Annotated in this window: 47 protein-coding genes, 1 tRNA gene and 2 pseudogenes (2 of these 50 running past the window's edge); 25 read left to right on the plus strand and 25 right to left on the minus strand. The window is 43.0% G+C overall.

Annotation, left to right across the window (positions count from 1 at the left end; all coding sequences use genetic code 11):
* The 6 genes in view from RM544_RS12790 to RM544_RS12815 are tightly spaced (at most 42 nt apart) and all read right to left on the minus strand, a layout consistent with a single transcriptional unit that may run on beyond the window.
* Positions 1 to 378, minus strand: the 5' end (the start) of a protein-coding gene (locus tag RM544_RS12790) for a MipA/OmpV family protein (protein ID WP_311362194.1). It extends 633 nt beyond the left edge of the window; the window shows 378 of its 1,011 coding nt (coding positions 1-378); it begins with the start codon at positions 376 to 378; its stop codon lies off the left edge, out of view.
* A gap of 42 nt (positions 379 to 420) precedes the next feature.
* Positions 421 to 2,703 carry a xanthine dehydrogenase family protein molybdopterin-binding subunit gene (locus RM544_RS12795; RefSeq protein ID WP_311362360.1) on the minus strand — a complete coding sequence of 761 codons (2,283 nt, stop codon included), beginning with the start codon at positions 2,701 to 2,703 and terminating at the stop codon, positions 421 to 423.
* Positions 2,704 to 2,723: 20 nt separating this feature from the next.
* Positions 2,724 to 3,224 (minus strand): (2Fe-2S)-binding protein, encoded by a 501-nt coding sequence (locus tag RM544_RS12800; RefSeq protein ID WP_311362195.1) that lies wholly within the window; start codon positions 3,222 to 3,224, stop codon positions 2,724 to 2,726.
* Between the two features lie 19 nt (positions 3,225 to 3,243).
* Positions 3,244 to 3,858, minus strand: a complete 615-nt coding sequence (locus RM544_RS12805) for a nucleotidyltransferase family protein (RefSeq protein WP_311362196.1) — start codon at positions 3,856 to 3,858, stop codon at positions 3,244 to 3,246.
* Positions 3,859 to 3,863: 5 nt separating this feature from the next.
* On the minus strand, positions 3,864 to 4,868 hold the full coding sequence (locus RM544_RS12810; protein ID WP_311362197.1) for an XdhC family protein: 1,005 nt from the start codon (positions 4,866 to 4,868) through the stop codon (positions 3,864 to 3,866).
* Between the two features lie 12 nt (positions 4,869 to 4,880).
* Complete coding sequence (locus RM544_RS12815) at positions 4,881 to 5,579, minus strand: FadR/GntR family transcriptional regulator (RefSeq protein ID WP_311362198.1); 699 nt, start codon at positions 5,577 to 5,579, stop codon at positions 4,881 to 4,883.
* A gap of 151 nt (positions 5,580 to 5,730) precedes the next feature.
* Between RM544_RS12815 and RM544_RS12820 the strand changes: the two genes are divergently transcribed.
* From RM544_RS12820 to RM544_RS12830, 3 genes are read left to right on the plus strand one after another with little or no spacing between them, the layout of a single operon-like run.
* Positions 5,731 to 6,534, plus strand: a complete 804-nt coding sequence (locus RM544_RS12820; protein ID WP_432264486.1) for an SDR family NAD(P)-dependent oxidoreductase — start codon at positions 5,731 to 5,733, stop codon at positions 6,532 to 6,534.
* On the plus strand, positions 6,534 to 7,508 hold the full coding sequence (locus tag RM544_RS12825) for a 2-dehydro-3-deoxygalactonokinase (protein ID WP_311362199.1): 975 nt from the start codon (positions 6,534 to 6,536) through the stop codon (positions 7,506 to 7,508). The genes RM544_RS12820 and RM544_RS12825 overlap by 1 nt, the downstream gene beginning before the upstream one ends.
* A complete protein-coding gene (locus tag RM544_RS12830; RefSeq protein ID WP_311362200.1) occupies positions 7,492 to 8,442 on the plus strand; it encodes an SMP-30/gluconolactonase/LRE family protein in 951 nt (316 codons plus the stop codon). Before RM544_RS12825 ends, RM544_RS12830 begins: the two co-directional genes overlap by 17 nt.
* A gap of 37 nt (positions 8,443 to 8,479) precedes the next feature.
* Here RM544_RS12830 and ppk2 read toward each other — a convergent pair whose 3' ends face one another.
* Positions 8,480 to 9,373 (minus strand): polyphosphate kinase 2, encoded by an 894-nt coding sequence (ppk2, locus tag RM544_RS12835; protein WP_311362201.1) that lies wholly within the window; start codon positions 9,371 to 9,373, stop codon positions 8,480 to 8,482.
* Positions 9,374 to 9,511: 138 nt separating this feature from the next.
* Entirely contained in the window at positions 9,512 to 11,665 is a 2,154-nt protein-coding gene (locus RM544_RS12840; RefSeq protein WP_311362202.1) for an alpha-galactosidase, read from the minus strand.
* Between the two features lie 198 nt (positions 11,666 to 11,863).
* Here RM544_RS12840 and RM544_RS12845 point away from each other — a divergent pair, with 198 nt between their 5' ends.
* Entirely contained in the window at positions 11,864 to 13,822 is a 1,959-nt protein-coding gene (locus tag RM544_RS12845) for a beta-galactosidase (RefSeq protein WP_311362203.1), read from the plus strand.
* Here the strand turns inward: RM544_RS12845 and RM544_RS12850 are convergent.
* The 4 genes and pseudogenes from RM544_RS12850 to RM544_RS12865 all read right to left on the minus strand — a co-directional run.
* Positions 13,819 to 14,064, minus strand: coding sequence for a hypothetical protein (locus RM544_RS12850; RefSeq protein ID WP_311362204.1), 246 nt, complete (start codon positions 14,062 to 14,064; stop codon positions 13,819 to 13,821). The genes RM544_RS12845 and RM544_RS12850 overlap by 4 nt on opposite strands.
* Before the next feature lie 153 nt (positions 14,065 to 14,217).
* Positions 14,218 to 15,672 (minus strand): annotated as a pseudogene (locus RM544_RS12855) (SLC5 family protein).
* A gap of 147 nt (positions 15,673 to 15,819) precedes the next feature.
* Positions 15,820 to 16,590 (minus strand): SapC family protein, encoded by a 771-nt coding sequence (locus RM544_RS12860; RefSeq protein ID WP_311362205.1) that lies wholly within the window; start codon positions 16,588 to 16,590, stop codon positions 15,820 to 15,822.
* 7 nt (positions 16,591 to 16,597) lie between these two features.
* Positions 16,598 to 17,209, minus strand: a pseudogene (locus RM544_RS12865) (tryptophan 7-halogenase); the annotation flags it as partial.
* 25 nt (positions 17,210 to 17,234) lie between these two features.
* Between RM544_RS12865 and galK the strand changes: the two are divergent.
* The 3 genes from galK (at position 17,235) to RM544_RS12880 (ending at position 20,730) form a co-directional block, all read left to right on the plus strand.
* Positions 17,235 to 18,137 (plus strand): galactokinase, encoded by a 903-nt coding sequence (gene galK, locus RM544_RS12870; RefSeq protein ID WP_311362362.1) that lies wholly within the window; start codon positions 17,235 to 17,237, stop codon positions 18,135 to 18,137.
* A 106-nt stretch (positions 18,138 to 18,243) separates the two neighbouring features.
* On the plus strand, positions 18,244 to 19,236 hold the full coding sequence (locus tag RM544_RS12875) for a Gfo/Idh/MocA family protein (protein WP_311362206.1): 993 nt from the start codon (positions 18,244 to 18,246) through the stop codon (positions 19,234 to 19,236).
* A gap of 111 nt (positions 19,237 to 19,347) precedes the next feature.
* Positions 19,348 to 20,730 (plus strand): alpha/beta hydrolase family protein, encoded by a 1,383-nt coding sequence (locus RM544_RS12880; RefSeq protein ID WP_311362207.1) that lies wholly within the window; start codon positions 19,348 to 19,350, stop codon positions 20,728 to 20,730.
* 145 nt (positions 20,731 to 20,875) lie between these two features.
* On the opposite strand, the gene RM544_RS12885 is transcribed toward RM544_RS12880, so the two are convergent.
* The 4 genes from RM544_RS12885 to yjgA form a co-directional block, all read right to left on the minus strand.
* On the minus strand, positions 20,876 to 21,682 hold the full coding sequence (locus RM544_RS12885; protein WP_311362208.1) for a hypothetical protein: 807 nt from the start codon (positions 21,680 to 21,682) through the stop codon (positions 20,876 to 20,878).
* A gap of 132 nt (positions 21,683 to 21,814) precedes the next feature.
* On the minus strand, positions 21,815 to 22,975 hold the full coding sequence (locus tag RM544_RS12890; protein WP_311362209.1) for a carbohydrate porin: 1,161 nt from the start codon (positions 22,973 to 22,975) through the stop codon (positions 21,815 to 21,817).
* 200 nt (positions 22,976 to 23,175) lie between these two features.
* Complete coding sequence (locus RM544_RS12895; RefSeq protein WP_311362210.1) at positions 23,176 to 25,602, minus strand: Ig-like domain-containing protein; 2,427 nt, start codon at positions 25,600 to 25,602, stop codon at positions 23,176 to 23,178.
* A 5-nt stretch (positions 25,603 to 25,607) separates the two neighbouring features.
* Positions 25,608 to 26,135, minus strand: coding sequence for a ribosome biogenesis factor YjgA (gene yjgA, locus RM544_RS12900; RefSeq protein WP_311362363.1), 528 nt, complete (start codon positions 26,133 to 26,135; stop codon positions 25,608 to 25,610).
* Positions 26,136 to 26,217: 82 nt separating this feature from the next.
* Between yjgA and pmbA the strand changes: the two genes are divergently transcribed.
* The gene (pmbA, locus tag RM544_RS12905) at positions 26,218 to 27,549 is read left to right on the plus strand and encodes a metalloprotease PmbA (protein WP_311362211.1); all 1,332 of its coding nucleotides are present in this window, start codon (positions 26,218 to 26,220) and stop codon (positions 27,547 to 27,549) included.
* Positions 27,550 to 27,756: 207 nt separating this feature from the next.
* Here pmbA and arcA read toward each other — a convergent pair whose 3' ends face one another.
* The 4 genes from arcA to trmB all read right to left on the minus strand — a co-directional run bounded on the left by arcA (position 27,757) and on the right by trmB (position 31,990).
* Entirely contained in the window at positions 27,757 to 28,461 is a 705-nt protein-coding gene (gene arcA / locus RM544_RS12910) for a two-component system response regulator ArcA (RefSeq protein ID WP_311362212.1), read from the minus strand.
* Positions 28,462 to 28,729: 268 nt separating this feature from the next.
* On the minus strand, positions 28,730 to 30,148 hold the full coding sequence (locus RM544_RS12915; RefSeq protein ID WP_311362213.1) for a glycogen synthase: 1,419 nt from the start codon (positions 30,146 to 30,148) through the stop codon (positions 28,730 to 28,732).
* A 56-nt stretch (positions 30,149 to 30,204) separates the two neighbouring features.
* Positions 30,205 to 31,263, minus strand: a complete 1,059-nt coding sequence (locus RM544_RS12920; protein ID WP_311362214.1) for a methyltransferase — start codon at positions 31,261 to 31,263, stop codon at positions 30,205 to 30,207.
* Position 31,264: 1 nt separating this feature from the next.
* Positions 31,265 to 31,990, minus strand: a complete 726-nt coding sequence (gene trmB / locus RM544_RS12925) for a tRNA (guanosine(46)-N7)-methyltransferase TrmB (RefSeq protein WP_311362215.1) — start codon at positions 31,988 to 31,990, stop codon at positions 31,265 to 31,267.
* Positions 31,991 to 32,117: 127 nt separating this feature from the next.
* On the opposite strand from trmB, the gene mutY reads away from it, so the two are divergent.
* The 3 genes from mutY to RM544_RS12940 all read left to right on the plus strand — a co-directional run bounded on the left by mutY (position 32,118) and on the right by RM544_RS12940 (position 33,790).
* Positions 32,118 to 33,242 carry an A/G-specific adenine glycosylase gene (gene mutY / locus RM544_RS12930; protein WP_311362216.1) on the plus strand — a complete coding sequence of 375 codons (1,125 nt, stop codon included), beginning with the start codon at positions 32,118 to 32,120 and terminating at the stop codon, positions 33,240 to 33,242.
* A gap of 77 nt (positions 33,243 to 33,319) precedes the next feature.
* A complete protein-coding gene (locus tag RM544_RS12935) occupies positions 33,320 to 33,592 on the plus strand; it encodes an oxidative damage protection protein (RefSeq protein WP_311362217.1) in 273 nt (90 codons plus the stop codon).
* Positions 33,593 to 33,714: 122 nt separating this feature from the next.
* A tRNA-Phe gene (locus RM544_RS12940) sits at positions 33,715 to 33,790 on the plus strand.
* A gap of 50 nt (positions 33,791 to 33,840) precedes the next feature.
* Here RM544_RS12940 and RM544_RS12945 read toward each other — a convergent pair.
* Positions 33,841 to 34,350 (minus strand): prepilin-type N-terminal cleavage/methylation domain-containing protein, encoded by a 510-nt coding sequence (locus RM544_RS12945; RefSeq protein WP_311362218.1) that lies wholly within the window; start codon positions 34,348 to 34,350, stop codon positions 33,841 to 33,843.
* A gap of 205 nt (positions 34,351 to 34,555) precedes the next feature.
* On the opposite strand from RM544_RS12945, the gene RM544_RS12950 reads away from it, so the two are divergent.
* The gene (locus RM544_RS12950) at positions 34,556 to 34,792 is read left to right on the plus strand and encodes a hypothetical protein (protein ID WP_311362219.1); all 237 of its coding nucleotides are present in this window, start codon (positions 34,556 to 34,558) and stop codon (positions 34,790 to 34,792) included.
* A gap of 58 nt (positions 34,793 to 34,850) precedes the next feature.
* Here the strand turns inward: RM544_RS12950 and RM544_RS12955 are convergent, their stop codons facing one another.
* From RM544_RS12955 to RM544_RS12965, 3 genes are all read right to left on the minus strand, one after another.
* On the minus strand, positions 34,851 to 35,528 hold the full coding sequence (locus RM544_RS12955; protein ID WP_311362220.1) for a YiaD family glycine zipper/OmpA-like lipoprotein: 678 nt from the start codon (positions 35,526 to 35,528) through the stop codon (positions 34,851 to 34,853).
* A gap of 185 nt (positions 35,529 to 35,713) precedes the next feature.
* The gene (locus tag RM544_RS12960; RefSeq protein ID WP_311362221.1) at positions 35,714 to 36,259 is read right to left on the minus strand and encodes a DsrE family protein; all 546 of its coding nucleotides are present in this window, start codon (positions 36,257 to 36,259) and stop codon (positions 35,714 to 35,716) included.
* Positions 36,260 to 36,295: 36 nt separating this feature from the next.
* Positions 36,296 to 36,823 (minus strand): manganese efflux pump MntP, encoded by a 528-nt coding sequence (locus RM544_RS12965; RefSeq protein WP_311362222.1) that lies wholly within the window; start codon positions 36,821 to 36,823, stop codon positions 36,296 to 36,298.
* A 185-nt stretch (positions 36,824 to 37,008) separates the two neighbouring features.
* Between RM544_RS12965 and RM544_RS12970 the strand changes: the two genes are divergently transcribed.
* Complete coding sequence (locus RM544_RS12970) at positions 37,009 to 37,530, plus strand: TlpA disulfide reductase family protein (protein WP_311362223.1); 522 nt, start codon at positions 37,009 to 37,011, stop codon at positions 37,528 to 37,530.
* A gap of 73 nt (positions 37,531 to 37,603) precedes the next feature.
* On the opposite strand, the gene RM544_RS12975 is transcribed toward RM544_RS12970, so the two are convergent.
* A complete protein-coding gene (locus RM544_RS12975; protein WP_311362224.1) occupies positions 37,604 to 38,479 on the minus strand; it encodes a LytR/AlgR family response regulator transcription factor in 876 nt (291 codons plus the stop codon).
* A gap of 128 nt (positions 38,480 to 38,607) precedes the next feature.
* Between RM544_RS12975 and RM544_RS12980 the strand changes: the two genes are divergently transcribed.
* The 12 genes from RM544_RS12980 to RM544_RS13035 all read left to right on the plus strand — a co-directional run.
* Positions 38,608 to 39,864, plus strand: coding sequence for an acyltransferase family protein (locus tag RM544_RS12980; RefSeq protein WP_311362225.1), 1,257 nt, complete (start codon positions 38,608 to 38,610; stop codon positions 39,862 to 39,864).
* A gap of 143 nt (positions 39,865 to 40,007) precedes the next feature.
* Positions 40,008 to 41,501 carry a flavin-containing monooxygenase gene (locus RM544_RS12985; RefSeq protein ID WP_311362226.1) on the plus strand — a complete coding sequence of 498 codons (1,494 nt, stop codon included), beginning with the start codon at positions 40,008 to 40,010 and terminating at the stop codon, positions 41,499 to 41,501.
* Between the two features lie 2 nt (positions 41,502 to 41,503).
* Positions 41,504 to 42,178, plus strand: a complete 675-nt coding sequence (locus tag RM544_RS12990) for a nitroreductase family protein (RefSeq protein WP_311362227.1) — start codon at positions 41,504 to 41,506, stop codon at positions 42,176 to 42,178.
* An 86-nt stretch (positions 42,179 to 42,264) separates the two neighbouring features.
* A complete protein-coding gene (locus RM544_RS12995; protein WP_311362228.1) occupies positions 42,265 to 43,491 on the plus strand; it encodes a threonine/serine exporter family protein in 1,227 nt (408 codons plus the stop codon).
* 217 nt (positions 43,492 to 43,708) lie between these two features.
* Positions 43,709 to 44,602: an SDR family NAD(P)-dependent oxidoreductase gene (locus RM544_RS13000; RefSeq protein ID WP_311362364.1), complete on the plus strand. Its 894-nt coding sequence runs from the start codon at positions 43,709 to 43,711 to the stop codon at positions 44,600 to 44,602.
* 183 nt (positions 44,603 to 44,785) lie between these two features.
* A complete protein-coding gene (locus tag RM544_RS13005; RefSeq protein WP_311362229.1) occupies positions 44,786 to 45,532 on the plus strand; it encodes an SDR family NAD(P)-dependent oxidoreductase in 747 nt (248 codons plus the stop codon).
* Positions 45,533 to 45,932: 400 nt separating this feature from the next.
* Positions 45,933 to 48,236, plus strand: coding sequence for a polysaccharide lyase 6 family protein (locus tag RM544_RS13010; protein ID WP_311362230.1), 2,304 nt, complete (start codon positions 45,933 to 45,935; stop codon positions 48,234 to 48,236).
* Positions 48,233 to 50,425, plus strand: coding sequence for a heparinase II/III domain-containing protein (locus RM544_RS13015; protein WP_311362231.1), 2,193 nt, complete (start codon positions 48,233 to 48,235; stop codon positions 50,423 to 50,425). Before RM544_RS13010 ends, RM544_RS13015 begins: the two co-directional genes overlap by 4 nt.
* Positions 50,426 to 50,514: 89 nt before the next feature.
* Positions 50,515 to 51,834, plus strand: a complete 1,320-nt coding sequence (locus RM544_RS13020; RefSeq protein ID WP_311362232.1) for an MFS transporter — start codon at positions 50,515 to 50,517, stop codon at positions 51,832 to 51,834.
* Between the two features lie 84 nt (positions 51,835 to 51,918).
* The gene (locus tag RM544_RS13025; protein WP_409220092.1) at positions 51,919 to 52,881 is read left to right on the plus strand and encodes a polysaccharide lyase family 7 protein; all 963 of its coding nucleotides are present in this window, start codon (positions 51,919 to 51,921) and stop codon (positions 52,879 to 52,881) included.
* 287 nt (positions 52,882 to 53,168) lie between these two features.
* A complete protein-coding gene (locus RM544_RS13030) occupies positions 53,169 to 56,204 on the plus strand; it encodes a TonB-dependent receptor (protein ID WP_311362234.1) in 3,036 nt (1,011 codons plus the stop codon).
* A 92-nt stretch (positions 56,205 to 56,296) separates the two neighbouring features.
* Positions 56,297 to 57,671, plus strand: partial view of a VCBS domain-containing protein gene (locus tag RM544_RS13035; protein WP_311362235.1) — the 5' end (the start) only. Its footprint extends 2,276 nt past the window's final position; the window shows 1,375 of its 3,651 coding nt (coding positions 1-1,375); it begins with the start codon at positions 56,297 to 56,299; the stop codon falls past the right edge of the window.

Consider the following 57,671-nt stretch of genomic DNA (forward strand, 5'->3'; position numbering starts at 1 on the left):
ATTTTCAACGACCACTGCTCTAGCGCCACCCCCGTCCCCAATGCGAAAGGTTTCGCCGCGATAAACAACGAAAGGTAAGACCAATCCAAAAGACCGACTATCACCAGATGCTGGATACTTTGGGCTATAAAAGGCCCCGCCGCCTGCACCAAACTCCCAGAGTGATAATTCTTCGTTGAGGTTTTCGAAACCGGTTAAGCTTCTTTCCATAGGGAGATCAGCTTTAGCGACATCATCACCTAAGGAAACACGGTTCTTTTTGTCATTTTCAGCATTGCTTTCGATTTCATTTGCTGCATGTGCACAAAGGGACGAGAATAAAAGAACGCACGCAATAAAAAGAGGTTTATGCGTGCGTTTTTTGTTTGGCTTGGTCATATTTGCTCATTTAAAACTTTCGGTCATGAGGCTTATACGTACTTATACCTTAAAATGTTTATTAACGGGTAAATCGCGTATGCGTTTGCCAGATGCTCTAAAGATGGCATTTGCCAAGCTCGCGGCTACCGGTGGTGTTCCTGGTTCACCAACGCCTCCTGGTAAGTCATCGGAAGCAACAATATAGGTTTCTATTTTTGGACTTTGAGGCATTCTCAAGACTTGGTAGTCGCTATAGTTTGATTGTACTACTGCGCCGTCTTTCACAGTGATTTCGCCCATGAGCGCTAGTGATAGGCCAAATATCATAGAGCCTTCTTGTTGGGAGCGGACTCGATCAGGGTTCACTACCGTACCTGCATCGATGCTTGAATGCATTTCTAATACACTCACCTTACCATCTTTCACGCGTACTTTAGTTGCAACTGCAACATAGCTTACAAAGCTGCGATGGGCGCTTATTCCCCAAGCTTCACCTTTAGCAGTAGGTTTATCAGCGCCCGACTTGGCGACAACATCATCAAGCACATGCTTTAAACGCTTAGTATCAATAGGGAAGTTATCTAAGGGTTCGCCATAGTTCCCATATTTGAAGCCCTCTTTTGTGGGGTCAACTTTACGATCCGCACCGATCAATTGATGCCACATTTTTTGCGGTGGCATATTGGCCGCATCTGCGAGTTCGTCGACGAAACTCCCTTGTGCAAATGCATGCTGAATATTACTGACTGAACGTACCCAGCCTATACGAATATGTGCAGGGGCTTTGTGAGTTTCACACGACATATTATTGACCGCAAAAGGAACATCGCCAAAGCCAAGGCTCAACTCTCCGTCTGACGGTTCGTCGGTGGTGCCAGTAAAGGTCCAAGAAATACTGGGGAATGCTGTACGTTGAATCCACGCATCCACCGAATTATTTTCGTCCATACCTGCAGCAAAATGCTGTGAGCTAATTGCATGATAATAACCTTGGCGAATATCATCTTCTCGACTCCACACAACTTTCACTGGTTTGCCAGTATGTTTTGCCAATAGTGCTGCCTCAACTGAAAAGTCGGGTTTCGATTTTCGTCCAAATCCGCCGCCTAATAGTGTTACATGCACAGTGACATTGTCTTTTTCAATACCTAGCGCCCCTGCCACATTTTGTTGCGTACTTTGGGGTGTTTGTGTACAAGCCCAAACCTCGCATTTGCCGTCTTTGACGACTGCGGTTGCTGCTGGCGGCTCCATAGGAGCATGCACTAAATAGGGCATAGTATAGGTGGCTGCGACTGTTTTACTTGCGTTCTCTAGCGCTTTATAAGCATCGCCTGCAGAGCGAATTGCTTTGCCTTTAGTAACAATTCTTTCATTGAGTTCACCCAAATAAGCGGCTGAATCGTGGCTGTCATGTTCGCTCTTACCCCACTTTACTACTAGGGCTTTTCTACCCTGCAATGCGGCCCATGTGTTTTTAGCAATAACGGCTACACCATTCATGGGATTAAAAAGCACAGGAACAGGTTGTTCTGGCATTTGATAAACATCGACAACACCCGTTGTGGACATTGCCGTTTTTTTATCAAAACCTTCTACCTTTGAACCAACAACAGGGTTCCGTTCTATGCTCGCGTGAAGCATACCTTCAAGCTTTACGTCCTGTCCAAATACAGTATTTCCGGTGACAATATTCGGCAGGTCGACAATCTGCATCGACTTACCAATGTATTTGAAATCTTTTTTCGATTTAAATGTCAGGCTATCAGTTGCAGGTGGTGAGACTTTCGCTGCAGCATCGGCTAAGGAGCCAAAAGATATTTTTTTACCGCTCTCTTTGTTGATAACAAAACTGTCTTTCGCATAAACGGCCGCTAATGGAACACCCCACTTGTCGGCAGCAGCTTGCTCTAACATGGTCCGTGCCATTGCCCCCATTTCGCGCATAGTAGTGTAGAAGCGTCGAATTGAGCGAGAACCGTCAGTGTTCTGACTTCCATACTCCTCATTAGCTAAACCCTGCACTACATTCACATCTTCCCATGCTGCACATAATTCGTCAGCGACAATTTGTGGAATACCAGTTCGTATCCCTTGACCCATCTCACTTCTGTGACAAACAATGTTGATTTGGCCATTGTGTTCTACGCTCACAAACAAATTGAGTGCGTTGTTGCTATGGTCACCGGTATGCGCCCAAGCTGGCAGACTGATTGGCAACATAGAGCCTAAGACTAAGCCACTCGCACTAAGGCCAGTGAGTTTTAGAAAATCTCTGCGACTAACCGGCTTCGCATGTTTCGTTTGGGTATTTGATGATGCTTGGTCAATGGGGTTGTGCATCATAGAATCATTGGATTTATTCATGCCTGTTCTCCCACATTCTTACCTAGATTATAGTTGTAGCTCGCGGTCTGCTTTTTCGCAGCATCTTTTATTGCAGCTTTAATTCTAGGGTAGGTACCACAACGGCAGATATTGCCCTGCATTGCTGTATCTATCGCTGCATCATCTGGATTCGGATTACTTTCTAATAGCGCTACAGCACTCATAATTTGACCAGATTGGCAGTAACCACATTGTGGTACGTTATGTTCTAACCACGCTTGCTGAATAACGTGACTCGCATCAGATGGTAAGCCCTCAATTGTTTTGATCTTTTTGCCTGCCACTGCTGACAAAGGCATGACACAGGAACGAACCGCATTACCATCCATGTGTACCGTGCAAGCTCCGCACTGAGCTATTCCGCAGCCATATTTTGTGCCGGTCATATCGAGGAGATCTCGAAGAGCCCACAAAAGGGGCATGCTTGGATCTGCATCTACTTCGATGACTTTTTCATTCAAGGTAAAACTAATCATGTCATTATCCTTTGCGCTTTCATTTGTAGCTACTTGCCAGTGTTGCCAAGTAGGCGTTTAATTCTATTTCTGTATCGATATCGATTGCAGCTTCCGGTAAATCTATCTCGATGACATCATCGCTATTTTGCAATAAATCTCGAGCACCTCGGTCGGTGTCCAGCTCAATAAGCTGAGAGAAGAATGTACGAGGGAATATCGCTGGAGCACCTCGTCTTCCGTTATATCTACTTGCAACGATTCTAGTTCGCTGTTTTCGTGACTCTTCAACTAAAAGGTTACAGTGCTTTGTGTAAATTTCCACCTGATCAGCTAAACCAATGAAAAGATGAGTGGTTTTATCTGGCAAGTTTTCAACACCTGCGGCGATACTTTTACCCATACCTTGTTGCCAATGCTGCGCTATCAGGACATTTGTATCTGGGGGCAATAACTCTTTGATTTGTTCTGCACGTGCACCTAGAACAACAGTCAGTGTATTGAATTTGGCTGAACTAAAATGCGACAAGGCTCGCAAAATTATGGTTTGCTCCTGTATTTGAGCGAGTTGCTTTGCGCTTCCAAACCGTTTGCTTTCGCCTGCCGCTAATAGCAATGCGTGAATATGGTAGGGTACTGAATCTGATGGACTCAAGTTTTTCACACCAAAATATGACTAATTGAATGGCCATCGCACCCTTCAAAATGAGCATGAATCTCAGCAATGATAGATAAAGCAATTGATTCAGGTAACTCCCCCCCGAGCTTTAAACCAATAGGGTTGGCCAAAGGTACTTTTAAGGTCGACAGCTCAAGCCCTTGAATCGAGAGCACTCGCTCTGTTCGGTGAGTTGGACCTAGCATCCCCACATAACTTGCTGAGCTTTCTTGAGCTGCATTGAGGGCGTCAGCATCAAGCTGAACATTATGTGTCATGATGATGATGGCATCGATTTCTTGCAACCATGGCATCTCGTCTATATTGCAAAATGGCAGTTTTGAAATATGTGTTGCATCGGGAAACTCGTTTGATCTTGCATAGCCTGTTCGGGGGTCTGCTATCGTAATCTGCCAGCCAACATTGGCAGCGATTTTAGCAACCGGTATGGCATCCACTCCACCACCGAAAATTGCGATATGTTTTACTGGGGCAATTGTTTGTTTGAATTCACCGTCCGTTAACTTTGACCTTATCGCTCTGGTTTGGTGTTTGCCCTCTGGTGAACTTTCAATAAGCTCGTTGTGAGGGACTGTTTCTGTTAGCTTCTGAATATATTCGCAGCTTTGATTGCGATTAATATAATGGCGAAGAGTATCTAGTTGTAAGTAGTTATTTTCTTTATTTACGGCCTGCAACAAAATTCGAACTAAGCCACCACAACCAATACCTAATTGCCATGCAATATCTTCCTCTTCACGCATGTCATATTGGATAATATGGTTTCTGTCCGACTGCCAACATTGTCTCGCTTGGCGCATAATATCTGACTCTAAGCAGCCACCGCTTAGCAGACCATGATACTTGCCCATACTGTTGATCATCATCATAGCACCGGGCTTACGATAAGAAGAACCGTCGATTTCTATGATCGTAGCCAGAACCCATTCCATTTGATCACGCTGCTCGTACCACGTGTTCAGCAACTGTTGGATGTGGTTTGCCATATTAAACTAGGCTTAAAGTTTTGATTCGATGAGTTCTAGTGCTTCAACGAGAATCGTCGAAACGGCCTCACGAGCTTTGTTGGCGTCTCTGCTACGAATGGTGTTGAATATGTCGGCGTGTTTGTTTACGTCAGCGCCAGGAACGCCTTTGATTTTATTTGTATAGCGAATACTCACGCGTAAGGCCGTGCCGATAAAGTCGGATAGCTGAGCAAAAAACCGGTTTCCGCTAGCTTCTAAGATTGATGTATGAAACTCAATATCGGCTTCTAAAGGGTCGTCCAAGCCCATATCAGCGTCAGCCATACGGGCGAGAGACTTTTCAATTTTTGCTAGTTGTTCGGCACTGGCGTTCTCTGCTGCCAAAGCAGCGGCTTCAGGCTCTATAGCAAAACGCATTTGGGTGAATTCTTTTAATAGAGATAAAGAAGGTTTACTGCTTAGAATCCATGTTAGTACATCGGTATCAAACATATTCCAGCGGCTTTCAGGAAGCACCCTAATACCCTGTTTAGGGCGCGAGGAAATCAATCCTTTGGCAGATAGCATTTTTACCGCTTCGCGGGTTGAGCTGCGGCTCACATCATATTCAGCACACAGGTCGGCCTCGGAAGGCATTCCTTCTCCGATAGGGTATTTACCGTTTACGATGGCAATGCCTAAATCGTGAGTTAACTGGTGTGTTAAATTATGCCTTTGAGGGCTTTTCATGTTACAAATTCCGTTAAATGATAAATCAGTTATATCATATTTATTTTGAGGATTGAATTATCAAATTGAATTTTTCGCTTTATAATACCCAGTAATCTACATTTTTGCTGTACAACAATTAAGCAATTAAACTGCCTATAAAGTGTTAGCAATGAAAACGGAGTTTTGCGTGACAGAATCTAGCCAAATGCACACCACATTATACCCGAGTTTACGCGGAAAGGTTGTTTTCATTACAGGTGGTGCTTCAGGCATCGGGGCAGCAATGGTAAAAGCGTTTGTTCGTCAAAGCGCACAAGTTGCTTTTGTCGACATCGATACGAATGCATCGGATCATTTGAAAGAATGCATTACCGATATCGATAAGGATGCAAAACTCTGGTTTAGAAGTGTTGATGTTACGGATCCCGAGGCCTTGCAACAAGCGATAAGCGATGCCTCTAAAGACCTTGGCGGTTTACATGTGCTGGTGAATAATGTTGGCAACGATGCTCGCCAAGATGTCGAAAATATTTCTGCCTACGATTGGCATAAATGTATGCAAGTTAACTTAGATCCGGCATTTTTTGCCTCCCAAGCAGCCTACAAAATTATGCATGAGCAACATGCAGGAAGCATTATTAACTTCAGTTCCATCAATGCTTTAATTGGCCCACAACAAATGACAGGGTATGTCACCGCAAAAGCTGGACTCATGGGGATGACAAAATCCTTGTCGCGTGATTTTGGCGTCGACAACATTAGGGTCAATGCTATTTTACCAGGCTGGGTCGCCACAGATCGTCAATTAGCAAGTTGGCTGACAAAGGAAGAAGAAGAAAAGTGGACTGAGGCTATGGCCTTAAAGAAGCGAATTGAACCCCGTGATGTAGCAAATTTAGCCTTGTTTTTAGCCTCGGATGATTCAGCCATGATCACAGGGCATGGTCTCAATATCGATGGTGGGAGAACATAATGAACGACAGTTCTTATTTTATCGCTGTTGATTGGGGCACATCGCGTTTACGCGCATTTTTGTGTCGGATACGCGAAGATGGCTCTCTCAAATTAGTGACACGGTCTGCTGGACTTGGGGTGAGTAAATCTCCGCTGAGTTTTGAAGACACACTGATGCAAAGTATTGCCCCTTGGGAGTTTGAATACGGTAAGTTGCCGATTCTCATGTCTGGGCAGATTGGTTCAAGTATTGGTTGGAAAGAAACGCCTTATTTACCCTGCCCAATATCACCGCAAAAGTTAGCGAAGTCGTGCATCAATTTTACCTGTAATGGCTACGAGATTTCTATCGTACCAGGACTCAGTTGCCAACTTGAAAATGATAATTACGATTGTATGCGGGGTGAAGAATTACAGATCTTAGGTTGGTTGCAACTTGATCCTGCTAATCGTGTTGGTCGTCACTTATTGTGCTTACCAGGTACTCATACCAAATGGGTGCTGGTGGAAGATGGTAAAATAAAACTGTTCAAAACGGCGTTAACTGGTGAGCTTTTCGACTTGATTGTGAACCACAGTGTACTTATTCAATCCAAAGGCCCAGAGTTTAACTTGGCGGCATTCGACCAGGAGGCCTTTGATAAAGGCGCAGCCTTTACATTGAAAAGTGAGCAAGGTAGTTTTATGCATGGGTTGTTTAGCGTAAGGTCAAAACAATTATTTGGACAGCTAAGCCCTGAGGAAGCAACTTCCTACTTGTCAGGCTTGCTAATTGGCAGCGATATCAGGGCTGCTGTGAATGCCACGGAATGGTGTTTAGGGTCTGTAGATCTGGTGAGTATCATTGGAGCTCCGCATTTAAGTAGAAGCTTTGCTCGCGTGTTGGCATCTCAAAATATCAAAAGCGACATTTGTAAGGTTACTGCAACAACATTGCTTGGGTTTAATTCCTTATATCAGAGCTTTTTAGGGTTAAGTGAAAAAAGTGCCTGAGCATCAACGGCCAAAGCATGTCAAACAAGGTGTTGGCGAGTTACTGTTCACGATTGATTCCCAGTGCATACTAGCTGAATGTGCTTTGTGGCATGCGCCTGAACAAGCTATTTATTGGGTCGATATTGTCGGTGCAAAAATTCAGTCCTATCAACCTAGCACCAAACATCTCGTAACTTACGAAGTACCCCATCGCATTGGGTGTTTTGCGTTTACTGAAATTCCGAATCAAATCATCGCCGCTTTTGATATTGGTATTGCACGATATCAACTTGATACAGGTGAACTTGAATGGTTAGCCCAACCTGAAAAGCACATTTCTCATAATCGTTTCAACGATGGCAGGGCGGATCGCCAAGGGCGCTTTTGGGCAGGAAGTATGAGTGAGCTTGATGACTTGCAATCTGACAAGGTCGTCAAAGGCGCACTATATTGTTTATCATCGTCATCATCAGATACCGTTTCTTGCCAATCAAAAGTACAAGAAGTACTTATTTCTAATGGCTTATGCTGGAGCAAAGACGGCAAGACTATGTATCATGCAGATTCGCCAGAGCGCCGTATCTATGCCTACGATTTCGAGCCGCAAAATGCACTCCTGAGCAACAAGCGAATTTTCGCAGAAACCACGGGACATTGCTTTCCTGATGGTTCAATTGTCGACGCTGATGATTATGTTTGGAACGCGCAGTGGGGAGCCTCACGCGTCGTGCGCTATACACCTTCTGGCAAACTTGATTTATGTTTATCATTACCGGTTAGCCAGGGTTCTAGCGTAGCAATTGGCGGTCCAAATATGGATTGGCTGATTGTGACAACGGCCAAGCATTCACTCGCTCCAGAACGTTTGTTAGAAGAGCCTCAAGCTGGCAATATTTTTGTCTATCAATTACATAGTATCCGTGGAATTAAAGAACCGATATGCTTACTGTAAAACATATCGGTGGGTCTTGGGTTTAACACTTTAGAAACTACAGCTTCTGTCTAGGATGGAGTGATTTTCCAAGGATGTGCTTGTCATCCCCAATGATTTTTGACGCATGCTTAACAATCGCAGGATCTGCACCAGTAATGACTTCAGTATTTTTATTCGGGTAAGGTAAGCTATCTAAGAAGTGATGCATGCAGTTCACTCGGGCTCGTTTCTTATCGTCTGACTTCACCACAATCCATGGGGCATCTGCAGTGTCAGTATAGAAAAACATTGCTTCTTTAGCTTCTGTGTAATCATCCCACTTTTCAGTTGCCAGTTTATCGATTGGTGAGAGCTTCCACTGCTTTAAAGGGTCAATTTCACGCTTAGAAAAACGTACTTTCTGTTCCTCAGCGGTTACCGAAAACCAAAACTTAAAGAGGCGAATACCGCTTCTTACTAGCATACGCTCTAGATCAGGGGTTTGGCGCATAAACTCTAAATAGTCATTTGGTTGGCAGAAGTCCATCACTCGCTCAACGCCCGCTCTGTTATACCAACTGCGGTCAAACAGGACAATTTCTCCTTCTGTCGGCAAATGCTTTATATATCGCTGAAAGTACCATTGACCTTTTTCAGTTTCGCTAGGCTTTTCCAGAGCAACAACGCGACAACCCCTCGGATTCATGTGCTCCATAAAGCGTTTAATTGTGCCACCCTTGCCAGCTGCATCTCGGCCTTCGAAAAGAATAACTACCTTTTCACCACTTTCTTTAACCCATCTTTGCACTTTTAAGAGTTCAACCTGAAGTACCTTTTTAATGGCTTCATACTCCTTTTTCGACATTTTGGTAGAAGTGTCTACAGTCGCTACTGAAGCGTTTGTTTCAGGTGATTCATTCGGTATTGAAGTGGTGGATATTTTCTTTGCTACTTGCGCATCAGCAGTCATGACTAAGCCCTCATTTTTGATTGTCTAAGCTTAGTGTATGCCTTTCATCTTTTGATTTTTTGATCTGGGTCAGTTTACAATTCATTGCTGACCCAAATACCTATTTGCTCGGTTGTTGTGGCTATAAACCTTAACTAATTACACGGCTGTTAATTCAAAAATTAAACTAGTTTGCGGAAAGGAAATGGGCAACTGCATACCCATGTCACTTAGCAGCTGACCATTGAAAACTTTACCTTCAATTTGGCTAAGAATAGAAGGTGAATATTCCTTCAATACGGTCGGCCAAATCAGATTCAGTCGGTAATTGGTACTCGGATTCAAACCTTGAAAGCGATACTTCTTTGGCATCGTACGTTTGGTTTCAGTCACGCTATTGTAGGCATACAAAGCCTGAGTTTGAGCTTCATTAACAATACCAAAATCAACTGAGTTCCCGTCAGTATCCAATCGTATTAAATTGCCCGAGTGAATCAGTGAGCGGTGTTTTTTATGCAAAGCTATGACTTGTTGTAGGGCGGTGACTTCATGCTCGGTCAGTTCTCGAGGATCCATTTCCAAGCCCATATGTCCAAAGAAGGAGACTGCAGCTCTCATTTCAATACTAATGTGGCGTCCGGTAATGTGGCAATCACGAGGACCAACATGTGCACCCATTACTTCCGATGGGAAAAAGAATGAACAACCGCGCTGAATATTGAGTCTGTCGAGTGCGTCATTCGAATCAGAGGTCCATACTCTGTCGGTATGACTCAGAACACCATAGTCAACACGCGCGCCGCCGGAGGAGCAACTCTCAATTTCTACATCGGGGTGAGCTATACGAAGATCATCAATCAATTTGTATAATGCATGCGTTTGCTGACTCACTGCTGGCACGCCAATCGCGTTCCCAGCATGATTAATGTCTCGGTTCATGTCCCATTTGATATATCGTATAGTCGGATACTCTCGCAAAATATCGTCAATGCATTTGTATAAGTAAGCGACAACTTCTGGGCGAGTTAAATCCAATACCAACTGATTTCTAAAACGCAGTTGTTCATTCCCCTCGGTTTGAAGAACCCAATCGGGGTGGGCTCGATAAAGGTCGCTATCAGGGTTCACCATTTCCGGTTCAAACCAAATACCAAATTCCATCCCCAACTCATTGACGTGATCGATGATGGGAGACAAGCCATCGGGGTATATTTCGTAGTCTACAGTCCAGTCGCCTAATCCAGCATTGTCGCCTCGTCTGCCCTTAAACCAACCATCATCCAACACAAAACGTTCAACGCCAAGTTTAGCAACTCGGTCTGCTAAGCCTTTTAATGTGTCTACGTTATGGTCGAAGTAAATACCTTCCCAAGTATTGTAATGAACGGGGCGTGCTTTTGATTGCTGTTTAGGCGTTAGTATGTGCTGGCGCACAAAATTATGGAATTGATTGGATAACTGACTAAAGCCTTCTTTCGAAAATGAGCAATAGAGGGTAGGAGACTGATAGCTTTGACCCGCTTGCAGAGTAACTTCACTCGGCATTAATAGTTCGCCCATTTGCACATAAGTTCGTTGCTCAGGAAGTAATTCTACTCGAGTACGGTGGTTGCCACTCCAGCCTAAATGAAAACCATAGCATTCACCTTGTGATTCATTGGTGTATTTGTCATGCAGAACAGCGCCTGGAAAATTATCATGCGAGGTTTTGCCTTTACGGTTTTCGCGCAACACAGCGCCTAAGAAGAGGTCAACGGTATTGCGATGGAATTCATTTGACCAACGGCCTTCGAAGCTCATTAACTTTGTTATATGGTCAGGTAAAGGGATTGTTGGTGCGGCGCAATAGCCAACATTGATAGTGCTGTGACTTTGATTTTTTAGCTCTGTTGAAGCACTGAGCACATTGGTCTCGGGGCACAGCACCAAGCGATGAATTAGGCTGATACTGCGAACGGCATCGACCGTCTCAAATTCTACTTCTTGCGCGTTGTTTTGCTTAACGCTACGTAGCTCGCCGCCCATAGACCAGACATTATGATATTCATGACTCGATAATTCGATCCCTGGTCCACCTGTAAATCCTTCGCCCATGCTAGGTGATAACGAAATTGGGGCTTCGACCACTACAGCACATTTTGCCTCTTGACGAGTACGTAACAATTGAATCATGTTGAATGGCGACTGTTTATTGAGCTTACTGCCAAAATAAATAACGGCAGGTGTCTTGCCACTGCAATCGATAACGATACTGACATCGCGACTCTCTAATTGAACAGAAGCTGGTAGCTTCATGTTGGGTGTCGTCGTCATAGCTGTTTCCTCTCTGTGCCACAGACTCAAATGGGCAGATAATTTATTTAGGTCTAATTTTTTGCAATATATCATATAAATATGTTTAATATAAATATCGATATACGAATTTTTAACATATAATCTCCAATAATGAGATTTTAGTTTTTAAGTGCGTTCGCAAAAGACATTAATGCACCTCAAATAATAGGATATTTTATGCTAGGTATTTGCTATTACCCAGAACATTGGCCAGAAGAAATGTGGGCAAACGACGTTAAAGAAATGTGCGAATTGGGGCTAAAGTATGTACGTATTGCTGAATTTGCTTGGTCAAAAATGGAGCCGAGAGAAGGGCAGTACGACTTTGCATGGCTAGACAGAGCTATTGACGTAATTGCCAGTGCGGGTTTAAAAGTGATCATGTGCACACCCACGGCAACGCCGCCAAAATGGTTAATCGATAAATATCCTGATATTTTACCGGTCGATGTCAATACAGGCACAGTCCGAGGTTTCGGTTCACGTCGTCATTACGATTTTTCAAGTGAAAACTATTTCAACGAAGCGATGCGAATTACAGAAGTGCTTGCTAAGCGATATGGTGAACACCCTGCCATCTGTGGTTGGCAAACTGACAATGAAATTGCTTGCCATGATACAACACACAGTGGTTCAGAGAACGCGAAAGTAGCATTTCAAGCTTGGTGTGAACGTTACTATGGCGATATCGATTCATTAAACAAAGCGTGGGGAACCATCTTTTGGTCAATGGAGTATCAAGACTTTTCACAGATTGAACTGCCTATTCTTGCTGTTACTGAAACGCATCCTTCACACAACTTAGCTTATCGTCGTTTTAGTTCTGATCAAGTTATCCGCTTTCATGATGAAATGATTCGAATAATAAGAGCGCACGCGCCGGACCGTTTCGTTACGCATAATTTCATTCCTATGGTCGACACCCAAACAGACAATTATGCCTTAGCAAAAAATTTAGATTTTGTTTCTTATGATAATTATCCCTTAGGACGAACCGATCTGTTTTTTGAGCATATGTCACCGGAAGAATTTAAACCTTACATGCGCACCGGTCATCCTGATTTTTCGAGCTACTCGTTTGATCAAACACGCGGTGTGAGTAAAAAGAACTTTTGGATAATGGAACAACAGCCTGGCCCAGTAAATTGGGGACACCACAACCCTAGGCCTGAAAATGGTATGGTTAGACTATGGTCATGGCAAGCCTTTGCTCATGGTGCTGAAGTTGTGTGCTATTTTCGTTGGCGACAAGCACCTTTTGCGCAAGAGCAAATGCATGCGGGTGTGAAGCGTAATGATAACTCTAAGTCGCAAGCATGGTATGAGATTGAGCAAGTACGTGATGAACTAGCGTCGGCGAATATTGATACTTCGGCACCTGTAAAAACACGAGTAGCCATTGTCACAGGTACTATAAATCAATGGGTAACCGAGATAGAAAGACAAGGTGACAGCTACAATCATCAGCAAGTGGAGTTTACATATTATACCGCATTGCGCCAGTTGGGTTTAACGGTAGATTTCGTTTCTACTGACTGCGATATATCAACTTATGATTTATTGGTAGCACCTTGTTTACCTATCGTCGAGCAGGGCTTTATTGATAAATGCAAAGCAGCTAAAGCTCACGTCGTGTTTGGTCCTCGCTCAGGTGGTAAAACAAGTGAATTAAGCTTGGCTTCGCAATTGCCACCAGGTAACATTCAGCAGCTCATCCCACTCAAAATACATTCAACCGAAACCATTCGTCCCGATTGTTCTGAATTGATGAGCTTCAACGATCGGCAATATGATAGTAAGTTATGGCGAGAAGAAATTGTGTTCCCAGAAACCGTAATGACCATAGCTAAATATCATGATGGTCGACCGGCGGTCGCTCGATTCGAAAATACGACTTATATCGCCAGCCTGACATGCGAAAACTTTCTAGTAGACTATTTTGAAGTGGTAGCCGCCGAGCTTGGTTTAGACGTAGTGAAACTGCCAAAAGATGTGCGGATCGTGGATCGTGGTAGTGTTGTTTTCGTGTTTAACTACGGACATCAAGAGCAGCGATTCACTGCGCCGCAAGAGGCTAATTTTGTCATTGGTAGCGAAGTCCTCGCACCTTTTGATGTGGCGGTATATAAACGCTAAGACTCATGTGCCTTAGCGTTTTGATCTTGCTCTCTTTTGACCAATACAAAAGTTAGAAACATTTTTGTGGGTAAAGAGAGCGCCATGCCAATAGCAACGCAAGCAGCGCTGATAATAATCCCATTCACGCCCATCTCTTCGATAGTTGGGCTGAATAGGTGAAAATATACGCCTAGTAAAATCAGCGAAATACCCACAGTCATGACAATTTTTAAGATGAATATAAGTTTACGATCATTCATATCAGGCTCCTAGTGAGGATACAATCTTGTAACTGAAACCATTGTAAACCTCGGCTTAGAGCCAAACTTTGATCTAAAGCACCATAACGCATGTTGCATACAAATAATCGATAAATTATCTTATGCAAAGCGTCAAGACTACCTTCGCCTTATCTACATCTCTGCAGTATTTGCCCACGAAAATACCGGCTTTTGTTTGAACACGAGTGCATTCACCAGCAGTGCTACTGACACACAGGACAACAATGTAATAAACATCAAGTGAATATAGTGTAAGCCAAAAGGAGCATGGAGTGGAGAGAACTCAAAGCTCATTGCGCCATAGAACAATACACCAAATATCACAGCGGTAATCGCCGCATTTGCATGTACATTCTTAAACAACAAACCCGCTGCGAAGACCGAAAGAATAGGCATACTTAATAAGCCATACAATTGTTGGATTAGATTAATAATACTTTCAGCGCTGGCATAAACTGGTACTAATGCAAGCGAAACAACCGTTAATAAGGCAGTCACTAAACCACTGAGCTTAGGTACGTTTGGTTTATCGTTGATGTAGGCTTGGTGAATATCACAAACATACAAAGCCGTTGCTGAGTTTAGGTTACTGTTATAAGTCGTGAGAACTGCTGCCGCCATCGCTGCAGCAAAAACACCTGAGAGGGAGGGGTCGAGTAAATCACCCACGATCCGACCATAGGTTGCATCACCGATGTCGCCGTAAAGTTTAAATGCGATGATGCCTGGTATCACAATGATTGCTGGTACGATTAACAAGCGAATACCTGCAGCAGCGAAGACGCCCTTTTGCGCCTCTTTTATATTTGGCGCTGCCATTGCTCGTTGAGTAATAACTTGGTTTGTACCCCAGTAGAACATTTGAATGAAGATCATGCCAGTCAGTAAGGTATGCCAAGGAATAGGTGATTCATCATCGCCAATCAAGGTTAAACGTTCTGGTGGAATGCCGGAAAAATCATAGTCAATGGCTTGCAATGCAACAAAGACAACGACTAATGCCATGACGAGCAACAGGACGCCTGAATATGTATCTGACACAGCAACCGCTCGTAAACCACCGAAAATAGCGTACATAGCACCGACGGCAGCGAAAGCCACTGCAACCGTCATGATATTGACCTAGAGGTCAAACATGTTGATCATGAATAAAGAGCCACTGTAGATGACAGCAGGGCAAAAGATGAGTGCGCTTCCGAGGAAAAATAAGGTACTGATAACAGCTCGAATGTTTTTATCGTTATAGCGTCTTTCTAAAAGTTCAGTTGTCGTGGTGCAGTTGTAGCGGTAGTAAACTGGCAAAAATACCTTGGCTAGAATGATAAGACCAACAACCGCAGAAAACTCCCAAAGAGCTAAAAGCGCCATCTGATTGCCATTCATACCTACAAGTTGGTCGGTACTAAGATTAGTCAGCGTGATTGAACCTGCGACGAAATACCAGGCTAGACCGCCGCCCGCTAGGAAGTATTCTTTAGTTTGATTCGCTTCACGGTGTCCTTTCCCTTTACAGTGAATGTAAGTTAGGACGGCGATTAACAATGTAACGCCTAGAAAAACCGATATTTGAATAATACCTTCGGACATAATACTCCCTCGTCTCACGCGCAAAATACTTATTGGTGAGTTTTATTGTTATTTTATTTAATGACTCCGCTAATGTTGCGTTAGCGTGAGGCTGACATTCTTTGATATTGCGATGGCGCCCAGATGCGAGCGCCACATCTTACTGATTTAAGCAATGGCTGTATCTTTTGCTACTTCCATTTTAACTTCTACAATTTGCGCTCTATCAACGACTTCGTTGCTGAGATTAATCAACTTATTCACTTGCATGATAGAAACCAGCATGGCGTGAATAGGCATCAAGTAACCTTCCTTACGCAACTTATCGAGGTCTTCCAAACTGAGACTTTGGAATTTATCTTCGTCGATAGTGTGCAGGCCTTTTAGCTTCTGAATTTCGCCGCTTAAGAAACGAATGTTCATATCAATTGGCTTAAATAGGCCCATTTGGTCTAATACGGTACTGAATTGCGCAGTTTGAATATCTTTCTTCACGTCCGCTTCTAGTATCTGCATACGTCTTTGTGTTGCTGCACTTGGCTTTCCGTCATCTTCAAACATTGCTTCCCCAGTTTTTTCCGAGAAGTCATCACCACCGTCAACAATACCCACTGTGTATGACTTTTCGTCTTTTGGCGAAACCATAAGATATAGGGGGTAGGTTTGAATGCTGGTCGGGCGGTATATCGCGTCGAGTTTGCCGTCTTTTACAAACAAATTCATATCTGGCACGAAACTCGTCATGGCAGAAAAGCTCCAAAATCCGTTGTGTGTATTCTTGGTAGCGAATACTGGATAACAAGTGGCAGCTTGAGCAATCTCAGTTGCACGCAAATTCATTAAATGTTGTTTTGCAGCAAAATTGATCACAGCATTGTTTTTTATCTTTAAGTTTTTATGCGCTGTGTTACTTAGTTCAACAAGAGTTAATTTTTTCATATGTCCGTTATTTCATTTGTGCGCTAGCAAGCCACTTCTCAATATATTCTCTATGAGGCGGAAGGGTTTGTAGCATCTGTTCTGTAATTTTCTGATTTCTCTGAATAATCATTTCAGCTTGTTGCTTGTCTTGATAAAGATGAGCTTGCTGAGAAAAATCAGGTTTGAAGCCCATGCCATAAATCACGTATTGATAACTGGCGGCTGGAAACAATTCTATCGCACTTTCGAAGTCTCCGCTCGTTGGGCCTCGATAACCCCAAATTGCAAGATCTTCCTTTAATGAGTCAGGAATATTGTCTGGGTTGGTATGGTCTTGCCAATATGGCTCTGGACGCTTTGTTAGCATGTAATGCAACTTTAAAAAATCGATAATTCGAGTCCAGCGATAGCGCATTTGTTGATTAAATCGCTTGGCTACTGTCGGCATTATGGTTTTGCTTGGCGGTAAATTTTCAGCAATATATCGTGCTGAAAGTTCGACCAACATGATTGCAGTCGCTTCTAATGGCTCCACAAATCCAGCTGCCATGCCAACCGCGACGCAGTTTTTCTCCCAAAAGCGCTCTCTATGACCGGATTGATAGGTAATTTTTCGGGTAGTCAAACCTTCTCCCGCTTTATGTTTTAGTATTAGTGAAGATATTGTCAGCGGCGAATCACATTGGGGTAATTATGTTCGTGCAGTCGCTTATGTGTTCCGACGCGAAGGCTTAGCGCTACGTGGATTCAACATGTTGATTGATAGCGACGTTCCTCAGGGAAGTGGCCTCTCGTCTTCTGCAGCTTTGGAAGTCGCGATTGGTGGTGTGTTTAATCATGCTGGGAACTTAGGCTTGAGCAAGGAAAAGATAGCATTACTGGGTCAAGCAGCTGAAAATGATTTTATCGATTGCCAGTGTGGGGTGATGGACCAAATGATCTCGGCATGCGGAAAAGAAGGCCAAGCAATGCTGCTGGATTGCGAGAGTTTAAAAACCCAAGCAGTGGCTATTCCTAAGGACCTAGTGGTTGTTATTGTTAATTCAAATTACCCTCGAAAACTCGTCGATAGCGAATACAACCAACGTAGAATCGATTGCGAAAATGCGGCAAAAAAAATGCAGGTTAATTCCTTACGCAAAGCTGACATGACTACCTTAGACTCCGTGAAAAACCTACTGACAAAGAATGAATACAAACGCGCCCATCACGTGATTAGCGAGAAGCAACGCGTACTCGATGCTGTTGATGCATTAGCCGAAAACAATATGACAGAGTTACGTCACTTAATGACAGCTTCTCACATATCACTGCGTGATGATTTTGAAGTAACGGTGCCCGCAACTGATGGCTTAGTTGAAATTTGTGCTGCGGCCTTACAGGACCGTGGTGCCGTGAGAATGACTGGCGGTGGTTTTGGTGGCGCAATTGTTTGCCTTTGCCGCGAAGAGGATATTTCCTCAATCGAAGAGGCTCTTGAAGCTCACTATGAAGAAAGGTTTAAGCTGAAAGCCAATATATACGTGTGTAGCGCTGGTGACGGGCTCCTTGTGAATGACCTATAAGGACGATTCACGATTTCGCTCAGTATGCGCCTAGATTATCCTTAAAAAACAACTATGATTACAGCTGCTTTTTAAACAGAACTTGTCAAAAAACTAAGGATATATAATGTTGAAATGGGGTGTAATAGGGTGTGGACATATCGCCAATACCTTCGCTGAGGGTTTAGCCTGTTTGAATGAAGGCGAGCTTATTGCTTGTGCATCAAATTCTATGCAGCGCGCGAAAGATTGGGCAGCAAGAAACAGTGAAAAGCATCAAATTACCGAGATATATGATAGCTACGATAAACTGCTCCAAGATTCGGATATCGATGCGGTGTACATTGCAAATACGCACAATTTTCACTACCAATCCGTCAAGCAGTGCCTGCTAGCCAATAAACATGTTCTTTGCGAAAAGCCTATTACACTCAACGCCAAGCAGGCCACAGAATTATTTGCTTTGGCAAAGGAGAGGTCATGCTTCTTAATGGAAGGAGTATGGACACGTTTCCTCCCAGCGATAAGAATGTTACAGAAGGTATTGAGCGATAATATCATTGGTGATGTTCTGTCTGTGCGCGCGGATTTTAGTTTGAATCGTGTATTTGAAGAAACGCATCGTCTTCGTAATAAAGAGTTGGCCGGTGGCGCATTGCTCGATTTAGGGATTTATCCTATCACGTTCGCTTACATTGCTTTTGGTGAGGCTCCAAGCAAGATACAAAGTTCAGTTGTTCTCGACACAACAGGTGTTGATCAACGCTCATTTTACTTATTTGAATATGAGGATGGTGGTCGCGCTAATTTGTCCTCAGCTTATAGCCATGTTGCTCCAACAAGCGGCATTATTGCAGGCTCTGAAGGTTATATTGATGTACCTCATTTCCTTGGTGCTCAGGGGTTCGTCGTTCATCGAGAAGGTGAGTCACCGCAAACACATTCTTACCCTTTTGATAGCAATGAAAACTTCAGTTTCGAAATTCAACACATGCAAGACTGTGTTAAGCAGGGATTGTCAGAAAGTCCTATTTTACCTGCGAGTGAGAGTATTAGTGTCTTACAAACGATGGACGAACTCAGAGCCCAGTGGGGTATAAAGTATAAAGATGAGAACTAAGGACGGCTATTGAGTCTGACGTTTATCGAAGGAAGCAAGGAAGTGTATCGTGAAGTTCGGTGAAGTCTGAGCTTGGCGACAATCATTAATAATAAAAAGGCAAAATCGATAATGGTAAAAATAACGCAAATCCAACACGAGAGAAGCAAAAACGTCTGGCTGGGAACAGCCCTACTCAAGAGCCTAGCAATACTCGCCATAGGTTTGTGTGTTGTGATGCAGTTTAGTGCTTTTGCTATGTCTGAAACAGAAATAGAAGCACAGGATCTATACCCGGTGACTCATCCAGACATGCAACCTGAACTAGCAAGCAAGGGAAAGTACAAAGTTGGTGTGCGTACAATGGATATTAGCAATAAGAGCTATTTTAACCTGCTAACAAATACTCAAGAGCCACGGAATCTTCGCTTGGAGGTTTGGTATCCAGCAACAGTTGACGTAAATAGCGCCAAGACAAGTTACGAAAATGAAACTCGCTTAGCTAAACGCTTTAGCATCAAAGCTGATGCATATAGAGATGCTTCGCCCTTAGCGAATGGAGAAAAGCATCCTGTTGTGATTATATCTCACGGTTACACTGGCTATCGCACCATTATGTTTTATCTAGGTGAACACTTGGCCAGTCATGGCTACATAGTTGTAGGTATTGACCATACCGATTCAACCAACGAAGACGTGGATATGGTCAATGGCCCTTTTAATGGTTTCCCGAGTACCTTGATCAACCGAAGCCGAGATCAGCAGTTCACCCTAGATTACATCACAGAGCAAAGTCACTTCCTTAGTGATCTTGTCGACGCAAACAATGCGGGACTTGTTGGTTACTCAATGGGGTCCTTCGGCGCGATCAATACAATTGGTGGTTGCTATAATTTTAGCCCGGTAGCCGCAGGCATGTTTACCGGTGTGCAGGACCCAAATATTGTACCGATGATACAAAAAGCCTTAAACAGCTGTGCAGCAGGCCAATACGAGAACCCTAAAGTTGACGATAAGTGGAAAGCGGCAATTACCTTTGCTGCTTGGGGCGGTCAACATCAATTGTTTACCAAAGAAAGTTTGGCAGCGATTGACGTTCCAAAACTATTTGTTGCTGGCAATTTAGATGATATTTCAGGTTATGACGGTATTCGTAGTTTGTACGATAGTATGTCATCAGAAGACACCTATTTGCTGACAATGATGAATGCAAGGCACAATATTGCACCTCATCCCACGCCAGCAGAGGCTTGGGGAAGTGAAACTGACTTCGGTCACTATTACGAACCAGCTTGGTCAAGTGCAGTTTTGAACGATATAAACAAACATTTCAGTTTGGCCATGATGGATTGTCATGTGAAGAAAGTCAGCAGCGCTTGTGATTATTTAGACTTGTCTGAAAGTTCTGACCAGGCACAGGTAAATGGAAAATTAGGTGAGCCTTGGAAAGGCTTTGATAGTCGCTTTTCGACAGGACTTCGCTGGGAACAAAAAGCAAAAAACTCTGAAAAATAAGACAATAAGCGCTTGAAGAAATGACGAGTAAGGGCTCGTCATATCTTTGTTTGTTAAACGGGAATATGAAAGCCAAGCATGTTAACTAGCTTATCTACTCAGCAACTGTTCTCGTTTAATTATTGCGCTTCAACTGGTGATAATATTAGCCCAATTTAATACGGCGTTTAGCAAAAACAAATGCAAGTGCCATCAGGCTCATGGCGCTGAATGCCCTAGGGCTACTCGCGGTGATTACCTCACTTTCTTTGCTATCTGTAATCAAGTCACCGCTGATAACAATATCATCAAATGCGATGCTCTCTTTTGAGGCATTCGTAAAAGCGTCGAAGTGTAGTGAAAATACGTCAAAATTAAGACTAGAAAGGTCGTAGCTTACAGTCTGAAAGTCTGCGTTAAGTTCAATCGTATTGTTCAAACCAATACCACCAAAAAAGGAATCAATTAGTATTCTCTGCTGATTAGTTGCCGGAAGTGCAGAGGCATTACTCGAACTGAGGTCCTGCGCATAAATTGCGAGATAGTCACTGCTTTCTAAGCTTCCAGACGAAGCTACGCTCATCGAAAGGCGGGCATTCTGATAGTGACTGATATCTACACTATTAAAGCTTAGTGTGCTGGGTGACGCGGCGCTTGAGCCGTTTTCGTCAAGGTTTATGCCCGTCCAAAAATCTTGACCCTGGAATCCTCGATAGAAATTAGTATTATTGGTGATGTTGGTTGAGTGGCGCTGCCAATGCCAATCTCTGGCTGTTCTTGGGCCATCAAAACTACCAGCGTTCACTGCAAAGTATGCGGTATTTAGCCCGTCGTTTTCAAAGTCTTCACCAATGATAACTGCAGCGTAAGCGTGATTAAGCATTGATGCGCAGATCAAAGCCCCAACCAGACCTAAGGCTGCACAAAAGCGCTTTGAGTGTTCAGCGATATTGCTCGCTTTGATATTTTTCATATTACCTTCCTTGGTATGTTTAATTACTTGTAGTACATAATGGCAAATTGCAGTGAAAAGAAAACTGATCTTGAGTAGGGTTTTACTTTATCTACGACACGCTAAGATAAATACCAATGCATTTACATCACTCTAGAATGACAATATGGTTCGAAGGCCGATAATCTGAGCGGTGGAGATGTCTTGGCCCGATGGATTATCTATCCATTGATAAGTAGGCTGGACCGACAAATACTCTGTTACTTTCATTAGGTAAGTCAATTCGATATTCAATTCACCACTTGTTAGCGCAGTCATATTTTCTGTCAAATCGAAGTCAGAAGAGCCTTCTGCATACGCAAAAGCAATACCTATGGCGTCATCAGGCCTTGTTGATAATAGACCTGTTTTTACCAAGCCGGCACTGTAAAATCGTGAGAATGCATTAAGTTGCTCACTGCCTGAGCCCAATCTAGCAAACCCTGTAAGCCCCTCGAGCTCTTGAAACTGATGCTCCACACGCAGGTACAGTCCTGTATTACTTTGTGTATTTGGAAGATCATCACGCAAGGTGTTTCTTGAGTATTGCCAAGTACCGAGAAGCCATTTACTGCCGTCGCTTAAATACTCAAATTCTGCAATATTCAGGTAACCTTCGCTTGATGATAAGTTCAAGCCTGTGACATCTGGATGCTGACTATCACCTGGTACACCGTCGGTGATCACAAATCGAAAAGACAGGTGTTCGTTTCTATACTGATAACGCAGTGAAAGGCCCGGGAAAGGGTAGGTTGATGGTCCGTTTGTGCCACTGGAACCGAGTGTATTTCCCATACCGTAAGCTGCATTGACGAATAAATTAGCACTATCGAGTACATCAAACTCTGTATTCGTATCATAAAGACCCAACAACATTGAGTGGGATTTGTTTGATAATTGTACATATGCTTCATGCACACGTTTCAGATTAACGCCAGTTTCAATACCCGATGCACCTTGAATATCACCTGATTTGGTCGTACTGAACTCAGCACCATTGGCATAAATCCCCGACACGAATAAATTCAATTTTTGTTCTTTAGCAAAATCAATCTGATGACGTAACTCTATTGTCGCAAAATCAAGATACGCTGAGCCAGACTCCTTACCACCATTTAGATTGGAGAGAAAATCACTGCTGTAAATCACACTTATATTTGTCTCGTTGTTTATTGTTTTTTCAGTTTCCGAACGCAATGGTGACGGGACTGTAAAAAGAATGAAACTGACAATTAAGAAGGTGGGGACTTGCGCCGAAAGGCTAAGAGAGAACATGTAACTCCTAATGACTAAAGGCCTGATAGAATATCCCAATGACTGTGGAACTACAAATTACCAAATAAAAACAAGGCTTAAAGACGTGTTTTCGAGACTAAATTAAGGTGGTTTGACAATTTAACAAACAAAAACGGCTTCTGAAAGAAGCCGTTAAAAAATTGCTTTTGACTCGACTGTGAGCCAATTTACTCGATTTCTTACAACAGCGTTACGAGAAAGAATACTTGGGATACGAGCCCTGATGGGCTTGTTATCGTTACACTTAACGTTGCATCTGTAGCCGGATCACCTGCAACCAAACTGTTAGTTAATCGGAAGCTAGCGCTTCTGCTACCTGCTTGGTTTGTTTGCGGCATAGTAAAGCTTGTTTGGCCGGATAAAGTACCAGCATTGGTATTCACCGATATTGTTGAGCCGCTAGGAATGGGTTGATTTGCCGTATCGGAAAACGTAAATGTAAATCCTAAGCTCTCTTCTCTGACAATCGATGCAACTGGTGTGTCCGAGCTTGGCGTAGAGTTGTTAGCAACTTCAACACCGCCAGTGCTTACAGAAATCAGTGCTGCGCTTCGTGACATCACTAATACCTGTGCACTTCTCACGTGCAAGCTAGCTTCGCCACAGGCACTACCTGTGCATTGAGGACCATCAAATAGACCATTTTGCCCTTCAAACACGCCTGAATTGTCGAAGTCCAAAAACACTTCATTGCTATCCTTTACACGGTTTTCATTGTCATCTCGCCACGCTTCGCTTAAATCGACAAAACCTGATCTTGAAGGAAAAACGAAATCCAAGCCACTACCGTTGTTACTAGTAATAGCTGCACCATCGGCATCGTCATATACATTGTTACCATTACTATCAACTAGTGTTTCATGACCAATCGCGGTGGCTAGAATAGTCACTCGACCGTCGCTCGGTCTTGGATTTGAGCTAGTCCAAACGACACTGCAGACGCCACTTGTTGTTAAGCAACTTGGTTCAATAGAACCGCCTTCAGTAGTGAATGAAACTGCCGTTCCATCAGGTACAGGGTTGTTAAATGTATCAGCTAAACTTGCCGTAACCGTTACCTGCTCGCCATTCTGGCTGAACGCCTCTGGATTCAAATTGCTGAAAGATAGAGAAAAACTATTTTGATCAGGTAAGCCAGTATTCACTGTGAGCAGGTCAGACTGAGTCTGCAATGTTTCGGTATCACTGATATCAACTTCTGCAGTGACACGAACAGAGGTAGGAACGTTACCCGCGGTGACTTTCACACTTACTTGCCCTTCAGAATTAGTTAGGCCTGTCGCTGGCGATAAACTCAAGTCACCGGTACTAGTGTTTAGACTGAAGCGTACTGTTTGTTGCGCCAATGGATTGCCCTCAGCACCATTTACTTGAAAGGTCAGTGTGGAAACGGATTCACTACCTTGACCACCCGTGCCTTGTAAAACAATGCTCTCTGGTGACGCGGAAAGAAAGGCAATAGAGCCCACGGATTCGGCTGATAAACTCAAATCCCGTGCTACGGTTAATGTTGTGGAATTAATGGTGACACTGGCTGCAATGGTGTCATCGTTTCCAGCACCACCGGCACAACTGATATCTTTATAGGTAGCATTTGCTGTACCGTTGATTGTATTGACTGTATCATCTAACGTTGCTTTGTCCGCCTGAACACATACCGAAGTGAAGGTCACCGGCGTACTTAAGTTGATTGCTTGATCGTTCTCATCGACAACGTCAACTCTCACTCCAAGCGTTGCCCCTGCGCTAATAGTGACGTCGTCCGAACTAGTAGTACCTGCGAAACCTAATACATTTTCAATGAAGACGCCATTTTCAAAATGACCAATACGCACAATAGAATCGTTCACTGTGCCAGCGGCTTGAACTTCATAGTTTACTGAATCAGTTATCACTGTGTCATTGTCGTTGAAAGTAACGCTTAAGCTTGCCGCTCCGAGGTCAGACTCGCTTGGCGTTAAAGAAGCTTGGGCAAGACCATTCGCATTTGTAAGTGCTTGGTCAACAGATAGCTCTCCAGATGAGGCCTGAAAACTAACAATTTGATTTTCAATTGGATCAGCATTGCTGTCTAGCAATACAGCTCGAACCTGAACGACGTCGTTAGCTTGAAAACGGGTAATTGGGTTCCCTTCACTGTCGAGAAGATTAACACTGATACTTGATAGAGTGGCGTCAGTTTCTTGAGCAGATAAAAACTCGTAGTTAACAGAGCCAACAGCGCCGTCGAAAGTCGCTGATAATGCACCAGCACCTACGTTAGCGTTGCTAGAGTCGAGTGTAACTTGCGCGATGCCATTCGCATCGGTTAATTTAGTCGCCGCAGATAGCTCACCGATATCGGCGCTAAAAGCGATTATTTCACCACTAGTTAAGACATCATCTTGCGTCAGTGTTGCTTGTACACAAACAGTATCTCCGACCACGAAGGCGTTCCCATCAACAGCTTCACAATTGCCATCAAGGACCTCAACTATGATGGATGTAACAGGTGCTAAATCTTCTAGCGGATCGGTTTCTTCATTGTCGCCTGAAGCGCCGTTACAAGCGGCTAAGGTACTAGCAAGAAAGGCTATACCAAAAAGTTTGGATAATCGTTTTGTCATGAAAACTACTCTTCAATGTTCTGCTTTAAATACTGAAAAATTTCGCGTGCAGCTTTAGGTGGCTTTTCAGTTTCTCTCTGTTTAACGGCCTGACGCTGCATTTGCCTTAATTTTTGTCGGTCTAGTTGTGGATGTTCATTCAATAACTCTTGAATTGCGCTGTCACCCTTATCCACAATTTTATCTCTTAACTCTTCCAATAGGTGAAAGTGCGTATTTGACTTTAGGTGGTGGGCGCGTAATTTATTAATGGCTGATTCAATCTCGGCCATATCGCGGCTTCGCAGTAGTTTGCCAATCAACTGTAATTGACGACGAAAGCCGTCTTTTTTCTTGTTTATGCGCTGAGCAAGTGCGATGGCATCAATTAGCTCATCGTCCAAAGGGATCTCATTTAACTGCCCAGGAGTCAGATCTACTAGAATGCCGCCTATTTTTTTTAAGTCTTCGGCTTCTTGTTTTAACTGCGTTTTGCTTTTGATTGGATCGCCATTCTCATCTAGCAAAGGCTCATGACTCGGTTCGGTATTCATATAAAGTTTTTTCATTTCTTTAGTGGTAGAATTAGCGCAGATTGTAACCGTCACACTATTGTTTGGACAGTAAAAATAAATTATGGAATCTGAAAAGCAGTTAGCAGAAATTCAAAATGTCGTTGATGACGCGTTGCGCTTGGCACTAAAAAAGGGCGCGACGGCTGCAGAAGCAAGCATGTCGAAAGTTCAGGGGATTGCAGTATCATCTCGCATGAAAGAAGTTGAAACCGTTGAGTTTACAAATGACGGCGGCCTAGGTATAGCAGTGTTTGTAGGCCAAAAAAAGGGCAGTGCATCAACCGCTGATTTGAGTCCAGAAGCGCTAAAATTGACAGTTGAAAAAGCGGTAGAAATCGCAAAATATACCAACGAAGATGAGTGTGCAGGCATCGCTGATAAGGAATTTATAGCGACAGAAATTCCCGAATTAGACCTATACCATCCTATAGAATTAGATACCCAAGCAGGAATAAAACTCGCGATTGAATCAGAAACGGCTGGTTTGGACTATGACTCAAAGATAGTTAACTCTGACGGCGCTTCATACAACGCTAATTTAGGGGTAAGAGTTTATGGAAATACGCATGGAATAAACGCAGGCTATGCGAGCAGTCGTTATAACTTAAGTTGTGTGTTGATCGCTCAAGACGGCGACGATATGCAGCGTAACTACGCCTACACAATCGGTCGTGAAGCGCACAAATTAGATGTCCCTACTATTGTGGGTAAAGAAGCAGCAAAAGAAACCTTGAGTCGATTAGGTGCCCAAAAGATTAACACTGCCAAGGTACCAGTATTATTCCATCGCGATATTGCGAGCGGTTTGTTTGGTCATTTTGTTAGCGCGATCAGCGGTGGTAGCTTGTTTAGGCAATCGTCATTTTTACTCGATAGTATCGGTACTAAGGTATTCCCTAACTGGCTTACGATCGAAGAAAAACCTCACTTGCTAAAAGGCTTAGCGAGCTCGCCGTTTGATAATGAAGGTGTTCGTACTGAAGACATGACAATCGTAGATTCAGGTGTGCTTCAACATTACCTATTAACGAGTTATTCGGCCCGCAAAATGAAGCTCAAAACAAATGGGCACGCAGGTGGAATTCACAATTGGTTAGTAAACTCGACAGGTGAAACAGACCAAGAGCTGCTTCAAAAAATGGGTACAGGCCTAATTGTTACTGAACTCATGGGGCAAGGTGTGAATATTGTTAATGGCGACTATTCTCGTGGCGCGGCTGGTTTCTGGGTCGAAAATGGTATCATTCAGTACCCAGTGCATGAGATTACCATAGCGGGTAACTTGCAAGATATGTTTAATAATATTGTCGCGATTGGCGCCGAGACCGAGGTCCGTGGAAGTATACAAACAGGCTCTGTTTTGATTGAATCTATGCAAGTCGCTGGGGCTTAATTTTTACTTAATTTTAGTAAGAGAAGTGCACCTACTGATAGTATGAAACACGCTTTCCGTCATCCATGACCGCTCCCAAACGGCGTCCTGCCGTTTGAAGGTTGCACAGTTTACAGGGACTCCCTTCACTTCTTGTATAGTCAAACGCGCAATAAAAAACCCAATCAAATGATTGGGTTTTTAATGAATTAAAATATAAGTTGGTGATTAATCAACTTCACCGCAGAAGCGGTAGCCTTCACCGTGAATGGTGACAATCAACTCTTCATCGTTCGGCTCTGACTCGAAGTGCTTACGAATACGACGAATCGTTACATCGACTGTTCTATCGTTTTGACGCAATTCTCTGCCCGTCATTTCCATGATGAGTTGTTCGCGAGTTAGTATTTTACCTGGGTTGCTTAAAAACAAATGCAGGGCTCTAAATTCACTTCGTGGCAATCTAAACTCTTTACCTGCTGGTGAGATTAGGCTGCGGCTGTCGCCGTCTAAGGTCCAACCGTTGAAGCTAACCTTGCTTGGTAAATCATCATCTTCAGATGCACTGCTAGTGCGAGACAATAAGTTACGGGCACGAATAGTTAATTCGCGAGGGTTAAATGGCTTGGTTAGGTAATCGTCGGCACCGATTTCAAGACCTAGAATACGGTCTACGTCATTGTCGCGACCAGTTAGGAAAATAAGGCCAACGTTTTTTCTGTCGCGCACTTCGCGCGCTAAGATAAGGCCATTCTTGCCAGGCAGGTTAATGTCCATAATAACCAAGTTAATCTGGTTGTTTTGGAAAAAATCATGCATTTCTTCGCCGTTTTCAGCTTCAAAAACATTGTAACCTTCAGCTTCGAATAAGCTCTTAAGGGTAGTCCGTGTAACTACTTCATCTTCTACGATAAGGATATTTGGCGTTTGCATTGTTTACACTCTGTTAACATTTCAAATTTGAGTTTATCAGAATATTGATAAATTTCAGTCGTTTTCTTTGAAAATTTTTCGATTATTTAGCTTGTTGCGACGACTTCATTCTATTTTTGTACGCGAGTTAAAAATGCAACAAGTTTTAAAAAATTACAGAATATGTAATTAAATTACATATTTCATAGAAGAGTATATTAAAAATGTAAGCAAATTGAAAATAGGAAATTAGTACTAGACCACAATTTTTACTTCCAATTTAATGTTTTTAATGACTTTTTAGGCCAGAATAAACTTCAGAATACTTTTCAGCGGCTTCTTCCCAAGTGAATTTTTGTTTCATTCCGCGTGAAATCAGCGCTGAAAATTCTTTCTTTGCTTCCAACCTTACCAGTAGAGCCTTCCTGATCACCGATAATAAGGCTTCTGAGCTAGGCTCTTGGAACACAAACCCGGTGCTATTCTCCTCGCCATAATTGATGATCGTATCTTTTAAACCACCAATACCTCGCACAATGGGAACGGTACCATAAGCCAAACTATACATTTGATTCAAACCACAAGGCTCGAACTCTGATGGCATTAGAAAAAAGTCTGCTCCAGCTTCTACTTTATGTGCGTAATCAGGTTTGAAGTCTTCAATGAACACGAACTGCTTGGGATGTTTGGCTGCTATTCTATGAAGCTCATCAGTAATATCTTTCTGCCCAGTGCCAACCAACGCCAGTTGAACATCATGATCTAATAAGCTTTCGAGGATCGGCATCAAGTAACCGAAACCTTTTTGCAATGTGGTCCTACAAACCATACCCAACAATGGTGTTTTGGCGTTTTGACGAAGTCCAAAAGTACGTTGCAGATCTTTTTTACAAGCCACTTTTCCTTGCATGTCTTCGCTGCTGAAATGCGCAGCTATAAACTCATCAGTGCTCGGATCCCATTGCTCGTAGTCACAGCCATTTAAAATACCTTCCACACTATTAATACGTTGTCGAATGACATCATCGATTCCGTGACTGCCTAATGCTGTAGATATTTCTTGAGCATAAGTCTGACTAACGGGACAAATTTTATCAGCGTATAAAAGGCCAGTTTTCAGCATATTAATATGATCATTTTCAATATACATACCCGGTGCTTTCGAGTCTAAGCTTGGCACTTTCAAAGTCTGTTCAACGCCTTGAAAAGCCGCGTTATGAACAGTTAGCACCGATTTTGTATTAGCGAAGTGTTCATACGAGAGAGGTGAATGCTTAGCAAAGTAGCAAGCCATCGAGGTATGCCAATCGTTTGCGTGTAAAACATCTGGTTTGAATCCAATAGCTTCGGCTGTTCTCAACGCTGCAAGAGAAAAGAAAGTAAACTTTTCGGCGTTACTTATGCCGCTCTCATCGTACAGTGCGCCGCTATTAAAATATTCAGGGTAATCCACAAAGTAGACATCAATGCCGTTGAAATTTAGATTTTTCACATCAAAAGCATAGGGCTTATCGTTTACATAAAGAATTTGTTGGGCAATACAATTTGACAGGTTTAAAGTGTCAGATGCGGCCTTATAGTAGGGCAGTATAATTTTAACATCATGGTCTAATTCAGATAACGCTAAAGGCAGCGCTTTACCCACATCTGCCAGCCCACCTGTTTTTACGATGTCTTCTACTTCCGAAATTAAAAACAACACTTTCATCTGTTTTTTACTTCCTTAAAGGCGGCACAGCAAGCAACTCAGGTTGTTTTACCGTGTTATTTTGCAGCCTCATAAATATTAAATTTGTTGGTGCTAACCAAAGTCTTCGCACGAAAATACACCGCATTCATCGCCTCACTGTAGGGCAAAAACTTGTTTGCAACAATATCCAAAGTTCCTCTGGGGCGCGTTTGTTTGTGTGCTTGAGCGATAAATTGTTGAGTGATTGTGTAATTGGTATGCACACCCGTGTGGAACGGCGGGTTACTCACTACGTGATCAAACGTACCGTCAACTTGCTTCATGCCATCGCTAGCAATAACTTTACCTTCAACTGAGTTTAAGGACAGAGTTTGCTCTGCACAATACACCGCAAGTGCCGAAACGTCGCTCATTGTTACTTTCACTTTTTGATTCATAAGGGCGAGATAAGTACCAATAATTCCGGTACCGCACGCAAAGTCGAGCACTTGTCCTTTCAGGTTTAAAAGTTTATCGGAACGGGGCTCAAATTGCTGAAGCAAGAGCTGCGTACCTGGATCAAATTGCTTGTGTCCAAAGACACCCGGAAGTGAAAATACTTTTAACTCTTTACCGTTAACCGAATAGGTGCGCACAACACCATATTTCTTAATATCAAAAGGCTTAGCTGCTTTCTCGGGGCGTTTAACTTCGACACAGACTAATCCACAGTGTTTAGCACCATCGATTTTATTGACATTTTCGCCCACTTTCTCAAGTAGTTTCCCAACGCTTTTGATGCCGGCCTTATTTTCACCCACAATAAGCAACTGCCCGCCATCAACAATCATCTCGGCAATGTTTGCAATAAGCATTTCTAATTGCTGCTTGGCTTTTGGCAAATAGATGATTGCCCCATTTAAAGGCGTGTTGCTTTTGAGTTGTTCTAAATTAAAGCTTGGCGCAAACACCTGTTGAAATTTACTGGTATTTTCACTCTGCGAGTACACATCGTGAAATTGGTGTAAGCCAGTGACAGTAAACTCTCGCAATTCAGCAAAGATTTCGCAATCTGTCGGATTCACTAGTGCCCAATGACCGGCACTAAAGAGGTCGGTGTTACGCAAAATCAGTTGACTCGGCAATGACAGCATCTTAGCTCACTCGCTTAAATATAATGTCCCAAACGCCATGTCCAAGCTTCTGACCACGTACTTCAAACTTGGTTATTGGTCGGTATTCAGGTCGTTCAACATAGCCTAGATCGCCTTGGTCCGACGTGTTTTCAAAACCATCGGCTTGTGTCATCACGGCCATCATGTGTTCAGCATACGGCTCCCAATCAGTTGCCATATGAAAGGTACCACCAATCGCTAGCTTGTTTCGTAAATTTTGTACGAAGTCGGGTTGCACTATACGACGTTTATGGTGGCGTTTTTTATGCCAAGGATCAGGGAAATAAAGTTGCAGGCGAGAAAGAGACTCGTCAGCGATACACTGCGCTAAAACTTCAACAGCGTCATGTTCAAATACACGAAGGTTACTTACGCCAGCTTCTTCAGCGTCAGCGAGGCAGGCGCCAACACCAGGGCGATGTACTTCAATACCAATAAAATTATTTTCGGGTGCGGCCGCTGCCATTTCAACCAGTGACTTACCCATACCGAATCCGATTTCGAGTACGGTTGGGGCTTTACGTCCGAAAACCTCATCGAGGTTTAGTAAACCTTGTTCGATACTTAGACCCATGCTTGGCCAATTGTTTTCGATGGCGCGAGCCTGCGCATTGGTGAGTCTGCCCTCACGTTTTACAAAGCTCTTAACTTTGCTGATATATACGCCCGCAGCGCGTGCTTCTTCTTCACTGTTGAATGACTTCATTTACCCTAGGATCTTTTATTTATGGATGATTCATGAATAGACGCGCCGAAGAAAGTATTCGATAGATTGGTCTATTGCTACAAAAGTTCGGTATTATAATCCATTCTTTGACTGATGTGCGGATAATGTGACTTCCAATAGCTTTTCTTTTTCCGATGCCTTGCTGCAATGGTTTGATAAACACGGGCGCAAAAATTTACCCTGGCAACAAAATAAAACGCCATATTCTGTTTGGATCTCAGAAATTATGTTGCAACAGACTCAAGTTGCAACCGTAATCCCTTACTACACCACCTTCATGCAGCGCTTTCCGACAGTAAACGATTTAGCCAATGCACCAGTAGATGAAGTACTGCATTTGTGGACAGGCCTTGGTTATTACGCACGCGCTCGCAACATGCACAGAGCGGCGCAAAAGGTCCGTGATGAACACCATGGTCAGTTTCCCCAAACCTATGACGAGGTCATCGCGCTGTCAGGTATTGGGCGTTCAACCGCAGCCGCTATCTTGTCCTTATCACTCAATCAAGCGTTTGCCATCATGGATGGGAACGTTAAGCGAGTACTTACGCGGTTTATGGCTATTGAAGGGTGGCCCGGAAATAAGAAAATTGAAGATCTCCTGTGGCAGGAGGCAGAGGCGCTCAAACCTCAGGCGAAAAATGGAAGATACGGTGACTATACACAAGCCATAATGGATTTAGGGGCGACAGTTTGCACCCGCTCAAAACCGAAATGTGATGAATGCCCAATGCAAAGTCATTGCTTGGCTTATGCCCAAGGAAAACAAACAGAATTTCCCTTTAAAAAGCCCAAGAAACAAATTCCAACGAAATACACCACAATGTTACTTCCGTCATACCAAGGCCAACTATTGATGCAGCAGAGACCCACGAGCGGCATATGGGGCGGTTTATGGGGCTTCTTAGAAACTGGATTTAATGAAAGTGAACAAGTTACCTTGGATGAGGCAAAGATACTATTGCGAGACAAGTTAAAGTCTGTTGAGTTGGCGAACAGCAATGTGATTGAATTAGAAACTTTTAAACATACCTTCAGTCACTTCCATCTGGTTATAACACCGATACTCTTAGAGCTAGAACAGCCTCCATTATCGAGCGTAGCTGAAACACTACCACTAGATAATAATCAAGTACCTGCTCAGCTTTGGTACGATATGCATCAACCAAGTAAAATTGGCCTTTCAGCACCAACAATCAAAATATTAAATCACTTGAAAACAAATTTTTAAACGCCACTACTCAACTAATGGCGAATGAGCTTAGACAATCAGCTATACTATGAAAAATTATTTAGAAGGAACATGTAATGGGTAGAACGGTTAACTGCGAGTATTTGAAAAAAGAAGCCGACGGACTCGATTTTCAGTTATATCCTGGTGAAGTGGGTAAGCGCATTTTTGATAATATTTCGAAAGAAGCCTTTAGTATTTGGCAAAAGAAACAAACCATGTTGATCAACGAAAATAAGCTCAACATGATGGAAGCAAACGACCGCGCTTTTTTAGAAGAAAAAATGGTCGATTTTTTGTTTAAGGGTATCGAACCTACAATTGAAGGTTATGTTCCGCCTACAAAATAACCGTTTGAACGTGTTTTGCTAATTAAAGTCATAAAAAGCGCAAAAAATATTTGACTTGAGAGGGCAAAATCCGTTTAATACGCACCCACAGCGAAATACAGCGTGTAAACGCAGTCGCGATTGCCTCGATAGCTCAGTTGGTAGAGCAGCGGATTGAAAATCCGCGTGTCCCTGGTTCGATCCCGGGTCGAGGCACCATTATTCCAAGAACCCTGAACAGAAATGTTCGGGGTTTTTTCTTTTCGGCCTTAACAACCATCAAGCTCAGATTCAATAAGTGGCAGCTCGCCATTTGCTAAAGGTTGTGAATAACGGATTTCACATTCATTCGCAGCATAGTTTGCGTTAGGACGAATTCTAATACCCGGTCTGCCTGCAGATGTGAATGAAGTGATTTCAAACTGACCACCGTCATCGACATCCGAGATATTAATCATTCTCGCGATACCTGCAGTGGTATGTCTTGGATAACCAAAGGCTAAGGTTATAGACTCGCCTTGAACTGTAATGCTGTTTCCCAAGCCATTTCCCGTAGCTGGTGGAGCGCTAGCATCGCATGTAGGTTCCGTGATGCATTTTGAAAAGGCCAATTGCTTACCGTCGTTAATAGCACCTTGAACGGCCCGCATAGTGCTAGCGTATGCATCACCACTTAAGTTCAGTAAACGAGGTGCAGCGGTGACAGCTAAAATCCCGAGAATTACGATTACAATGATCAATTCTACTAAAGTGAATCCACGGAAACTTGCATGTGGCATTCGAATACCTCTTTATGACTACAATTCGCGAATAATAGCGTTTTTTAATCAAACTTAATACACATCAAAAGTATACAAAACTTGCCCACAGTTCAGTTTTCACCGCCCGTTTCAAGAGACATAATCTATACCAATTGATAACAATCAAAGCCAGAAGTAGAAGCTGTTTTATCTGGCGGATAACGAAGCATACAAGGTAGGAAAAATGACTAACTATATTCTCTCTTCATTGATTGCAGTATCACTTCTAGTGATCACTGCGAAAGCAGAATTTACGCCATCAGACCGGACTTGTACTGGCTTGGATAAAAAGATAAAAGCCGTTGTGAGTAAGATGCGGGCGGGTTATAAAATCAAGCAAGGCGAGAGGTATCGAGCTAAGTTAAAACAGTTTAAAAATCACCGTTATCAGTGTAAGCAAAAACGATTTGATGTTAATTAGTTGTTTAACAGACGGCGCCAACTAAGGAGAACTGGCGCCACCGAGAGTAACTTTAGCCTTATTGCGACACAACCACAGGTAAAAGAGAGATCTCAACTCGACGATTTAATGCTTTACCTTCCTCTGTGTTATTCGGAGCTATAGCTTGAGTTTCGCCAAAACCAATGACTTCTAACCTATCACGCAAAATCCCTTTGTTAGATAGATAGTCGGCAACTGACTGAGCTCGACGCTCTGATAGTGTTTGGTTCATTGTTGCAGCACCCGTGCTGTCTGTATGACCGCCGACGACAACTAAGGTTTTGTCATATTCTACCAAGACTAAGTTTACCGAATCTAAAACTGCTAAAAAATCAGTATTGATGTCAGCACTGCCTGATTGGAAAGTAATGTTCCCTGGCATGATAAGGTTAATATTGTCACCTTCACGTTGTACGCTGACACCTGTACCACGCAATTGTTTTCTTAGCTTGGCTTCTTGTGCATCCATGTAGTAGCCAATGCCGCCACCGATAGCTGCGCCGCCAGCTGCAGCCTTTAGGATCCTTTCGTTTCGCTTGCCCGCATCCTCGTCTTTGTTGGCTAGAAAAGCAATCACTGCTGCGACACCAGCGCCGATCCCTGCGCCTTTACCGGCGTTACTGACTTCTTTCTCACCCGTATATGGGTCATATGTGGCGCATGACGCAACTAGAGCGCATGCCAAAATAGAACTGGTTATTTTCAAAGACTTCATTTGTATAGATTCCTTAAGCGAAAAATGAGGCGATATGGTAAAGCATAGACCATGTAAGCGATAGCCTGTTCCGTAAATATTCAAAGAAAAGGCCAAAGTCATTAAGTTATCGAAACATAGGTATTCTTTCTTGTTTTAAATCACAGCAATAGCGATATTGTCGGTCTCCCACCAGGTAACAAGTACTAAAAAGGATTAACGGTGTAACCATCTTGTTGAAGTAAAGCATGGGCCGTCATTGCTGATAGTTCAACTTCGCTTCCTTTGACAAGTTGTGATAACTCGATATCGTATGCTACACCGGTTTGTCCGCATAAAATAACTCTGACTCCGTTTTCCATCAGCGCTTGAAGAAGTGGTTTGTTTGGATTGTCTTGCTCATGTAATTTTTGATAGGACGGGTTGTTTAGCAGGTCGAAGCTTGCTTTCCCATGCACTACTAACGCAAGTTGGATGTTCTCTTTTGGCACACCGGCCGCGACTTGCATATTGATGAAGCGCGCTAAGCTGTCAAATTTACGGTTGACCTTTCCGGCATCTGCTTGTGCGGCAACATCAAAAGCTACTTTCATTTTAGTCTTTTTATCGACGGTTGCAGTGGCGACAGGGGCGTATTTACCAAAGCCTTTTATAACAGTACCATCCTTGAAATCATCAAGCTTTGCAAGTGTGTTGGTACTAACTAATAGAAGGGTGCCAGCAAGAGCGAAAGAAGTGCGAATGGATATCATGATAAACCTCAAATGATTACGTTTTAATGTGAAGGGCTAAGAACTAATGACTAACTTTATCGCGATAAGGAGCAAAAGCAAGGCTCCTATGCTGTTCATATATTTACTACTGCCTTTACCGACACTGATATTAACCAGTTTTCCTAGGTAGACACCGCTTGCGCTTAGTAAGCCAGCGCTCAACCCAATGACTAAACACGCTATGTAGGGTTGCAAGGTTAAGTGAGGTAAAGAAAAGCCGATCGCTATTGCATCCACACTGGTAGCAAATGACAGTACAAGCATTGTGGTATGCGATATAGTTTTGGGTATATTAGAAGCAGTATCTGAAAGAGCTTCGTACAGCATTTTGACTGCCACTAATACCAGTAGCACGAAGGCAATATACTTCGCAGTTTGCTCTAGCCAACCGAACAAATGAAGGCCACCCCAATTGCCAATGTATGGCATGGCGGCGTGAAATACTCCGAAATATCCCGCAGCGATTAGTGCTAACTGAGCGGTTTTCCTATTACTCTTGCTGGCACTCAAAGATAGGGACACCAGAAAAGCGTCTATACTCATAATGAGCGCGATAAGTATTATTTCAATCAGCGAAAACTCCCCATGTCTTATTTTTAAGACTGTTCATGGTTGGCGCTAAGTAGCATTAGCAATCTATTCAAAAATGTTGCATATTACACGGTGACTTACTCAAAAAGTACAAATTTATTGGTATTTTTATATCATAAACAAAGGAATGTTTTGAGATGAAACTAATTATTATCTGTGCGCTATTGTTTGCTAGTTCGTTTTCTTTTGCTGATGTCGAAGTAGGGGATGTGCCACCCTCTTACTTAGGAAAAAACAGGAACGGTGACAAAGTGCATCTGCGAGAGATGACGGGCAAAGTCGTAGTTGCGACATTTTGGGCTTCTTGGTGTCCGCCATGCCTTAAAGAGTTACCTATTCTTGAAAGTATTCAAAGACAAATAGGCAAAGACAAGCTGGAAGTTGTTGCCATCAACTACCAAGAAGACAAAAAGGTATTTCGCAAATTAAAAAGCCAAATGAAAAAGATGGAAATTACTATCACTCATGACGCAAGAGGGACTATCAGCAAGCGCTTTGGTGTAGACTCTCTACCGCATATGTTTATTATTGATCCTAGAGGCAAGGTTGCCAAAGTTCATATTGGATATGGTGAGTCCTCACAACAAAAAATTGTTGATGAACTGAATGAACTTCTTACCACTGATTGGGCAGTTAAAGAAGAAGCGACGAGTGAGTAAATTAACTCTGCCCCCTTTTTGGGTTGCTTAGCAAAGCTGAGTAACAAGTACTACTACAAACCAAACTAATTCGCTATTTCAGTTGCTGTTTGAATTTGTCCTTATAGCGACGTGAAAGTGGTAGGCTTGTGCTTTCGTCAATGTACACTTTCCCATCGCCAGAACTCATGCTTTCAATGCTCTGCACTTTGTTTATATTTACAGCAAATGAGCGGTGTATTTGCATAAAGCCTCTTTCGGCCATACGAGGAATTAAGCCCGAAAGCGTTGAACGTAATGGGTAAATTCGCCCGGCAGCGTGCAAATTAACGTAGTTTCCAGCTGATTCTAGGTAATCAATATCAACGACCTTGACTAAAAATTCCTTATCTAGTTTTCTGACTAGGAAGTGTTCAGGCGAATCAGGTTTGCTTTGCTCTTGGTCATTAATAAAGCTAGCTTCGCCCTTGAGTCTCGAATATATAAACCGGTATGCATAATAAAGGCCCATAAAGAAAAAATAGCCCCATGCATCTTTTCTGTATTCGTAGAAGAACTCAGAAGCGATATCACCAAAATCGTAGTTTCCACCCATTCCCATATAGATGATTTCACGAAACAATACCATTAAGCCGACATGCAGAGCTGAGTAGATGACTGTTGCCCCCAAATGTAGGACCAGAAAGCGTTTAAAATGGGTCAGACTTAAAGGGACGAGTTTGAACCACCAGACTAAAATAGGAATGAGCAAAAGAGTACTCAATGCGCTGGTAATTTCCCAAGCAAAGGGTTCCCAGAGGCTGAACTCTGGCACTGCATCGTCCCGACTCGCTTCCATCCAAACAGAGGTCGCATTTATCGTATTATTAATTAAAAAATAGAGCGCAAGTAAGCATAAAAGATAAACGCGAGGACGTTTATCAAACTGGGTGAATAAGCTTACTTTCGTGTCTCGTGAGATCTCGTTCAAAAATTCGTCCCTGTCATCCACCGTTCGTCACAGAAGCCTGTAAATCCGTCATTCTTGACTAGGTTTGTTACTCAATAAAGTTAGGCTACCACTGAGCCAATAAAATGCAAGAACAGTGGAGAGAGTATATGCAAAGTCATAATAACGGAGCTATTAAAAGGTCAGATACAACACCCAGCAAAGACAGCAATCATATCACTCAAGATGTGCGTCGCTATGATGTGGATTGGTTAAGAAACCTCGCACTAATGTTGCTGATTTTGTATCACCTTGGTATGTACTATGTCGCTGATTGGGACTGGCATATTAAAAGTGAGCAACAAAGCGTGCTTCTGCAAAACGTAATGGTGATGAGTAATCTTTGGCGTATGTGTTTATTATTCTTTATATCGGGCATGACACTCGCTCTTATCGACATGAAGTATTCGGTGGCTGCCTTGTTACGGACGCGCAGCCAGAGACTGATGATCCCTTTGTTATTTGGTATGGCAGTGATTGTGCCGCCGCAGCTTTATTATGAGTTAATTGAACAGCAACAATTTTCTGGGACCTATTGGTACTTTTGGACAGAGTATTTGATTTCAGATCCGAATACAGATGTCGCCCCCGATCGGTATTCAACTATTGGCCTGTGGACGTGGAATCACTTGTGGTATCTCATCTACCTCTTTGTATATACCTGTGTGTTTCTGTTGCTTCGCCCTCTGTGTCGAAAACTGGTTGTAAGTACTTTTTTTAAAAGAGTGGGAAACGTGAAGCTGATTGTCCTTTTCGCAAGTATCTTACTCATTGCATGGGTTCACGTGCGTCCGGAGTTTCCTACAAGCCATGGCCTAACAGATGATTGGTGGAGTCATACAAAGTATTTTCTAATCTTGTTGATGGGCTACCTCTTTGCCTCTAAACCAGCCCTATGGCGAGCAGTGATTAATAAGCGCAGATTGTTACTCACCCTCGGTTTGTGTACCTATGGACTCGTTGCCATGGATAGAAATGGTGCTTTCCCATTTATGGGCGAGGCCTTTCGGAATTACTTAGTTGTGCAATATCTGTATGGCGCAGTGATCATTGCTAACTTATGGTTCTGGATGTTGGGCTTAGTTGGTTATGCAGGTCGCTACTTGAACAAGCCATCTCGTTTGCTGGACTATGCAAATGAAGCTGTTTTACCTTGGTATATTTTTCATCAGACTTTGATCATCGTTTTAGCGTTTAATCTGCGTCGCCTAGAACTCCCCGCTGGATTGGAAGCCTTAACCATATTTATACTGACCATTCTAGCCTGTTATTTGCTATTTGCAGGCATTAGACAGGTGAACATATTGCGCTTTTTGTTTGGGGTAAAATTAAGACAGTTTACTGCTAACCGCAAAACTCATAATTGAAATTGCCCAATCAATATTGATAAATGCGCACTCAGTACTACCATAGGTAACACTGTTTTCTGTGTCGGTTTTTTATTTCACTCGTGCTATGTTAAGGCTTATACAAAAATAAGAATAAATACAATTTTAGAATGGCAGAGAAAATGCACTCAGTAGTAATCATTGGTACCGGTTTTGGCGCAATTTCGGCCGCAATCGCCCTGCAGAAACGAAATATTATTGACTTTGTCATGTTAGAAAGGCGTTCGTTTGCGGGCGGTACTTGGCTGCAAAATGCTTATCCCGGCGCAGCAGTAGACGTGCAATCTCCCCTGTACAGCGTCTCTGGCGAGCCCTACCCATGGTCGCATTTATTCGCTAAGCAAAATGAGCTAGCTGATTATACTGAAGCCCTTATTGCTAAGTTCCTACTTTCAAAACATATTCGATTAAATTCAGAAGTGATAGAAAGCCGTTGGCAAAATGATCATTGGCAGATAACAACGGCAGATAAAAATGTTGTTCACGCCAAAATAGTGATTAATGCAACCGGCCCCTTGAGTACTCCCGTTGTCCCCGATTTTAAAGGTTTAGATAAATTTGAAGGCCAACACTTTCATACCAATGATTGGCAACACGATGTAGATATAGCGGGTAAAACGGTCGCTGTTATTGGCAGCGGTGCCAGCGCAGTCCAAGTTATTCCGGCGATTGTTGAGAAAGTGAAAAAATTGCATGTTGTACAAAGAACACCGCATTGGTTGCTTTCCCGTTTGGATTGGGCCTTTCCTTCCTGGCTAGCTAAGATCCTTGCTTTTAAGCCTCTCTATACTTTGATTCGCTGGTGTATCTATTGGTCACTTGAGTTACGAGTTATCGCATTTAAATACAGTCCATTCCTATTGAAAATGCTCGGCTACTACCCTGCAATGCGGCACCTGAAAAAGCAGGTAGGTGATCCTGAATTGCGACAAAAACTAACACCTGACTTCACTATTGGTTGTAAACGGATCATTGTTTCAAATACTTATTATCCCGCACTACAACATAGAAATACGGTGCTGCACGATGCGAGTGACTCATTGCAGCACTTCACTAAAACCGGCATTGTTTTTGAACATTCAGGAGAGCAAGCAATCGATGTTGTGGTTTTCGCAACAGGTTATGACGCTGCTGACTCTATGATTTCATATTCGGTTATTGGGAAAGGCGGGGTATCGCTGCAAGAACAATGGCAAGATTTTCCAAGGGCCTATCTGGGCACCACCATGCCGAACTTTCCAAATTACTTTGTGGTAACAGGGCCAAACACCGGTATCGGACATACGAGTGCTATTTTTGTCATTGAATCGCAAATGAAATACATCATGCAATGTATTGAAAAAATACAAGACGAAAAATTACAGAGCATTGAACCCACAATTCAAGCTGAGCAAGATTATACCCAGATGGTTCATCAAGAAATGGAAAAAACAGTTTGGAAAACGGGGGGCTGTTCGAGTTGGTATCAAAATAAACAGGGTAAAGTGATCGCCATGTTCCCTGGTTTTAGTTTTGTTTATAGACAGATGTGTAAAAAGTTCAAAGACAAGCATCACGTTTTTGTTCTGCAAAACAGCACACCAGAACAACCCACCAGTAAGAAAACAGCAGGTTAAGCATGAAAGAACATAATTCAACGCCTCTTAATGATTACGTAGAATACCCGCCAGAGGAAATGTTGCAGCGCTCTGAAAGTTTCTACTTGGATATTAAACGGCGACATAGCATTCGGCAGTTTAGTGATAGAGCGGTGCCTAAAGCGATTATTGAAAATTGTATTAAGGCGGCAGGAACTGCGCCCAATGGCGCTAACCATCAGCCTTGGCACTTCGTTGCAATTCATTCATCAGAAGTTAAAAAACAAGTAAGAGAACAAGCTGAATTACACGAGCAGGGCTTTTATTCTGGCCGCGCCGGAGAAGAGTGGCTGGAGGCTTTACAACCCTTAGGTACAGATGCTCAAAAACCTTATTTGGAACATGCTCCCTGGTTGATTGCCATTTTTAGCCAAAAGAAAGGTGGCGTAAACCCGGGTGAAAAGCATCAGAACTATTACGTTCATGAGTCTGTGGGGATTGCTACTGGGTTTCTTATCAACGCGCTGCATAATGCCGGTCTCGTAACTTTAACGCACACGCCAAAACCTATGTCGTTTTTATCAAAAATCTGCAAACGACCTGATGACGAGCGCCCTTATATGTTATTAATTGCCGGCTACCCAGATGACAATGCGACAGTACCTGACCATGCTAGAAATAAAAAAAGCTTAGATGAGATTTGCACCTTTTTATAATACTGAAATCATGTACTATGCGCGCCAGTCGATACAGTCGACAGAACATCTTTATTAACCTTAGATAGCAGCAGAGAGCATCAATCTTGGAACAGCAAGAATTTCGACAAATACGCCGTTTTATTGTGAAGCTAGGAAAAATGCTGCACAAATATGGAACCCCTGCGTTTCGATTGGAAGCCTATTTACAGGAAGTCTCTACTTATCTTGGGGTGCACGCCTCTTTCATCGCAACACCCACATCGATCACTTTTGTCATTTGGAGTGATAAACACGAAGACGAATACACACATGCCGCTCGCCTGCAGCCCGGCGATCTTGATATGAATGCCTTATCCCTGACCGATGAGCTTGCTAATCAATTATTGTCTGGAGAGATAGGAATAAGCGATGCTGATACACGCTTAGATGAAATTGATTTAATGCCAAGCCCTTACGGCAAAATTATCACGGGTTGCGCATTCGCGTTAGCAACGGGCTCATTTTCCATGCTAATGGGAGCAAGTTGGGCCGAAATATTTTGGACTGGCTTATTAGGGCTAGTGGCATATGTTTGGGTGTTGTGGGCGCAAAAGTCGAAACGTGTTAATTTGATGTTGGAACCGGTCACTTCATTTGTGGCAGGCATACTAGCCTGTGCAATCAGTCGATACTTTGACCCTGGCATTAATATTCCACTCATGGTGCTATCGTCTGTCATTGTTTTGGTGCCAGGCTTAGCCCTGACCATGGGCTTAGCAGAATTATCTTCGCGGAATTTGGTTTCTGGAACAGCAAGAGTTATGGATGCGATAATGCAGCTATTTAAGTTGTACTTTGGTGCATTCTTAGGCGTTGCTGTCGGTTTTAGTTTATTTGGCCAAAACGAATTTCAGCCCGCCTCGTCCTTACCTTACTGGGCAACATGGTTAGCTGTCGTATTACTGTGTTTTGCGCTTGTTCCAATATTTCGAACAAGACTAAAGCATATTCCATGGGCCTTAGTGTCTGCGCTAATTGCGTATAGCACCACTGTCTTTAGTTCGATATACATGGACCAATCTTTCGGTACTTTCCTAGGAGCGTTTGCTCTCGGTGTTTTTGCCAACGTATTTACGCGTATTGCTAATCAACCCTCTACTATTGTTGCTATGCATGGTTTGATTGTTTTGGTTCCAGGCTCAAAAACGTATATTGGCTTAAACTCTTTTATTTCGGGCCAAGACTTCGTTCAAGCGGACCACGTTGGACAAGAAGTATTTTTGATTTTTATGTCTCTTGTCGCAGGTTTGATCTTCGCGAATGTTGTTATGCCCACTAAAAAAGCCTTGTAGCTTTTTCTGAAGCTGAAATTTGTCTTTTGACTGCTGTAGCTTTGCTGCAAGCAAACCTTCAACCGCCCGAGCTTTACTATTCACCAAAATAAGGAACATAGATTCGCTAAATAAAGTGTTTTGCTTTGTTTTCGAGTTTTATAGTCTGCTCACTAACATAATATAGTGGAGCAGCAGTGTGCATACACTTCGCTATTCAGTATTGAGGAATACAATGATGAACGATAACTATGCGGGTAAAACAACACTGATTTCGGGCGGTGCTGGTGGCATTGGATTAGCGCTAGCGAAGGAGTTTGGTTCGTTAGGCATGAATGTTGTGATCGCTGATATTGATATGGTGGCCTTGGGCACTGCAGAAAACGAGTTGAAGGAAGCCGGTTTGAATGTGCTAGCTTGCCAACTTGATGTCACCGATTATCAGCAGTGGGAGCAATGTATAGCAGCGGCCCAGAAAGAATTTGGTAAGTTACATATGGTCGTCAATAACGCCGGCGTGGGCGGCATTCCGGGCAAGATTGAAGATACCGATCATGCAACTTGGCGTTGGGTCATTGATGTTAATTTAATGGGTGTACTTTATGGTACGCAAGCGGCGACACCCGCTATAAAAGCCCATGGTGAGGGTGGTTGGATCATAAATGTAGCGTCTATGGCTGGGATGATGGGCGTTCCTTATTCAAGTGCCTATGCGGCCACTAAAGCTGCGGTTGTTTCAATGACCGAAAGCTGGGCAGTTGAACTAAAGCCACACAATATACATGTTTCTGCTTTGTGTCCCGCCTTTGTCAAAACTCGAATTCACGAGTCTCTGCGAAACAAGCAGGAGAAGTATCAAACAGTACCAAGTAAAGAAAAAGTGATCGACAAGGAAAAGCTCAAGAAGAACTTTAACGCGGCGGCGGCACTTGTTGAGTCTGGCATTTCAACAGAGTTATTAGCAAAGCGCGTTGTTGAAGCACTCAATTCAGGTCAGCAATATATCTTTAGTCATCCTAACTACCGTCAAGCCACCTCGTATCGAGCAGCACTAATTGATGGCGCTTTCGATGATGCTCAACAAAGTGAACTGGTTAAGCACCTAATTGATGATGAAATAGCCAGTCTCTAGGCTGGCTGTAGGGAGGGTAAATCTGTGGTCTTTATTTTGGTAATAATTAATTTAAATATTGGTTGACAATTTAATGGCTCGTGGTTAGCCTTAACACCATATTAACAAAAGCTATCAATTTGCGGCAAACTCAATCCTTGCGCCGTCTACATTTGATTGTACTAGACTACTGGAGATGCTCTCATGTCAATGTCAGGTAAAACAGCTATCGTTGCTGGCGGCGGGAGAGATATCGGTGCAGCGTGTGCAATTGAGTTGGCAGCTCGTGGAGCAAAGGTCCTAGTCACTTATCATGCAAGCTCTACAGAAGCGCAAAAAACAATCGCAAAGATTACTGATGCTGGCGGCCAAGCAATGGCTATTCAAGCTGACCTAACCGATCAAAAAAGCGTCAGTGAAACAGTACAAACAGCGTTAAAAGAGTTTGGTAGTGTTGATTGCCTCGTTCATGTTTCCGGCGGCTTGATAGAACGAAAAAAGATCGTTGATATGGATTTAGCGCACTGGCAAAAAGTACTCGATGTCAATCTGACCTCCTTGTTTTTAATGTCTCAGGCGGTTATACCGCATATGAAGCCAGGTAGTTCCATTGTGACTTTTTCTTCGCAGGCGTCACGCGATGGCGGCGGTGGTGGTGCAATTCCATATGCAACATCAAAGGGCGCAGTCAGTACATTTACTCGAGGCTTAGCCAAAGAGCTTGGTCCTGATATTCGTGTAAATGCGGTTTGTCCTGGCATGATTGCGACTGGCTTTCATGACACTTTCACTGATGACAATGTTCGCTCTAATGTAGCTGGAGCAACATGTATCAAGCGTGAAGGTAGCTCCGAAGAAGTGGCTAAGCTGGTCGGTTTCCTTGCTAGCAGTGACTCGTCTTATATGACGGGAAATAATGTCGATATTAATGGTGGTTTGCTGTTTTCATAGCAAGCGACTGTTTCAAAGAATTCGGTAAGTGGTTGTGCGCTTAGCGGATGTTGTAAAACAAATTTAATTATTTGTGTCCTAACTTTTCGGGCCTCTTTATGGGGCCCGTTTTTTTTATTCTTTTCTAAATATTTCTCAAAAAAACATTAAAATCATCCATTTATTTTTGGTATTACCAAATATGGCATTATTGGTAATAATAAATGTTAATGCGTGGTTGACATAGTGTTGTCAGATTGGTTACATTGGGCCATCGGTTTTTAATTTTGTTAACATTTTAATATCCCGAGCCAGTGACAGGTAAATTATGTATGACTATATACATAGTGCCAACCAGAGCCCTTTGCGCAACTTGGCATAGGGCTCTACTTATTTTAAAAATGGAATTAGGTAGTTTTTCATGTTTGTAAAAAGTTGCTCCTCTACGATCATATTTGCCATCACTTCGCTGTTTTTTTTAACAGCCTGTGAGCCAGCTTCTCAATCACAGAAAACAGATAGTGCAGAAAAAGCTGCGTTGTCGGTTGATGGCAGGCTTATTCGCACTCAACAAGAATACGTAGACGCATTATCAACTATAAAGGCAGGCGATACTCTCGTGCTTGCCGATGGTGTTTGGAATGACTTTGAAATACTACTGAAAGGCGAAGGAAGCGAAGAGCAACCTATTACGCTGAAGGCCCAAACCAAAGGTAAAGTGATTTTATCCGGCCTGTCTAACTTGCGCCTAGCAGGTGAATATTTACATGTGGAAGGCTTGGTATTTAAAAATGGCTACAGCCCAACAGGTGAAGTCATTTCTTTTAGTGAAGATGCAGATACCTTAGCTTATCATTCACGCGTAACGGAAGTTGTTATAGATGGTTTTAGCAATCCGGACAAATTCAATGCGGACAAATGGGTCGTGCTCTACGGCAAGCATAATCGTTTCGACCACAATCATCTAGTCGGTAAAAGTAATGCCGGCGTCACAATGGCAGTGAGATTAAACTCTGAAGACAGCCAAGAAAATTATCACCGCATTGACCATAACTATTTCGGTCCACGACCTATTCTTGGTTCCAATGGCGGCGAAACGTTGCGTGTTGGCACGAGTAAATACTCACTCAGTAACTCTTTTACAGTAGTGGAAAATAATTACTTTGATCGTTGTAATGGTGAAGTTGAGATCATTTCCAACAAGTCTGGTCAGAACAAGTTTTTGAATAATGTGTTCTTCGAAAGTCGCGGTACCTTAACTTTACGCCATGGTAACGGTAACCTAGTTGAAGGGAATGTGTTCTTCGGAAACGGCAAAGATCATACTGGCGGTATTCGAGTGATCAATGCGGACCAAACTATTCGCAACAACTATATGGAAGGCTTGACTGGCATTCGTTTCGGTGGCGGCTTTACCATTTTGAATGGCGTACCTAATTCTAAAATAAACCGCTACCACCAAGTAAAAAATACAAAAATTGAAAACAACACAATAGTTAATGTCGATAATATCAACCTTGCTGCGGGAAGCGACGCAGAGCGCACAGCGGTTCCAATCAACAGTAGCTTTTCAAATAACTTAGTTATCAATAGCAACGGTCAGAATCCGTTTAAAATATTCGATGATGTCTCAGGTATTACCTTTGCTGGCAATATTGCGAATCAAGCGCCACAAGAAGAAATTGCCCAAGGGTTTAATTTACAAGAAAGTGATTTGGTGAGAGGCGATAATGGCCTACTTCAAAGCCAGACAGCCCAAGCTGCTGAAGTCGGTGCTCCGGCGAGCTTAAACCCGATCTCCAGAGATGACACTGGTGTTGCTTGGTACCCTAAGTCTGGTGACGCAGTGGCATTTGACTCAGGTGAAGTGGTGAATGTTGAAAGTGCTTCAGAGTTAATGCAAAAAATTGCAACAGTAGCACCTGGCTCAATAATTACTTTGGCGCCAGGTGACTATGATATAAACAAGCAACTCCAAGTTAAAACAACGCTCACAATTAAAGCTGAAACGCCAAGAACAGTCACTTTATACCCTATGCGTTCACTTACTTTTGAAATTGAAGATGGTGGCAGCTTGAAGCTTGATGGACTGAATATCTCAGGCGTAAAGTCACCAGACAATGCAGGTAATGTGTTAATTAGAAATACGAAGTTACCTACTTTATTCAACTATCAACTGCATATACACAATACGCAGATTACTGATTTAAATGTAAATCACTCAGCACACGTTTTCGATGCAGGTTATCGCAGTATGGCTGATCACATTCTAATCACTGAAAGTGTGTTCGAAAACATTACAGGCGACATTTTGCGTCTTGATAAAGAGCAAGACGACTTAGGTATTTACAATGCCGAATATGTGACAATTAAAGACTCTAGCTTTTCCAATATCGAGGGTGCCGTTGCAAAAATTTACCGAGGTGGCACAGACGAAAGTACCTTTGGTCCTCATTTTAGAATGAGCAATAGCAAAGTACAAAAAGTGGGTGGTGGTAAGCGTAACAAAACAGGTTCATCTATCTTTTTGTTGGGCGTGCAGCAAACGCGTTTAGCCGAGAATACTTTTTCAGTTGCTAAAGTCGTAACTATTGATCACACAGTAGGCGAGCCTAGAACACAGATAGTAACGAATACATTTACCAATACACCAATGCCTGTAGTAACAGAGACCTTTGCAAAAGGCCCATCTACCGCCATCGTTGTAGGAAATATTGCAAAATGAAACTAGCTAACACACTACTTTCTGTTTTTTTGCTTTCTAGTTTTGCTTGCTCTGCTCAGCACCTACTTGAAACACCTGAGCAAATTGAAGCGATGCAAATGGCTGCAAAATCGGATGGCAGTTTTGCTGATGAATTTGAAGCGCGCAAAGCCAAAATAGACTTGGCATTGACTCAAAAATTGAATGTACCTTTACCTGCTGATGCGGGCGGTGGATATACACACGAAGTTCACAAAAGAAATTATGCAACTATGCGCGATGCTGGTCGTTTGTATTTGATAACGAATGAGCAAAAGTATGCGAACTTAGTACGAGACATGTTGTTCGAATATGCTGAGATGTATCCAACGCTACCATTGCATCCACAGCAAAAAGAACAGTCGCCGGGTAAGTTGTTTTGGCAAAGCCTAAATGAAGCCGTTTGGTTGGTATATACCATTCAAGGCTACGATGCAGTGAAAGACGCATTGACCACTGAAGAACGCAACACCATCGAGAATGGCGTGTTTATCCCAATGGTAAGATATTTATCAGAAGAGTCCCCGCAAACTTTCGACAAGATCCATAATCATGGCACTTGGGCCGTGGCAGGCGTTGGCATGGCGGGTTATGTTCTGGATAAACCAGAGTGGGTTGAGAAGTCATTATATGGCCTCGATAAGTCTGGTAAAGGTGGCTTTATGCGCCAACTTGACGAACTCTTCTCACCTCAAGGTTACTATAATGAGGGGCCTTATTATCAGCGTTATGCATTAATGCCTTTTGTGTTATTTGCCAAAGCTATTGATGTCAACGAACCCGAACGCAAGATATTCGAGTATCGCGATGAGGTATTATTAAAAGCGATTACGACCACTATAGAACTTAGCTACAACGGTCTTTTCTTTGGTATCAACGATGCGATAAAAGATAAAGGCATCGATACCTTAGAGCTTGTACACGGTGTCACTATTGCCTACAACAAGACTGCAGAGAAAGGTTTGCTCAGTATTGCTAAAAAGCAAAATCAAGTACTTCTAACCGGTGATGGGCTTGCGGTAGCAAATGCTATCGATGATGGTTTAGAGGTAGTCTATCCGTTTGATTCAAAGGTCTTCGGTGATGGTATTTCTGGCAAAGAAGGTGCCTTGGTTGTGTTGCGAGAGAATCAAGATACGGCCCATCAAACATTGGTTTTTAAAGCGACATCACAAGGCCTGGGTCATGGTCATTTTGACAAGCTTCATTGGATTTTTTATAACCAAGGTGAAGAGGTTGTTTATGACTATGGCGCCGCACGTTTCCTCAATGTTGAAGCTAAATACGGTGGTCACTATTTACCTGAAAACAATGCTTACGCAAAACAGACTATCGCTCACAATACCTTAGTGGTTGATGAAATTAGTCATTTCAATGGCAAAACTTCTGTGGGTAATCAATATCACCCTGATGTGTTATTCACTGAGTTTGATGAAGAGTTACAGATATCTTCAGCGCGTATGGAAAACGCATATGACAATTTGGCGTTTACGCGCACTCAAGCATTGGTTAACAGCAAAGAAGGCTTTGTTTTTCTCATCGATATATTGGATGTTGAAGCTGAAGGCGAACATCAACTCGATGTGCCTGTGCACTTTAACGGACAATTTATTGACAGTAACGTCGGCTTACAGGGCCAAACTCAGAGCCAAAGCGCTTTAGGTAGTAATAACGGATATCAGTACCTATGGTTGCAAGCCAAAGGCGAAGTTGAGCAGGACTTAGCCAGAGTGACTTGGCTGAAAGATAATACGTTCTATACCCACACTACTGTTGCAAAGAAACAAAATAATCGTAAACCACAAGAGTTATTGATGGTGCGTATTGGAGCAAACGATCCGAACTTTAACTTGATCGCCAAGCAAGCCTTAATCAACCGTATACATAGCAGCGGAAATCATCAGTTTTTGAGTATGCTTGAAGTGCATGGTGAATATAACGGTAGTCGAGAATTCACTATCAATAGTAAGAGTCAGCTACAGAGCTTAGAAAATATCAGTCACCTTTCAAGCAATAAAACAGTGACCTTAGTGAAAGCTACTTTTGCACCAGAACTGAGTTTTGTACTAGCAATTGCTAGCAGCGCGAGTGATGAAAATACCGAAACTGAATTTAGTGTCGAAGGGAAAGAATATGAAATGAAGGGCAATGCCCATTTGTTTCGCTTATAGGTTTGATGGTTGATAAAACTAACTACCTACAGACAGTATAAACGACAGATAAAAATTATAATTAGTAGTAAAAAGCATAGGAATAAAATATGAAAAACTTGAGGTGGTGGGTAATTGCGCTTATCGCACTTGCTACGGTCATTAACTACATCGACCGACAAACGCTGAGTGTTTTGTGGCCATTTATGGGTAAGGAAATTTACCCAGACAAAACCGATGCCGAGTTAAAAGAAGTGTACGGCATCATTAGTATTGTTTTTCTTTTCTCTTATGCCTTTGGTCAAGCGATCTTCGGTAAAATATTTGATTGGATTGGTACACGATTAGGCTTTGTTTTGTCTATTGGTATTTGGTCTATTGCCACCATACTGCACGCGTTTGCACAAGGTATACTTACCTTCAGTATTTTCCGAGCAATTCTTGGTATTTCAGAAGCGGGTAACTGGCCTGGTGCGGCGAAAGCTAATGCAGAATGGTTCCCGACGAGAGAGCGTGCGCTAGCTCAAGGTATCTTTAACTCGGGTGCTGCGGTTGGTGGACTAATTTCAGTACCATTGATTGCTTATCTTGCACTGTTCTTCAACTGGCAAGTCATTTTTATTCTTGTTGGTGCAATTGGTTTACTGTGGTTAATCCCATGGTTAATCGTGGTGAAGTCTCCACCTGGTGATCACCCTTGGATTACCGAAGAAGAAAGACAATACATTCTGACGGGTCAGAAAAATGAAGTGAAAAGTGAAGCCGAAAATGCAGTGGAATACACACCTTCTACCGGCCAACTTTTATCCCACAAGCAAAGCTGGGGTGTCATTATCGCAACAGCGGCAATTGATCCTATTTGGTGGTTGTTCATCGTTTGGATCCCAACTTATCTTGTTGAAGTTTATCAAATGGATGTAAAGGGCTTAGCTATTTACGGCTGGGTACCTTATCTAGGAGCAATGTTTGGTGCTTGGTTCGGCGGATTGTTAGCGCAAAACCGATTGAAGGCAGGTTGGTCAGTGAACAAGACTCGAAAAGTCGTTATCTCGTTAGGTTGTATGATAATGCTACCCGCCTTGTTGATGTTATCAAATCCAGGTGGCGAAGTGGCTGCGGTTCTTATCATGGCAACCATATTGTTCGGCTTCCAAACGTCGATAGGTAATGTTCAAACACTACCAAGTGACTTATTTGGTGGAAAAACAGTAGGGAGCTTAGCTGGTTTTGCTGGTATGGCGGCCAAGCTTGCTGCAGCGGCGTTAACTTATTCTGTCCCGTTTCTAACAGCAGATGGAAACTACACCATCGTATTTGGTATCGGTGCTGGGCTGGCGCTCATCGCGATGCTTAGCGTATTGTTGTTGTGTCCGAAAGTTGAACCTGTAAAGCCGCACGGTGAAAATACAGGTTCTGCACAGGAATCATAACTTATGAAGGCTTTGAACATATCATCGTTGATGTCTGGTTTTTATCCGAAACGTAACCAGGGTAGTCTTATGACTGCCCTAGCAATGACCTTTAGTTGTTTGGTTTTTACATCGAGTGCTCAAGCGTCTGATAAAGATGTTCAGATCCCTGAGTCTCACACTAGCCTTGCGCAAGGCGTGTTATTGGGTGATTTTACTAAACTCGACCCAAGTAAAAAACCAGGTGAAAACTTTGACTTGCTAGATTGGTCATTGACTCTGCCAACAGACATCAACAAAGACAAAAAAGCGGACACGATATATGAGAACCCTCTCAATGAAGGTTTCGAACTGAAGCCATTTTTCTACACTGCAGATGATGGTGGTTTAGTGTTCGCGTGTCCAAATGTCGGTGCGCAAACGTCCAAGAATACCAAGTATGCGAGAACGGAATTGCGCGAAATGTTGCGTCGTGGAAACACACGCATTAAAACCCGTGGGATTACTGAAAATAACTGGGTTTTTGGTGGTGCACATGGTGCTATGAAGCGCAAAGCTGGCGGCATTGAAGGTAGCTTAGAAGGCACTCTGGCTGTGAATAGAGTATCGACTACGGGTGATGAAAAAATGGTTGGTCGCGTTATCGTAGGCCAAATACACGCAACGGATGACGAACCTATTCGACTGTATTACCGGAAGCTACCTGGCAATACGAAGGGGACTATTTATTTTGCGCATGAGATCAATGGTGGCGACGATATTTGGATAAATATGATTGGCACGCGTTCTCATACTCTCGATAATCCTGAAGATGGTATCGCCTTGAATGAAAAATTTTCCTATAAGATAACGGTAGAGAATGAGATCCTCTTTGTTACCTTAATCAGGGAAGGTAAACCAAATATTACTAAGTACTATGACATGAAAGACAGCGGTTATAGCGCTGGTAACCAATACATGTATTTTAAAGCCGGTGTGTATAACCAAAATAATGGTGGTGCAGAAGGTGATTACGTGCAGGCAACTTTCTACCACATTCAAAATCAGCATAAAGGCTATAAATTCTGAGGTCATTTACGGTCTCAATAAGATTTTATTCTAAGTTTATTGTCTGACCAATTTTGTCAAGGCTCCCAAATAAAACCCGTCATCTGCAGCAATGCAATGGCGGTTTTTTTTTGTGTTTACAAATGATTTGGTTTTTATTTTTGGTAAGCCGTATTGGTAATAAAATTGTTAACAATTGGTTGATATATTGGTTTTGATTAAGTATATTGGTGCTAACAAATGCGTAACATAAACATAACAAGCGATTCGCAATCAAATGCTCGCACAAAAACAACGGAGAACTCGATATGTCGTTGATATCAGGGAAACATAAAAACTCACTCAATCAGGAAGAGCAATTTACGCTGTCACCTGTTGCAAAATGGGTCAAGCTTGCAGTCATTGCTTCAGTAGCTAGCTCATTTGCCTTCGCCGCTACTGCACAAGAAACGCAAACCGAAAGTGAAGAAAGTGCAGAAAATGTAATTGAAGTGATTGATGTTGTAGGAACCCGCAAAACGATACAAGACCAAATAGCCATAAAGCGTGAAGCAACCACCGTCGTTGATGGTTTATCTGCAGAAGATATTGGTGATTTACCCGCTCTTTCAATCGGTGAAGCCTTAGAGTCAATTACTGGCGCTGCATCACACCGTGAGAATGGTGGTGCGACAGAGATTACAATTCGTGGTTTAGGTCCCTTTCTAAGTGCCACTCATATCAATGGGCGTGAAGCGACTAACGGTAGTGGTGACCGCTCTGTTAACTTCTCTCAGTTTCCTTCGGAGCTAATGAAAAAAGTTGCGATTTACAAAACGCAAGACGCCTCTATGATTGAAGGTGGTGTAGCGGGTGTAATTACACTAGAAACGCTAAAGCCACTCGACTTTGGAAAACAACGTTTCCAAAGTGAAGTAAAGTTAAACTACAACCCTGATCAAACAAATGTAGAAAATTCACTCCAAGGCGATCTGGGTTATCGCGGCACTCTCAGTTATGTAGATCAGTTTGAATTTAGTAATGGTCAAGCATTAGGCGTTACAGTGGGTTGGCAACGACAAGACATCAGCCAACCAGAAGCTGAATATCGTAGCTCTAGCCCGACGGGTTCTTCGTTATGGGCGTGTCTCAACGACCCGACAAACACGAATGAAGGTTTTTTCCGTTCATCTGCAGGAGATTGTGAAGATCAGGTTAACGGTAGTAACAACCAAGGTTATGAAACAGATATCGATCCAGCAACAGGTCGCGCTGAAAGCTCAGGTACCGGCTATGCGTGGACTGGCTCTAGTCGAAGCTTCCGTCAAAACGAAACCTCTGATGAAAGAGATGCATTGTTTATTGGGCTTCAATTCCGTCCTTCAGACGCGTGGGATATCAATTTCGACGCACAATTATCCGACCGAGTACAAGCAGAAGCTCGTCATGATTTACTCTTTTTACAGAAACGTGTGACGCCAGGTGTAACAGGCCAAAACCTTGTTACAAACAGTGTAGGTGGCATTTTACATTGGGAAGGTGAAGAGCGCTTTGAGTCTGCAGGAGAGCAGTTCTCTCGTGAAGAAAACTATCAAGGTTACGGTTTAAACATTCAGCACTTCGTTACTGATGACCTTAGCATCAGCGCCGATTTTGGTTACTCACAAACTAAGCGAGAAGAACTACAAATCTCTAACCGTGGCAGAACCGCATTCCGTCCATTCTTCTCTTGGGATTTAGGCGAATATATTCCTCACTTAACGGTGAGTGACTTTGATGTTACAGATATCTCAAACTTTACGGATAGTTTACGTACTCGTATCGACCGTGAAAACGTAAGAGATAATGAAGTTGTTTCTGCGCGGATTGATTTTGACTACTCTCTAAACGGTGAACATTTTACTAGCATCCAAGGTGGCGTGCGCAGATCTGAATTGACCTTTGTTCAATTTGGTGGAACGAATGGTAACGGGTCAAGAAATCAGTTTACATTAAATGAAGCCAACACAGCCGCGATAGACATTCTCGAAGGGTGCCAGATTGATTTCCCTGAGTCAGACTATTTATCGAGTATTTCTGATGGCGACATCATTACCAATGTTGACAGTGATGGCAACGTAATTGCGAGTGGCACAGGTTCTTCGTGGGCTACTTACAACAATGTTTGTTTCTCACAAGCCGTTGTTGCTTCACAAGGTGGCGAATTTGCTTACCCTGAAGTTGAATACGCAAACGCCGGTACAATTGATGTGACAGAAGAAACCACTGCTGCATATGTCATGGCTAATTACGATACTGAGATGTTTGGTAAATTCATTCGCGGTAACTTTGGTGTGCGCGTGGTGAACACCGACGTGACTTCTATCGGTTTTAGACAAGGTTTTGATGTAGAAACAAGTGAGCTGGGTGTACTGACACTCGTCACTAATGATTCAATAGAGCGCATTGTGGGTGGCGGTGACTACACAGAGGTGCTTCCGAGCTTTAACTTAGTTGTAGATTATAGCGAAGATATTCTGTTAAGAGCGGGTATTTACCGTGGTATGTCTCGTGCTGACCCAGCGGATCTTGGCTTTAGCCGTACTTTCCAAACTGATGACGAAGTAGCGCCTGTCACCATTTCTGATTTGTTAACGGGTGTTAATGGTTCTGGTAACCCAGACACGCAACCATTGATGTCTTGGAACTACGATGTGGCATTTGAATGGTACCCAAATGAAGATTCCATCTTCGCGGTTAGCGTATATTACAAGCAGTTTAATGGTGGTTTCCAACAACAAACAGTATTAGAGAACTTCAACGTAGAAGGTGTTGATGTTGCCTTGCCAATCACTAACTCAGTGACCACTGACAATGAAAGTGACCTCTTAGGTTTAGAAGCGTCAATAGCATATCGTTGGGACAGTGGTATTGGTGTGAAGTTTGGCTATAACTACGCTGACACAGACTTTGAGTTTGAAGACAGTAATTATGGCGACACATTCATTACTGATCTAGATGGCGTTACAACACAGCTGACTGAAGGGATCATTCCTCCTGGTGCGGTACCTGGTTTCTCTGAGCATGTATTCAGTGGCCAGCTTTACTATCAAGTGGGTGACTTCGATACGGCACTTATCTACAAATATCGTAGTGAGTACTTCCAGCCCTACACAAGTAACGGAACAAGATTACGTTTTGTTGATGAAGTGGGCGTTTGGGAGGCGAGAGCTTCTTACAAAATCAGCAAAAACATTCGTGTGAAAGTTGAAGCAATTAACTTGTTCAGTGAGCCGAAATCACAAGATTTCTATGTTCAGGGTAATTTAGGTGAAGTTAACGACTACGGTCCTCGTTTATTCGCGGGTATTAGCTTCAAGTACTAATAGAGCAAAGTGCTTATATCACATACACATTTGCCCACAGTGTTGGGCAAATAAGTAACAAATTAGAAGTAAATCTTTCAGGAGTAGAAAGTATGTTTAAGAAATCTCTTATACCCCTTGTTGTTGCAACAGCCTTAGTCGGCTGTGGTAGCGATGACAAGGCAGAGTTAGATAGTAATAGACCCGGCAGTATAGCGATCACGGGCAGTGATTTTATTGCGGGTGCTGAATTATCAGCGCTGATCACTGATGCAAACGGTGTTTCAGCACAATCAGTTAGCTACGCTTGGTCTACTGGCGCCACTGGCACAACATATACAATTACCGAAGCAGACGAAGGGACAGTGATTTCTGTGTCAGCAGTCTATACAGATGAGGCTGGTTTCACTGAGGGCGTAGGTGCATCGACACCCGTCATTAATCCTACTCTAGACGTATCAGCGAATGTCGTTAAAGGACCCGTGAGCGGTGCCAGCTGTGAAATTTTCGCAGTAGACGACAGTGGTGCAGCGGTAACACCAGCACAAAGTACAGCAAGCTCTGATGCAACTGGCGCAATTACCTTTAGTGACGTGCATTTTGAAGGTGCCGGTTTAGTGTCTTGTACTGGTGGTACTTATACTGATGAATCGACCGGCGAAACGCTAGACGCGCCATTAATGAGATCGGTAGTAGATGTAGTTGAAGGCGATATGGAAACACCGGCGCCTTCTTACGTTGTGTCTCCGTTAACTGAAATGACAGTGCAAGCTGCAGGTGCTAACATAAATAATTTTGCTGCTGAAGCTGACATCATCAATGCTCGCTTCGGTATTCGCTTTGACACGACCCAAGTATTGCCTACCGCGGTCGGTGAAGTTCCTTTAGGTGCAGATGGCGCAGAAAACGCAGATCGCTATGGTTCTGTACTTGCCCTTTTATCTCAACTTGATGCTGATGATGATGCTAAAGATATCGCTACCGTCATTGCAGACATTGCTACAGATTTAGCCGATGGCGAGTTCTCAGACGAAACATTAGACGCCTTTGAGATAGCACAAACAAATCTGCAAACTAGCTCAGAAGTTGCAGGCGATGTTGATGAATCATTACTCGATGTTATCGGTTCGGCAATTGGTTATAACAATGATCCTGTCACAGCGATTATCGAAGGTGTATTAAGTGGCACTGTGCAAAATACTGCGACAGAACCGCTGACGGGTACCGTTATTGTTACCGATCCAAACTTCGAAGAAGATGCGATAGTTGCTCAAACAGATGTTGCTCTCGACTATGGTACTTTTAGTATCACAGCGGAAGGGAACTGGTCGTACACAGTCGATACTGCAAACGAAACCGTGGCTAACTTAGAAGTAGGTAATTCGGTGAATGATACAGTCACGATTACTTCTATTGACGGCACCACTGCAGAAATTGAAGTGCGAGTTGCTGCTTTAACCCAAGTGGTTAAAATTTCCGATATTGGCA

The sequence above is a fragment of the Brumicola blandensis genome (assembly GCF_031846165.1).
Taxonomy (GTDB): Bacteria; Pseudomonadota; Gammaproteobacteria; order Enterobacterales; family Alteromonadaceae; genus Glaciecola; species Glaciecola blandensis.

Excerpts from the sequence above, each read along its gene's own strand:
- RM544_RS12795 (WP_311362360.1), bottom strand. The coding sequence starts at position 2,703 with ATGCACAACCCCATTGACCAAGCATCATCAAATACCCAAACGAAACAT.
- RM544_RS12800 (WP_311362195.1), bottom strand. The coding sequence starts at position 3,224 with ATGATTAGTTTTACCTTGAATGAAAAAGTCATCGAAGTAGATGCAGAT.
- RM544_RS12810 (WP_311362197.1), bottom strand. The coding sequence starts at position 4,868 with ATGGCAAACCACATCCAACAGTTGCTGAACACGTGGTACGAGCAGCGT.
- RM544_RS12815 (WP_311362198.1), bottom strand. The coding sequence starts at position 5,579 with ATGAAAAGCCCTCAAAGGCATAATTTAACACACCAGTTAACTCACGAT.
- RM544_RS12820 (WP_432264486.1), top strand. The coding sequence starts at position 5,731 with ATGAAAACGGAGTTTTGCGTGACAGAATCTAGCCAAATGCACACCACA.
- RM544_RS12825 (WP_311362199.1), top strand. The coding sequence starts at position 6,534 with ATGAACGACAGTTCTTATTTTATCGCTGTTGATTGGGGCACATCGCGT.
- ppk2 (WP_311362201.1), bottom strand. The coding sequence starts at position 9,373 with ATGACTGCTGATGCGCAAGTAGCAAAGAAAATATCCACCACTTCAATA.
- RM544_RS12840 (WP_311362202.1), bottom strand. The coding sequence starts at position 11,665 with ATGACGACGACACCCAACATGAAGCTACCAGCTTCTGTTCAATTAGAG.
- RM544_RS12845 (WP_311362203.1), top strand. The coding sequence starts at position 11,864 with ATGCTAGGTATTTGCTATTACCCAGAACATTGGCCAGAAGAAATGTGG.
- RM544_RS12850 (WP_311362204.1), bottom strand. The coding sequence starts at position 14,064 with ATGAATGATCGTAAACTTATATTCATCTTAAAAATTGTCATGACTGTG.
- RM544_RS12860 (WP_311362205.1), bottom strand. The coding sequence starts at position 16,590 with ATGAAAAAATTAACTCTTGTTGAACTAAGTAACACAGCGCATAAAAAC.
- RM544_RS12875 (WP_311362206.1), top strand. The coding sequence starts at position 18,244 with ATGTTGAAATGGGGTGTAATAGGGTGTGGACATATCGCCAATACCTTC.
- RM544_RS12880 (WP_311362207.1), top strand. The coding sequence starts at position 19,348 with ATGGTAAAAATAACGCAAATCCAACACGAGAGAAGCAAAAACGTCTGG.
- RM544_RS12885 (WP_311362208.1), bottom strand. The coding sequence starts at position 21,682 with ATGAAAAATATCAAAGCGAGCAATATCGCTGAACACTCAAAGCGCTTT.
- RM544_RS12890 (WP_311362209.1), bottom strand. The coding sequence starts at position 22,975 with ATGTTCTCTCTTAGCCTTTCGGCGCAAGTCCCCACCTTCTTAATTGTC.
- RM544_RS12895 (WP_311362210.1), bottom strand. The coding sequence starts at position 25,602 with ATGACAAAACGATTATCCAAACTTTTTGGTATAGCCTTTCTTGCTAGT.
- yjgA (WP_311362363.1), bottom strand. The coding sequence starts at position 26,135 with ATGAATACCGAACCGAGTCATGAGCCTTTGCTAGATGAGAATGGCGAT.
- pmbA (WP_311362211.1), top strand. The coding sequence starts at position 26,218 with ATGGAATCTGAAAAGCAGTTAGCAGAAATTCAAAATGTCGTTGATGAC.
- arcA (WP_311362212.1), bottom strand. The coding sequence starts at position 28,461 with ATGCAAACGCCAAATATCCTTATCGTAGAAGATGAAGTAGTTACACGG.
- RM544_RS12915 (WP_311362213.1), bottom strand. The coding sequence starts at position 30,148 with ATGAAAGTGTTGTTTTTAATTTCGGAAGTAGAAGACATCGTAAAAACA.
- RM544_RS12920 (WP_311362214.1), bottom strand. The coding sequence starts at position 31,263 with ATGCTGTCATTGCCGAGTCAACTGATTTTGCGTAACACCGACCTCTTT.
- trmB (WP_311362215.1), bottom strand. The coding sequence starts at position 31,990 with ATGAAGTCATTCAACAGTGAAGAAGAAGCACGCGCTGCGGGCGTATAT.
- RM544_RS12935 (WP_311362217.1), top strand. The coding sequence starts at position 33,320 with ATGGGTAGAACGGTTAACTGCGAGTATTTGAAAAAAGAAGCCGACGGA.
- RM544_RS12945 (WP_311362218.1), bottom strand. The coding sequence starts at position 34,350 with ATGCCACATGCAAGTTTCCGTGGATTCACTTTAGTAGAATTGATCATT.
- RM544_RS12950 (WP_311362219.1), top strand. The coding sequence starts at position 34,556 with ATGACTAACTATATTCTCTCTTCATTGATTGCAGTATCACTTCTAGTG.
- RM544_RS12955 (WP_311362220.1), bottom strand. The coding sequence starts at position 35,528 with ATGAAGTCTTTGAAAATAACCAGTTCTATTTTGGCATGCGCTCTAGTT.
- RM544_RS12960 (WP_311362221.1), bottom strand. The coding sequence starts at position 36,259 with ATGATATCCATTCGCACTTCTTTCGCTCTTGCTGGCACCCTTCTATTA.
- RM544_RS12965 (WP_311362222.1), bottom strand. The coding sequence starts at position 36,823 with ATGAGTATAGACGCTTTTCTGGTGTCCCTATCTTTGAGTGCCAGCAAG.
- RM544_RS12970 (WP_311362223.1), top strand. The coding sequence starts at position 37,009 with ATGAAACTAATTATTATCTGTGCGCTATTGTTTGCTAGTTCGTTTTCT.
- RM544_RS12980 (WP_311362225.1), top strand. The coding sequence starts at position 38,608 with ATGCAAAGTCATAATAACGGAGCTATTAAAAGGTCAGATACAACACCC.
- RM544_RS12985 (WP_311362226.1), top strand. The coding sequence starts at position 40,008 with ATGCACTCAGTAGTAATCATTGGTACCGGTTTTGGCGCAATTTCGGCC.
- RM544_RS12990 (WP_311362227.1), top strand. The coding sequence starts at position 41,504 with ATGAAAGAACATAATTCAACGCCTCTTAATGATTACGTAGAATACCCG.
- RM544_RS13000 (WP_311362364.1), top strand. The coding sequence starts at position 43,709 with ATGAACGATAACTATGCGGGTAAAACAACACTGATTTCGGGCGGTGCT.
- RM544_RS13005 (WP_311362229.1), top strand. The coding sequence starts at position 44,786 with ATGTCAATGTCAGGTAAAACAGCTATCGTTGCTGGCGGCGGGAGAGAT.
- RM544_RS13010 (WP_311362230.1), top strand. The coding sequence starts at position 45,933 with ATGTTTGTAAAAAGTTGCTCCTCTACGATCATATTTGCCATCACTTCG.
- RM544_RS13015 (WP_311362231.1), top strand. The coding sequence starts at position 48,233 with ATGAAACTAGCTAACACACTACTTTCTGTTTTTTTGCTTTCTAGTTTT.
- RM544_RS13020 (WP_311362232.1), top strand. The coding sequence starts at position 50,515 with ATGAAAAACTTGAGGTGGTGGGTAATTGCGCTTATCGCACTTGCTACG.
- RM544_RS13025 (WP_409220092.1), top strand. The coding sequence starts at position 51,919 with ATGACCTTTAGTTGTTTGGTTTTTACATCGAGTGCTCAAGCGTCTGAT.
- RM544_RS13030 (WP_311362234.1), top strand. The coding sequence starts at position 53,169 with ATGTCGTTGATATCAGGGAAACATAAAAACTCACTCAATCAGGAAGAG.